At 69.2% G+C, this 44,630-nt stretch carries 28 protein-coding genes; 7 read left to right on the top strand and 21 right to left on the bottom strand.

Going from position 1 to position 44,630, the window contains the following annotated elements; translation table 11 throughout:
• Window positions 1-154 precede the first annotated feature (154 nt).
• The gene (locus AQJ64_RS33360; RefSeq protein ID WP_099053897.1) at window positions 155-634 is read right to left on the bottom strand and encodes a hypothetical protein; all 480 of its coding nucleotides are present in this window, start codon (window positions 632-634) and stop codon (window positions 155-157) included.
• A 181-nt stretch (window positions 635-815) separates the two neighbouring features.
• Entirely contained in the window at window positions 816-1,922 is a 1,107-nt protein-coding gene (gene proB / locus AQJ64_RS33355) for a glutamate 5-kinase (protein WP_055632593.1), read from the bottom strand.
• A gap of 235 nt (window positions 1,923-2,157) precedes the next feature.
• Here proB and AQJ64_RS33350 point away from each other — a divergent pair, with 235 nt between their 5' ends.
• Window positions 2,158-3,549: a polysaccharide pyruvyl transferase family protein gene (locus AQJ64_RS33350; RefSeq protein WP_055632592.1), complete on the top strand. Its 1,392-nt coding sequence runs from the start codon at window positions 2,158-2,160 to the stop codon at window positions 3,547-3,549.
• Between the two features lie 15 nt (window positions 3,550-3,564).
• On the opposite strand, the gene AQJ64_RS33345 is transcribed toward AQJ64_RS33350, so the two are convergent.
• The 9 genes from AQJ64_RS33345 to AQJ64_RS33305 form a co-directional block, all read right to left on the bottom strand.
• Window positions 3,565-4,794: a glycosyltransferase family 2 protein gene (locus AQJ64_RS33345; protein ID WP_055632591.1), complete on the bottom strand. Its 1,230-nt coding sequence runs from the start codon at window positions 4,792-4,794 to the stop codon at window positions 3,565-3,567.
• A gap of 175 nt (window positions 4,795-4,969) precedes the next feature.
• Complete coding sequence (locus AQJ64_RS33340; protein WP_167738968.1) at window positions 4,970-7,069, bottom strand: hypothetical protein; 2,100 nt, start codon at window positions 7,067-7,069, stop codon at window positions 4,970-4,972.
• 158 nt (window positions 7,070-7,227) lie between these two features.
• Entirely contained in the window at window positions 7,228-8,727 is a 1,500-nt protein-coding gene (locus tag AQJ64_RS33335) for a bifunctional cytidylyltransferase/SDR family oxidoreductase (RefSeq protein ID WP_055632590.1), read from the bottom strand.
• Window positions 8,728-8,954: 227 nt separating this feature from the next.
• Window positions 8,955-10,196, bottom strand: a complete 1,242-nt coding sequence (locus AQJ64_RS33330; protein ID WP_079062094.1) for a hypothetical protein — start codon at window positions 10,194-10,196, stop codon at window positions 8,955-8,957.
• A 230-nt stretch (window positions 10,197-10,426) separates the two neighbouring features.
• Window positions 10,427-11,863, bottom strand: a complete 1,437-nt coding sequence (obgE, locus tag AQJ64_RS33325; RefSeq protein ID WP_055632589.1) for a GTPase ObgE — start codon at window positions 11,861-11,863, stop codon at window positions 10,427-10,429.
• Between the two features lie 137 nt (window positions 11,864-12,000).
• Complete coding sequence (gene rpmA / locus AQJ64_RS33320) at window positions 12,001-12,255, bottom strand: 50S ribosomal protein L27 (protein ID WP_055632588.1); 255 nt, start codon at window positions 12,253-12,255, stop codon at window positions 12,001-12,003.
• Window positions 12,256-12,269: 14 nt separating this feature from the next.
• Complete coding sequence (gene rplU, locus AQJ64_RS33315) at window positions 12,270-12,590, bottom strand: 50S ribosomal protein L21 (protein WP_007381993.1); 321 nt, start codon at window positions 12,588-12,590, stop codon at window positions 12,270-12,272.
• Window positions 12,591-12,792: 202 nt separating this feature from the next.
• Window positions 12,793-13,404 (bottom strand): Uma2 family endonuclease, encoded by a 612-nt coding sequence (locus tag AQJ64_RS33310; RefSeq protein ID WP_055632598.1) that lies wholly within the window; start codon window positions 13,402-13,404, stop codon window positions 12,793-12,795.
• A 92-nt stretch (window positions 13,405-13,496) separates the two neighbouring features.
• The gene (locus tag AQJ64_RS33305) at window positions 13,497-13,976 is read right to left on the bottom strand and encodes an ATP-binding protein (RefSeq protein ID WP_055632587.1); all 480 of its coding nucleotides are present in this window, start codon (window positions 13,974-13,976) and stop codon (window positions 13,497-13,499) included.
• 222 nt (window positions 13,977-14,198) lie between these two features.
• Here AQJ64_RS33305 and AQJ64_RS33300 point away from each other — a divergent pair, with 222 nt between their 5' ends.
• A complete protein-coding gene (locus AQJ64_RS33300) occupies window positions 14,199-15,050 on the top strand; it encodes a helix-turn-helix domain-containing protein (protein WP_055632586.1) in 852 nt (283 codons plus the stop codon).
• 10 nt (window positions 15,051-15,060) lie between these two features.
• On the top strand, window positions 15,061-15,240 hold the full coding sequence (locus tag AQJ64_RS46800) for a DUF397 domain-containing protein (protein WP_079062093.1): 180 nt from the start codon (window positions 15,061-15,063) through the stop codon (window positions 15,238-15,240).
• A gap of 498 nt (window positions 15,241-15,738) precedes the next feature.
• Here AQJ64_RS46800 and AQJ64_RS46795 read toward each other — a convergent pair whose 3' ends face one another.
• The 4 genes from AQJ64_RS46795 to AQJ64_RS33285 form a co-directional block, all read right to left on the bottom strand.
• Window positions 15,739-16,044 carry an Imm53 family immunity protein gene (locus AQJ64_RS46795; RefSeq protein WP_159060322.1) on the bottom strand — a complete coding sequence of 102 codons (306 nt, stop codon included), beginning with the start codon at window positions 16,042-16,044 and terminating at the stop codon, window positions 15,739-15,741.
• A 13-nt stretch (window positions 16,045-16,057) separates the two neighbouring features.
• Window positions 16,058-22,999 carry a polymorphic toxin-type HINT domain-containing protein gene (locus AQJ64_RS33295; RefSeq protein ID WP_157880863.1) on the bottom strand — a complete coding sequence of 2,314 codons (6,942 nt, stop codon included), beginning with the start codon at window positions 22,997-22,999 and terminating at the stop codon, window positions 16,058-16,060.
• A gap of 83 nt (window positions 23,000-23,082) precedes the next feature.
• Window positions 23,083-26,655 carry a LamG domain-containing protein gene (locus tag AQJ64_RS33290; protein WP_157880862.1) on the bottom strand — a complete coding sequence of 1,191 codons (3,573 nt, stop codon included), beginning with the start codon at window positions 26,653-26,655 and terminating at the stop codon, window positions 23,083-23,085.
• A gap of 140 nt (window positions 26,656-26,795) precedes the next feature.
• Window positions 26,796-28,241: a hypothetical protein gene (locus AQJ64_RS33285; RefSeq protein WP_055632584.1), complete on the bottom strand. Its 1,446-nt coding sequence runs from the start codon at window positions 28,239-28,241 to the stop codon at window positions 26,796-26,798.
• Window positions 28,242-28,685: 444 nt separating this feature from the next.
• Here AQJ64_RS33285 and AQJ64_RS33280 point away from each other — a divergent pair, with 444 nt between their 5' ends.
• From AQJ64_RS33280 to AQJ64_RS33265, 4 genes are all read left to right on the top strand, one after another.
• Window positions 28,686-29,288, top strand: a complete 603-nt coding sequence (locus AQJ64_RS33280) for an acyltransferase (protein ID WP_055632583.1) — start codon at window positions 28,686-28,688, stop codon at window positions 29,286-29,288.
• Between the two features lie 163 nt (window positions 29,289-29,451).
• On the top strand, window positions 29,452-30,555 hold the full coding sequence (gene wecB, locus AQJ64_RS33275) for a non-hydrolyzing UDP-N-acetylglucosamine 2-epimerase (RefSeq protein ID WP_055632582.1): 1,104 nt from the start codon (window positions 29,452-29,454) through the stop codon (window positions 30,553-30,555).
• 190 nt (window positions 30,556-30,745) lie between these two features.
• A complete protein-coding gene (locus AQJ64_RS33270; protein ID WP_206189639.1) occupies window positions 30,746-31,990 on the top strand; it encodes a glycosyltransferase in 1,245 nt (414 codons plus the stop codon).
• Complete coding sequence (locus AQJ64_RS33265) at window positions 31,987-34,131, top strand: glycosyltransferase family protein (RefSeq protein WP_055632580.1); 2,145 nt, start codon at window positions 31,987-31,989, stop codon at window positions 34,129-34,131. Before AQJ64_RS33270 ends, AQJ64_RS33265 begins: the two co-directional genes overlap by 4 nt.
• Before the next feature lie 163 nt (window positions 34,132-34,294).
• On the opposite strand, the gene galE is transcribed toward AQJ64_RS33265, so the two are convergent.
• The 6 genes from galE to AQJ64_RS33235 all read right to left on the bottom strand — a co-directional run.
• On the bottom strand, window positions 34,295-35,260 hold the full coding sequence (galE, locus tag AQJ64_RS33260) for a UDP-glucose 4-epimerase GalE (RefSeq protein WP_055632579.1): 966 nt from the start codon (window positions 35,258-35,260) through the stop codon (window positions 34,295-34,297).
• A 75-nt stretch (window positions 35,261-35,335) separates the two neighbouring features.
• Window positions 35,336-36,619 (bottom strand): nucleotide sugar dehydrogenase, encoded by a 1,284-nt coding sequence (locus tag AQJ64_RS33255; protein WP_055632578.1) that lies wholly within the window; start codon window positions 36,617-36,619, stop codon window positions 35,336-35,338.
• Between the two features lie 9 nt (window positions 36,620-36,628).
• The gene (locus AQJ64_RS33250) at window positions 36,629-38,281 is read right to left on the bottom strand and encodes a glycosyltransferase family 2 protein (RefSeq protein WP_055632577.1); all 1,653 of its coding nucleotides are present in this window, start codon (window positions 38,279-38,281) and stop codon (window positions 36,629-36,631) included.
• Between the two features lie 33 nt (window positions 38,282-38,314).
• Window positions 38,315-39,292, bottom strand: coding sequence for a Gfo/Idh/MocA family protein (locus AQJ64_RS33245; protein ID WP_055632596.1), 978 nt, complete (start codon window positions 39,290-39,292; stop codon window positions 38,315-38,317).
• 44 nt (window positions 39,293-39,336) lie between these two features.
• Entirely contained in the window at window positions 39,337-40,452 is a 1,116-nt protein-coding gene (locus AQJ64_RS33240) for a DegT/DnrJ/EryC1/StrS family aminotransferase (protein ID WP_055632576.1), read from the bottom strand.
• A gap of 465 nt (window positions 40,453-40,917) precedes the next feature.
• On the bottom strand, window positions 40,918-44,630 hold a 3,713-nt coding region (locus AQJ64_RS33235; RefSeq protein WP_063808097.1), incomplete at its 5' end, for an Rne/Rng family ribonuclease.

Raw genomic sequence — 44,630 nt, 5'->3', positions numbered from 1 at the left:
AAGGCAGACGGACCAGGGTCGGACGGGCCAAGGCAGACGGACCAGGACGGACAGGCCAGGATCGGCCAAGTACGGCCGACAGGCCAGGATCGGACCCGCCCAGGATCGGACAGGCCAAGGCCGACAGGCCGCCCAGGATCGGACCGGTCCAGGTTCAGAAGGGGTGGACCCCTACGGGGGTCGCCGGGGCCGGGCCGTAGCCCTCGGCGATGCGTTGGTGGTAGGTCTGGCGGTCGATGACCTCGAGGCCGACGATCTCCCAGGGCGGCAGTCCGGCGGTCTGGCGGTGCTCGCCCCACAGGCGCAGGGCGACGGCGGCCGCGTCGTGCAGATCGCGGGCCTCCTCCCAGTACCGGATCTCCGCGTGATCGGGGGCGTACCGGCTGGTCAGGAGGAAGGGGTGGTCGTGGGCGAGTTGTTCCAGGGCGCGCCGGACCTCGTGGAGCGGGGCCTTCTCGCCGGAGACGCTGAGGGTGACGTGCCACAGCCGGGGGGCGTCCGAGGGGCGCGTGCTCTCGGGCTCCTCGCGCTCCTGCGCCCGGTAACGCTCCCCCGCCGCCACGCTCGTCAGGGCCCGCTCCTCACCGCTCGTACTCCCGCGGGTCGCTGCCACCCCAGGGCGCACTCGTCTCACGACGACCTCCTTTACGCGGCGCTCGAGCGGACGTGTCCCGCGGATCCCGGTCGCCGGGACTCACCGAGACTTCACTGAGACAAAGTTGAGCAGGCCGCACGGCTCCTTGGGGCGGTTTCACGGAACGTCCCCCACCGGTACGGACCGTTCGGGGCCCTCCGCAGACAGCCGTTCGACGGCCTCAGGGGTGGAGGATCACCAGGTCGTCGCGGTGGACGACCTCCCGCTCGTACTCGGCGCCCAGTTCGCGCGCCAGCTCCCGGGTGGACCGCCCGATCAGCCGGGGGATCTCCTTGGCGTCGAAGTTGACGAGGCCGCGGGCCACCGCGTGTCCGGCGGTGTCGCGCAGTTCGACGGGGTCGCCCGCGCTGAACTCGCCCTCGACGTCGGCGATCCCGGCGGGCAGCAGCGACTTGCGCCGCTCCACGACCGCGCGCACCGCGCCGTCGTCCAGGGTGAGCGAGCCCTGCGGGGTGGAGGCGTGCTGGAGCCAGAGCAGCCGGTCGGCGGAGCGTTTGCCGGTGGGGTGGAAGTAGGTGCCGGTGTCCTTGCCGGCGAGGGCGTCGGCGGCGTGCACGGCGCTGGTGAGGACCACGGGGACGCCGGCGCCGGTCGCGATCCGGGCGGCCTCGACCTTGGTGACCATGCCGCCGGTGCCGACGCCCGCCTTGCCGGCGCTGCCGATCTCGACGTGCGCGAGGTCCTCGGGGCCGCGCACCTCGGCGATCCGGGAGGTGCCCGGCCTGCTGGGGTCGCCGTCGTAGACGCCGTCCACGTCGGACAGGAGCACCAGCAGGTCGGCGTGGACGAGGTGGGCGACGAGCGCGGCGAGGCGGTCGTTGTCGCCGAAGCGGATCTCGTCGGTGGCGACGGTGTCGTTCTCGTTGACGATGGGGAACGCGCCCATCGCGAGCAGCTTGTCGAGGGTGCGCGAGGCGTTGCGGTGGTGGGCACGGCGGCTCATGTCGTCGCTGGTCAGCAGCACCTGTCCGACGCGGACGGCATAGCGGGCGAAGGAGGCGGTGTAGCGGGCGACCAGGAGGCCCTGGCCGACGCTGGCGGCGGCCTGCTGGCGGGCCAGGTCGCGGGGGCGGCGGCGCAGGCCCAGCGGGGCGAGGCCGGCGGCGATGGCGCCGGAGGAAACGAGGACAATCTCACGTTCGCCGCCGCTGCGGCTCTTGGCGAGGACGTCGACGAGGGCGTCGACCCGGTCGGCGTCCAGTCCCCCGGCGGCCGTGGTCAGCGACGAGGAGCCCACCTTGACGACGATCCTGCGGGCCTCGCCCACGGCCTGCCTTGCGCCTGCCACCTTGTTTTTCGTCCCCTCGCGCGGCTGTCCCACTCCTCTCGCAATCTACGCGAACGCACCCCGGGGCCGCGCGCGAGTTCCACTCCCCGGACGATCCCCCTGCGTAATCGTTTGCTCACACTTCGCGTACGGCAAAAAGGTTGTACTGGTTCCACATGGAATCTGAAGGGAATACAAATTTATTTTGAAGTTTGTGTCACCTACAGTTCGCCCTGTGAAGCGCATACTCCTCAGGTCGGGGAAGAGCCCCTTCGACGTGATCCCCGTCGAGGAAGCCCTCCACCGCGACGTCTTTGCCACCAACTCCGGCAACCTGATCTTCAGTGACGCCACACACAAGATCCTCACCGTGCCCGGCAGCGCGGAGGTGGTGTCCAACGGCATCGCGACCCAGGTCAGCGCGGCCGCGCGGATCAACGAGGAGTATGACGCGTTCGTCGTACCGCTGGCCAACGCCTTCCGGCCGACGTTCGAGGCCCCGCTCCAGCGGCTGACGCAGCTGATATCGAAGCTGAAGATCCCCGTCGTGGTGGTGGGCGTCGGCGCCCAGGCCGGTCTGGACAACGACCCGGCGCGGCTGAAGTCCATGGAGTCCACCGTGCGGGGCTTCGTCTCCGCGGTGCTGGACCACAGCGCCTCCATCGGCGTGCGGGGCGAGTTCACCGCGAAGTACCTCACCGACATGGGCTTCAAGGACGTCGAGATCATCGGCTGCCCGTCGCTGTTCATGCACGGCGAGCGGCTCGAGGTGACCAAGCGGGTGGCGGCCATCACCCCCGAGTCGAGGATCTCCACCAACGGCTCGCACACCGCGGTGCGCGGAGGCCTGAGCAAGATCCTCAGACGGGCCCATGAGAACTACCCCAACCTGCGCTACATCGGGCAGAACCTCACCGACGCCCGCCAGCTGCACTGGCGTGACACCGACTCCTCGGCCGGCCGGGTCCGCGAGATGCCGACCCACCCCGACCACCCGATGTACCGGGAGGACAAGGTCCGGGTGTACATCGACCCGGTCACCTGGATCGACGACCTGAAGGAGTTCGACTACTCGTTCGGCTCGCGCATCCACGGCAACATCGCGGCCCTGCTGGCGGGGACGCCGGCCACCGTGCTGGCCTTCGACTCGCGCACGCTGGAGCTGTGCCGCTACTTCGAGATCCCGCACCGGCTGCTGAGCGAGGTGCCCGCGGACCTCGACCCGGCCGAGCTGTACGAGGAGGCCGACTTCAGCGCGCTGACCGGCAACCACCGGGAGCGGTTCGACCGGTTCACCTCGTTCCTGGACAAGAACGGGCTGGAGAACACCTTCACGCACGGCGACGGCGGCAAGGCCTTCGACGAGCGGCTGCGTGCGCTGCGCTTCCCGGAGGGGGTGCGCCCCTGGATCGACGCGGACGTCGCCTCGCTGACGAGCCGGTTCGGCTGGCTGCAGCAGCGCATCACCGAACTGGACGCCCACAACACCCAGTTGAAGCGGGAGCTGGCGAAGTCCCGGGCGGGGGCGAAGGCGGCCGCCAAGGCCGCTGCCGTGAGCGTGCCGACGCCGTCGATCTACCGCAGGGCGCGCCGGGTGATGGGCCGGGCGCTGAAGCAGGCGAAGTAGCACCGCGGGCGCGGCTCAGGCGGCCACCCGGCCGTGCGGCCCGGTCCCCCGCTTCCTCAGTCGTCCCAGCCTGCGCCGCACCTTGCGGGTCGCGCCGCGCAGGAAGGTCTCGGCCGGGGTCTGGCGCCAGCCCGGGTACGCCTTCGCCTCGCGCGGTTCGGCGAGGTAGACGCGGTCGGGGACGCCGTCCTTGCGGGAGCGGTAGCCGGGGTAGGCCAGATAGAGCTGGGTGCCGCCCTTCTTCAGGACGGGGCGGGGCTCGTGCTTGGCCTTCATGAACTCCAGGACGTCCACCAGGAGGTCCGGGCGCCGCATGGCCACCAACTGGAGCCGCAGCCGCTCGTGGACCCTCAGCCGCTGGGCGACGCCCTCGTTCCAGTAGGCGTCCATCAGCGGTTCGGCCAGGTCGAACTTGGTGCGCCGGATCTCCTCGTCCTGCCGGAGGAAGACCGGGCCGAACTGCGGCAGCAGCGTGACCTGGAAGGGCCGGACCATGAGCACGTCCCGCTTCGGGCCGGGCGGGACCATCCGCTCCAGCAGGCCCATCAGGGCACGCGCGGAGTCGAAGCGCAGCTGGTAACCGCCGCTCTTGGTCACGTGTTTGCCGTCGTCGCGGCCCACCAGGTAGTAGCAGGTGTAGTCGGCGACTATCGAGACGCCGTCGGCCCGCAGATAGGCCTCCATCGTGAACAGCGCGTCCTCGCCGGTCCACAGGGACTCGTCGAAGCGCATGTGGTGACGCTCCAGCAAGGCACGGCGGAACAGCTTCTGGGCGCTGAGCGTGAACTTGATGTTGGAGGAGAAGACGTCCGTACGGTCCTGGTTCGCGCCCCACATCGACCGGGGCGCCTTGCGGTTGACGCCCTCGACCCTGCCCAGGCAGACATCGGTGCCGTTGCGGTCGGCCATGGCGACCATCCGCTCCAGCGCCTCGGCGCCGAGCCGGTCGTCGGCGTCGAGGAAGAACACGTACCGTCCGGTGGCCCTGGCCAGGCCGACGTTGCGCGGGCCGCTGGGTCCGCCGGAGTTCTCCTGGCGGATCACCGTGACCGGCATGGGAGCGCGGGCGGCGAACTCCTCCAGGTAGTCCCCGGTGCCGTCCGCGGAGCCGTCGTCGATGGCGACGACCTCGATCCGGGACGGGTCCAGCGTCTGTGCCTCGACCGAGGCGAGGCACTCGACCAGGTACGGCATCGCTTCGTACGCCCCGATGATCACCGTGACGTCAGGCTGCGCACGAGTCACTTTTCCCTCTCATCACGCAACGGTTGCCCTAGTTCAATGTTCCAGCTACCCGATAGACGGTCGGCTCGGCGTACGGGTTGTCCCGATACCCGAAGGTGTCCCACATCACAGAATGCCGAAGGGCCCGGCCTCCCGGAGACGTTCTCCGGGGGCCGGGCCCTTCGTCATACGGCTGTCAGCCCGCCGTAACACCGTTGGTCAGTTCCGCGCCTCCACCGGGCGCCGCGCCGGTCGCGCCGTCCGCGCCGTCCGCCGCGGCGGCCCGGGATGCCTGGCCGACATTGCGGGCCTCGGCCTTGAGGGCGAGGTCGGCGACGGCCGTGTTGAACTGGGCGAGAGAGGTCGGCTCGTCGGGGCCGAGCAGGTACTCCTTGAGCTCCTTGCGATCCTCGGCCAGCGCGTCGGCGGCCGGGTCGCGCACCGCGCCGAGCAGCTGGTCCAGCTCGGCGGCGGAGTTGGTGAGGATCACGGCCGCGCGCACCGCGGTGTTCTGCCGCCGGAACTCCTCCGCGCCCAGCTCCGCGGAGTCCGTCACGGCGTACGGCTTGCCGCTCGCGATGAAGTCGGAGACCACGCTGGAGATGTCGGAGACCATCGCCTCGGCGGCGTTGAAGCAGTCGTACAGGCGCGGTTCGGCGCCGGTGATCACCCGGTGCTCGAAGTCGGGGAAGGACCGCCAGTAGGCGTCGTTCCACTCGGTGCGCAGCCGGGCCGCCTCCTCGTGCTTGCGCATGTCGACGATGCCGTCGCGGCTGGTCACCGCTTCGTCGGCCTTCTCGTCGAAGGAGAGCGAGAGGTCCTCGAGGCGGGCCTTGAGGCGGGTCAGCTCGGCCTTCGCCGCGGCCTGGGCCGCCGCGTCGCCCCGGAAGCGGGAGTCACCGGCGCGCTGCTCGGCGGCCTTCTTGACCAGGGCGATGATCCGCCGGTGCGCGGCACCGGCCGCGGCGCTGCGGGTGCCGGTGAACGGGTGCGGCTTGTACAGGACGCGGACCGGGGGCTCGGCGGCGATCAGCTTCTTCACGATGTTCTCGCCGGCCAGCAGGATGGAGGTGTTGCCCGGGTTGTCGTCCCAGCCCTCCCAGGTGGGCGCGTACAGGACCGTGGGGATGCGGTCCTTCGGGGCGCCGGCCCAGGTCTCGATGGGCGCGAGCTGCGGGCGGCCGACCTCGACGATGTCCTCGTCGCGGATGCCGACGTCGGCGATGGCGTAGCGGTCGCGGCCGGCCCGGCCGGCCGTCCACACCTCGTCGTACACCTTGCTGAACGGGTTGACGCTGGCGAGCTTGTCGCTGTCGCCGTGGCCGATGAAGACGTGCTTCATGGTGGGCACGCGCAGCATGTGGATGTTCTTGCCGACGTTCGCGGCGTACAGCGTGACCCGCACCATGGAGAGGTCCATGTTCATCAGGTGCACCCCCCCGGGCACGCAGATGACGGGGACCGTCGTGGGCGCCATCCGCTCCAGGACGGAGCGCTCACGCAGGATGATCAGCGGCCGGGTGTCCAGCTGCTCCATGGTCTCCAGCCACATGTTGACCTGGTAGGCGGACTCCTTGGAGCCGGAGAAGTACAGCACGGTCTCCGGGCGGTACTCGCGCAGCCAGGCGCTCACCGTGGCCAGCACCTTGTCGGGCTTCGGCGGCAGCCGGCGGGCGCGCAGGTGCGGCACCAGGAGGGCGACGTACAGCGCGCCGAGGGCCAGGGTCACGGCGACGCCCACGTAACCGGCGAGGTCGGTGCCGGTGAGGGCGCAGACGAGCAGGCCGGCCATCGCCGCGAGGTCCAGGTGGAGCATCTTCTGTCCGGCCCGGGTCAGCAGCGCGCGCGGCGGGGCGTCCGGGATGGTCAGCCGGGAGGCCAGGTCGACGTTGCGGGTGACGACCGGCATCTGGCGGCGCTTGCCGATCAGGGTGACCAGGGCGCCGTGCGGGGCCTGGAGACCGAAGAAGAGCGTGAAGCAGGCGATCGCCGCGTAGAAGACCGGCTCCTCCGACAGGTCGAGCCGGGCCAGCAGCAGGATGAGCAGCAGCTCGCGGACCAGGAACCGGGTGGACAGGCCGGCCCTCACCTTGTTCAGCAGGGTGATGAGGTAGGTGCCCTTGCGGTGGAGATAGAGGTCCGCCAGGTACGTCACGGCGGCCGCGGCGGCGAAGGCGGGGGTGCTCGGGACGAGCGCGGCCAGCATGAGGCAGGGGTAGCCCAGCATCATGAGGACCGCCGCGGCCAGTTCGGCCGCGCTGCCCACCCGGGCCACGCGAATGGCAGTGGATATCACGGAGAAACCTGCTCTGGGAGGGGTGCCGGTCATAGAAGCCTAAAAAGTCCGGAAAATCCTTTGTGAAGGTTTCGGGATTCTTACGCTTCAGGCCTCTGTGAATTCTCCGTAAACAGGGAGCCACAGAGGCCTGAAATTCGATGGCTATTTGCGGTTGATTATGCCACGCCGTCCTGTCGGTCGAGCACCGAGGCCAGGGCCTGTTCGAAGCCGGAGGCCTTGCCCGCGGCGGCCGTGGGGTCCTGCTGGCGGACGTCGATGACGTGCCCGGTGAGCTCGGAGAGGAGGACGTCGAGCGAGGTGCGGGCGACGGCCTCGGAGGAGAGCAGGCTGCCCGCGGGCTCCTGCCCGAAGGCCTTGGTGCGCATGGGGGTCGCCGTGCGCTCCGGGTTCACGCAGTTCACCCGGATGCTGTCGCCGGCCCACTCGTCGGACAGGGCCTGGGTGAGGTTCACCATGGCGGCCTTGGTCGAGGAGTAGAGGCTGTACTCGGCGCGGCCGCGGGTGTAGCTGCTGGAGGTGTACAGCAGCAGCTGGCCCTTGGTCTCGGCGAGGTACTTGTAGGCCGAACGGGCGATCTGCACCGGCGCCAGGTAGTTCACCTTCAGCGCTTCCTCGATGGTCGCGTTGTCGGTCTCGGCCAGCTTGCCGATGCGCAGCACCCCGGCGGTGTTGACGACGTAGTCGATGCGCCCGGTCTCGCTGTAGGCCTTGGACAGCGCGTCGTCGACCTCCTCCGGGTTCTCGACGTGCGTGCCGGTGGTGGAGCGGCCGAGGGCGTACACCGTGGCGCCGTAGGACTCGGCGAGCTCGGAGATGTCCTTGCCGATGCCGTAGGAGCCGCCGAAGACGACGACGGTCTTGCCGGTCAGCAACTCGCGGTAGACCTCCTCGCCGTACGGCTCGGGGGTGGCGGTGGAGGCCAGCTGGAACAGCTTGTCGGCGATGAAGACGTCGACCGGCTGAGTGACCTTCATGTTGTACTCGTCGCCCGCGACGACGTGGATCGGCACGTCCGGCAGGTAGCGCAGGACGACCGTGCAGTCGTCCGTGGCCTGGAAGTTGGGGTCGCCGGCCGCCACCTCGTAGGCCCGCTTGATGGTGGACAGCTTGAAGGCCTGCGGGGTCTGGCCGCGGCGCAGCCGGGAGCGGTCCGGGATCTCGGTGATGAACTCACCGTCCTCGCCGTGCGTCCGGGTGACGATGATGGTGTCGGCGGACGGGATGGCGACGTCGACGGCCTGGTAGCGCTCCAGGGCGGTCACGCAGTCGTCGATGACGCGCTGGGAGAGCAGGGGGCGTACGGCGTCGTGGAAGAGGACGTTGAGGTCCTCACCCTCGGCCAGGCCCTCGCCCAGGGCCGTGATGGCGCGCTCGGTGGTCTCGTTGCGGGTGGAGCCGCCCTCGATGATCCTGGAGACCTTCTTGAACCCGGCCTTGGCGACGATCTTCTCGATGTCGGGCACATAGCCCGGCGCCATCAGCACGATGACGTCGTCGACGGAGTCGGCCTTCTCGAAGGTGGTCAGGGTGTGCTCGATGACGGCCTTGCCTGCGATCTTCAGCAGCTGCTTGGGGATCGACAGACCCACACGCTGACCGGTGCCACCGGCCAGGATCACTGCGGTCGTACGGGGCTTGGCTATGTGCTGGGACACCAGAAGACCTACCTTGGGGCGACAGGGAACGGGGAAATGGTCCCACTTGCGGTTACCGCGATGCAAGGTGAGCGCCCTTCACTGCATATGTGCGCGCCACCCGCCATTCACCTTGAACCGCTGGTGATTGGTAAGACGTGTACGGAACCCATGAGGATGCTCCCTGGAAATCCTGTGAGTAACTCCACAGGGGCCGAGTGATACCTGAGAGTAACGGTGAACGATGGTCAGTGACGGCGAAGCCGCTTGAGGCAGCGATGCCCGAGGACTCTCACCAGTTCCCTGGAGGAGGTCTGGTGCACCCCGCGCGCGCCGGGCCGGCCCGCCCCGGCCTCGGCCACCGCCGCGAGCGCGCCGTACAGGGCCTGAGCGGCCACCTCGGGGGCCATCCGGGGCTCCTCGCCGCCGTCGGAGGCGGCCGGTTTCGGCACCGCGGACAGAAGTGCCGGATCGCCGAGGACCCTTACGCCCATCGCGGTGATGCGCTCGGCCATCTCGGCGCCGATCCCGGCGGCCGCCTCCACCGCCCACCCGGGGGTGGAGATCTTCACGTCCCGTGACGTGGGGCTGCACGCGTTCTTCATATGCATCACCGCGCCGTTGCGGATAAGTTTCGAATAAAGCTCGTCCGGCAGCCCATTGCCCCGGAATTCTTTATTGAGATTCCGCAGCATTTCGGTCTCGGCTAGGGTGAGGGAACGATTCGCGGTGTCCGGAACCGGCTGCAGCAGTTTGTCCGGAAGACCCAGCAGCGCCTCGAAGGTGCGCATCAGCCCCTCGCGGTCCCGGTCGTCCACCACGACGACGGTGACCCGGTCGGCGCCGACCACCCGCACCCACCGCTCGACGAGCCGGTCGTGCCGGTGCCGCCGCCAGAAACTGGGGTTGGGCTTCTCGTACGGGGCCTTGCGGAGCATGTGCTCCAGCCACTCCTCGTAGCCCATGCGCAGCCCGTTCTGCACGTACTGCTGCCACTGCGAGGGCATGATCTTCGCCAGCGGCCGCAGGGTGACCAGGACGTGCACCCGCGCACCGCCGAGCTGCTCGACGACCCGCTCGATGGTGGCGTCGTCGGGGGCGTCGGCGAAGAACTCGCTGCTGATCACTGAGGTCTTCCGGCCGCCGGCGGCCACCTGCTCCACGAACTGCTGCCAGTGCCGCTCGGTGGGGGTGGTGTCACCGATCATCCCGCCCCGGGAGCAGGCCGCGAGCACGGCCTGCATGGGGTGCCTGCTCGCGGCCGGGAACTCGACGCCGTACGCCGGCATCGTCTCCTTGGCCCCGAAGAGGGCGCCCTGGATCGAGGTGGTCCCGGTTTTGTGCGGGCCGATGTGCAGCAGGCGGGTGCCGGCGGGCAGCGGGGCCGGTCGCGCGGTCTGCGCGGTCTGAGGGCTGCGCTGCGCGGGCATGGCCGCGAGTTCGGCGCGCGCGTTCACCGGGGCGTCGTCTCTCGTACAGTCCGTCTCCATGGTCAAGGGACGGTAAGAGACGTTCCTTAGAGTGCGCTGAGAGGAGCCTGGGACACAGATGAGCCCCAGGCTCCGGTCACACAGTTTTCACACCGTGCGGACGGTCGCGATCGGCTTCAGGGGCGCCGGAGACCACGCCGTAGCTGGAAGGAGGACCGCGCACACACGCCCAACACGGGGACGGCGAAGGACCCGTTGCGGTGCACCGCAACGGGTCCCGGGCGCGTGCCTCAGAAGGGCTCGAAGCCCTCGAACTCCTGGGTGGCCTCGTCGCGTTCGGCCTGGCGGTCGCGGCGGCGCTGGGCGGCCGGACGGGGCTCGTCGAGGCGGTGGTCCTCACCGCGGCGGCCCAGCATCTCGGCGCCGGCCATGACGGTCGGCTCCCAGTCGAAGACGACCGCGTTGTCCTCGGGACCGATCGCCACACCGTCGCCGGCGCGGGCGCCCGCCTTCATCAACTGCTCCTCCACACCGAGGCGGTTGAGGCGGTCGGCGAGGTAGCCCACGGCCTCGTCGTTGTTGAAGTCGGTCTGCCGGACCCAGCGTTCGGGCTTCTCGCCGCGGACGCGGTAGAGGCCGTCCTCCTCCAGCGTGACGGTGAAGCCGGCGTCGTCCACGGCCTTGGGACGGATGACGATCCGGGTCGCCTCCTCCTTCGGCTTGGCGGCACGCGCCGCGCCCACCATGTCGGCGAGGGCGAAGGACAGCTCCTTCAGCCCCGTGTGGGCGACCGCGGACACCTCGAAGACGCGGTAGCCTCGCGCCTCCAGATCCGGGCGGACCATCTCGGCGAGGTCCTTGCCGTCCGGTACGTCGATCTTGTTCAGCACCACGAGCCGCGGCCGGTTGCCGAGACCGCCGTACTGCTTGAGTTCCTCCTCGATGATGTCGAGGTCGGAGAGCGGATCGCGCTCGGACTCCAGGGTCGCCGTGTCCAGCACATGCACGAGCACACTGCACCGCTCGACGTGGCGCAGGAACTCCAGGCCCAGCCCCTTGCCCTGGCTGGCGCCCGGGATGAGACCGGGAACGTCGGCGACGGTGTAGACGGTCGACCCGGCGGTCACGACACCGAGGTTCGGCACGAGGGTGGTGAAGGGGTAGTCGGCGATCTTCGGCTTGGCTGCGGAGAGCACGGAGATCAGCGAGGACTTGCCGGCGCTCGGGTAGCCGACGAGGGCCACGTCCGCGACCGTCTTCAGTTCCAGGACGATGTCCTGGAAGTCACCGGGCTCGCCGAGCAGCGCGAAGCCGGGCGCCTTACGGCGGGCCGAGGCCAGCGCCGCGTTGCCGAGCCCGCCGCGACCGCCCTGGGCGGCGACGTACGAGGTGCCGTGGCCGACCAGGTCCGCCAGCACGTTCCCGGCCTTGTCCTGGATCACCGTGCCGTCCGGCACCGGCAGGATCAGGTCCTGGCCGTCCTTGCCGGAACGGTTGCCGCCCTCGCCGGGCTTGCCGTTGGTCGCGCTGCGGTGGGGCTTGTGGTGGTAGTCGAGGAGGGTGGTGATCGACTGGTCGACGACCAGGATCACATCACCGCCACGGCCGCCGTTGCCGCCGTCCGGGCCGCCGAGCGGCTTGAACTTCTCACGGTGGACGGAGGCACAGCCGTGGCCTCCGTTACCCGCGGCGACATGCAGCTCGACGCGGTCCACGAAGGTGGTCATGGTAGGTGCCTCCAGCACTGCGAAAACGTACGGATGTGTCTTACTGCCTAACACGCGAAAGGCGGACCCGCCTTCCCGGAAGGGAAGTGAGGTCCGCCTCGCGAAGCGTTGTTCGGTCTAAGCCCTGATCAGAGGACTCAGGCGACCGGAACGATGTTCACGACCTTGCGGCCACGGTGGGTGCCGAACTGCACCGCACCGGCCGCGAGCGCGAACAGCGTGTCGTCGCCACCGCGGCCGACACCGGCGCCCGGGTGGAAGTGGGTGCCACGCTGGCGGACCAGGATCTCACCCGCGTTGACGACCTGACCGCCGAAGCGCTTCACGCCGAGCCGCTGGGCATTCGAGTCGCGACCGTTCCGGGTGGACGATGCGCCCTTCTTGTGTGCCATGTCTCCTCAGTCCCTTACTTCGCAGCCGCGGGGATCTCAGTGACCTTGATCGCCGTGTACTGCTGGCGGTGGCCCTGACGACGGCGGTAGCCGGTCTTGTTCTTGTAGCGAAGGATGTCGATCTTGACGCCCTTGTGGTGGTCCACGACCTCGGCCTGGACCTTGATGCCGGCCAGCACCCACGGGTCGCTGGTCACGGCGTCGCCGTCGACAACGAGCAGGGTCGAGAGCTCGACCGTGTCGCCAACCTTGGCGGTGGAAATCTTGTCAACCTCAACGATGTCGCCGACAGCAACCTTGTGCTGGCGACCACCGCTGCGCACGATGGCGTACACGCGGATCTCACTCTCTCGCTCGGAAACGGCACCCCCGCAGTCCAGCCGCCCGGGAAGAGTCACGGACGGCCTCTCCCTGTGCCACCGGCGGACCGGTGTCCGGGAGGAAGAGGTTTACGGGGATGTGGCGCGCCTAGGGGACACACCGACGCTCAAGGTTACGGGGCGGCTTTGCGAGGGTCAAACCGAGCCCCGTCCGCTCTCACCGCTGCTCGACCTCCCGGTCCACGTACTCCTCCACGCCGAACTCCGACGTGTCGAGTTCGAAGTCGAACGGCGCCGGAACGCGCACCGGCCGCCCGAACGGCACGTTGGTCCGGGACCGGTACCCCTTGGGAGACGGATCCCACATGACGTTGATCTCCCCGATCCGCATGTCGAGCAGCAGATACACCGGGACGATCTGTCCGTACGTCGCCATCTTGTCGAGCCAGTCGACGTCCTTGGTGGAGTCGGAGGTCAGCTCGGCGACGAGGGAGAGGGCGGAGGCGTCGGCGTGACGGCCGTCGGCCTCGAAGGCGGATTCGTCGGCGACGTGCAGGTCGGGGCCGCATGCCCGCTCGGAGCCGGGAAAGACAAAGAGGAAGGGAGCGACGTCGACGTCGTGCCCCTCGGGAGCGTGTGGCTGCAGCTGAAGTCGAAGTGACTTCATGACCCGCTTGTAACGCAGCTTCGACCACGGCGACACGACGATCTTCCCCCGGATGAGCTCGGCCCTGTAGCCGACAGGTGTGTCCATCTCCTCGACGATCTGGAGCATCTCCTCGTAGGAGCCACTCGGCGGGGCGTCTATGGCCCGAGGACGCTCGGTCATGATGGTCACCACGATCCTCCACTGGTCACAGAACGTGTCACCTTCACCACGATAGCGTTGGGGCATGACGGCTGCGCGACCCTGAGCAAGGCTCACACCCCAGCCGCCGAACGCTCACCCGGCACCCCAACCTCACACCACAACAGCTTTCCGCCCTGCCGGGAGGGGCCACTACCGAGCGGATACCCGCCCCACGCCTGCGCGTAGTGGCATACGAGGAACAGTCCACGCCCGCTGTCCGCCTCCGCGGGGACAGGTCCGACGGGCCCGGACCGCTTGCCGAAGGGCGGCGGAATGTACGGATTGGCGTCCCAGACGCTCACCCGGAGCCGGGTGCGGGTGAGGCCGCGCAGGCGGAGGGTGGCGGGGCCGGTGGAGTAGCGGTAGGCGTTGGTGACGAGTTCCGACGCCAGGAGTTCTGCCGGGTCCTGGAGGCGAGACATGCCATGGGTGGCGAGTACGGCCCTGAGCGTGACACGGGCGATGCGGGCGGCTCGGGGATCGTGGGGCAGTTGGAGGCTGTACGCCCAGTTTGGTGACACTTCGCACTCCGACGGGGATACGGTGACCATGAACGCCTCCTGCGGTGGGGGGTGTTGGTCCGCTCGACGGCCCGGCCGGGCGGTGGCAGTGCCGCGACGCGGTGCGCTTCCGGCTTGTCGGCGGGGTCGATTGGGCGGTTCGAGACTCACCGTAGACTGCTGGCGCTGAATGTTTTGCAGATCCAAGCAAAAGGTTCAGGGATTTACCTCGTGTGAGTGACTTCCACACCAGGTGTACGGAACGGAGAGGACTTGGCACCACGAAGCGTCCCGACGGCCCGCCGCCTCCGCATCGGCATCGAACTGCGCCGCCTACGGGAACGTGCGGGCATGACCGCCGCCCAGGCTGCCCGCTCCCTTGGCACCACTCAGGCGCAGGTCAGCAACATCGAAGCCAACCGCTTCGGCGTCAGTGCCGAACGAGTGCGCACGCTCGCCAACATCTACGGCTGCACGGACGAACCCTTCGTCGATGCCCTCGCCAACATGGCAGCGGACCGGACACGCGGCTGGTGGGAGGAGTACCGCGACACCCTGCCGCCCCGCCTACTGGACCTCGCTGAACTGGAACACCACGCCACCGCCCTGCGTGTCACCCAGGTCATCAACATCCCCGGCCTGCTCCAGACCCCCGAGCACGCCCGCGCGCTGTTCCGCGAGGCCGTTCCCGCGCTGCGCCCGCACGAGATCGAGTTCCGGATCTCCCATCGCATCAAGCGCCAGGCCATCTTCCACCGCGAACAACCGCCCCTATACACCGCGATCGTCCACGAGGCCGCCCTGCGGATGCAGTTCGGCGGCCGTGAGGTGGCCAGGACTCAGCTGGAACACCTGACCGAGGCCAGCGAGCAGACCAACATCAACGTCCGCGTGATCCCGTTCAACGGCACGTCGTTCCCCACCACGGGACACGCCGTCGACTACTTCCACGGTCCGGTAGCGGCGCTCGACACGGTGGAGGTCGACACCGCTCATGGCAGTGAACTAGTCGATGCGGCAGGACAGTTGGAGAAGTACCGTCTCGTTCTGGATCGCATGGAGGCAGTCGCCCTGAAACCCGCCGCCTCACGCGACCTGATCCATCACATCGCCCAGGACATCTGAGGGACGAGACATGACCGAACCCAACTGGCAGAAGTCGTCCTACAGCGAAGAAGGCTCCGCATGCATCTTCCTTGCTGCCGCTCCCACCGGCGCAATCCTCCTCCGGGAAAGCGAAGAACCAGGACGCATCCTCACTACAGCTATACGCCCACTCGCAGCTCTGATAACCACGCTGCGAGCGCCGGAATGAGCTGGCGGAGTCTCAAGCGTTTCTCATGGTTGAGACTCCGCCAACTCAAGCAGCAAGAGCAGAGCATTCCACGACAGTGTGGCCTATGAGGGCGACAACAACACCAAGCGGTGAAGCTTGGCAGCACAGTGCGGGGCAAGCGGTACTTCTGCACTGTCGATACGGGCTTTACCGGCCCCTACCTCCAATACGAACATGTCCCCTTCGGTACATGACCGAACTCAACCGGCAGAAGCCTTGCTCTACAGCAAGGAAGGTTCCGCATGCGCCTACCTCGCCAGCAGTCCGACCGAAGTAATCCTCTTCCGCGAGAGCACCACTCTCATCAACTCGATGGACCAACAGGCCATATTCACTCCGCGTGAACCTTCGAATTGATCGACCAGATGCGTATAATCTTGATTCCTGAAATCCAGCCCAGCCTACACACTCGCCGTAAACGCCTTGAGCCCACCAAATCGGCGGGCTCAAGGACGGGCGCACGGTCACATCATCGAACTAAGTAAATGGCTTCCGATCACCAGGAGCCTCCTCAGTCAATTGCCCGAAAAATGCGTCTACATCACGGAGCGACAGCGGACTGCAGGCGGCTTGAAACTTCGTTCCATCACTCCACGCGATCATCCACCCTCCATCTGAAAATTCATGCCTTGCGCGCTCCACGAGCACGCCCTCCAAATCAGTCTCGCTCACATCGATCTCGATATGCCATCCAGGATTGTCCGTCGTGACCATCCTGATGCCGTATTCATGCTCCCATTCACCGTCGCAGTTGGACGCGTACCAGGACTGCATGAAACGCATTCCTTGACCTTCCTTAGGGGCATCCGAGGGGCTTTTCCCAGCCTTCCGGGGCACGCGCGTCACCACCGTTCGGCGAGTTGATGTGAGGCGTATCCACCTTTGTACCATCCGCATTCGTGTGAGCAGGCCCTTCCAGGTCGAATCTCTTCACGAGCTCGAACGGAGCTGGATTGCGAGGATTCGACTGCGGTGCCCATTCTGCATACTTTTTGATTTGACCCGTCCCCCCGTGGCGAACAAACGTGGTGTGAGGCCCCTCAGCGTCGTAGTTGGGCCGCTGCCCGGGCTTTCGCCCCATGTTGTGAACCAGGACGCTGACGTCATCCGCCACAACATAGTACGTGTGCAAGTCCGTAACCGTGAGGTTGTGGACCGTCAAAAGCTGTGTCCAGCGCTGTACCTCAGCGATCCGCACAAGGGTTCCTGTTGAGGTGCTGAGCCACTGGCCCGGCTCGAGATCGGTCGCGCTGATCCAGTCCCGGATTTCGGGGACCCAGAAGGGATGCCCGTCGGTCGCAGTGACAGAGGCGGTTTCGGAGCCATTGTCGCCATCAATGTCGATGGTGACCTTCACCAGGTGCTTGGCTCCCACGCCCTTAATCTCCGCCGTCACCGGTTCGATCGCGGTCGTGCCGGTCTCCGGGTCGGTGGCGAGGACCTTGTCACCGATCTTGACGTCCTTGATGGCCTTTGTGCTGCCATCGGCCATCAAGACCTGTTGTTCAGGGACGAAACTGTTCGGGACAGGGCAGGATGCCGCAGCCTCGACCGCCTCTTCGGCCGCCTCCTCCGCCTTCTTCGCCCTCTTCTCGAACTTGAACCAGTCCTTGACGGCGGACACCAGCTTGGCGCCCAGGCCCCAAATGCGTTTGCCGAGGGCCGCTGCCTTGTTCCACTTCCAGGGCGCCGCGTACTTCCCGCCCAGCTTGCCGATCAGACCGCCGGCGAAGCTCGTGGCGACGTTCAGCAGGGTCGCGCCGCAGGCGCCCAGGTTGCCCGTGGTGAAGCAGTCCAGGGCGTCCGTGATGCCGAGCTCGTCCATCGCGATCTTGGCGAGTTCTCTGGCGGCGTCGGCGATGCGCTTCTTGGCCCCGTCGGCCTTCCCGCGCTCCTGGTCCGCCTTGTGCTCGGCAGTGGTCTGACCGTTGGTGGGGTAGAGGAACTTGCCGTCGTGGTCGTAGCAACCCGCGGTCGTGCAGCCGGGGCCGTTGTCCGCGGTCCACACCGTGTCGGGGTTGTTGGCGCTGCAGCCGTCGCAGAACATCCCGCTCGCGTCGCTGCTCGTGACCGGGTTGCTGTTGGCGTAGGCGTACCCGTTCATCTGCTGCGGGTCGCTGTAGTCGATGACCGGGTCGACCGAGATGAAGCGGCCGGTCGAACGGTCGTACTCACGTGCTCCGACATTGACCAGGCCCGTCGACTCGTCGACCGTCTTGCCCAGGAAGCCCTTGTCGTTCACCCAGGTCTTGGCGTCGTTGCCGCGCTCGCTGCCGTACGGGTTCATGCGGCGGCGCGTGACCGAGCCGGTGACCGCGTCGACCGCGATCTCCGCCGTGCCGTGCTGGTCGGAGGCGAGGAACTGGACGCCGCTCCCTGTGCGCATGGCCACCGTGGTGGCGCCGAAGCCGTAGTACCGGGTTGCCGTGACCGCCTTGGTCGTCGGGTTCAGGCGCAGTTCCATGCCCGGCAGGTACAGCGTCTTCTCGCCGCCGACGTTGCGCAGCAGTCGCTGGCCCGAGGCGTCGTACACGTAGTCCGTCGTCTTGGCGCCGGTGACCTTGGTCAGCTTGTTCTGGGCGTTCCAGGCCAGGTCCTGGGTGTTGCCGCTCAGGACCCGCTTGGTGGTGTTGCCCGCGCTGTCGTACGCGTACGTGTCCTGGGACTTGACCTCCGGGTTGCCCCCGTAGGCCGGGGTGAGGGTCTCGACCTTGGTCAGGGCGTGCGGGCCGCCGTCGCCGGTCTCGCCGGCCGTGCCGTCCTGGTCGGCGTCACCGTAGAAGTATTCACGGGTGACGTCCGGGGTGGCCGACGTCCCGAAGCCGTGGATCGTCTCCGTCTTGCGGTTGCCCGTCACGTCGTCGACCGTGTACGAGCGCCAGTACGGGGCCGGTCCCCCGACGGTGGAGGCGGAGGGCGCGGTGGCACAGGCGGCGTTCGTCGTACCTGTGCCGATCGCGCTGTCCGGTGTCGTGCTGCTGGTCCACGCCTGGGTCATCCGGCGCTGCCAGTCGTACTGGAAGCACTGGGTGTCCGCCTGGCCGCCGGCCGGGTTGTCCGTGATGGAGGTGACGTTGCCGACCTGGTCGTAGGTGTAACGGGCGTCGTAGGCGACCGAGGCCGAGTCGTTGGTCTTGACGAAGGAGTGCGTCGTACGGTCGGTGCCGCGTTCGTACTCGAAGCCCAGCTCGGTCGCCTTGGCCCCGTCCCCCTTGCTGGTCAGGACGAGACGTCGCAACTGGCTGGTGGTGGAGTACTCCGCCTTGTCGACGTACGTGTAGTCGGTCGAGCCGTACACGCTGCGCAGTTCCGTCTGCCTCTGCAGGGTGTCGTACTTGGGGAAGAGCTTCTCCGTGGACAGCCCGCCGGCCGCCGGGACGGTCGACGTCAGGACGGTTCCGTCGGTGTTGTACGTGGTCGTGTAGTCGTAGGTGCCGCCCAGTTCCGGCTCGGCGGTCTTGGACACCGAGTAGCGGGTGGTCAGGGGCTGGTAGTTGGTGTCCAGCGCCGTGACAAGGGTGGCGGCGTAGACCGCGCCGTTGACGTACGTGTACGAGCCGTAGGCCTCGCCCTTGGCGACCGTGTCGTACGTCTGGGCCGTGAGCTGCTTGCCCGTCGTCGCCTCGCCCTCCCAGGTGGAGGTGACGCGGCCCATCTCGTCATAGACGGTGGAGACCTTCTTGCCCTGCGTGTCGGTCGCCGACGCCATCTGAGTGGTCGCCGTCAGGCGGTCCAGGATGTCGTAGTCGTACTTGGTGAAGCCGGCGTCCGGGTCCTGGGCGGTGATCTTCCGGCCGCGCAGGTCGTAGCCGTAGGACCAGAGGTTGCCCTTCTCGTCCTTCACCGTCTCGAGCTGTCCGGCTTTGTTGTAGGTGTACTTGGTGGAGACGTAGTCCGCGGATGTGCCGGTGGGGAGCGGGCTGCCGCCCTTGTACTGGCGCAGCTCGACCGTGCGGTCACGGCCGTCGGTGAACGTCGTGGTCGGGGCCTGGCCGTTCGGCGGATCGGTGTGGACGCGGTCGCCGCCGTAGGCGTACGTGGTGCGCCAGCGTTCGTCGCCCGCCACCGCGTAGATCTCGGCGGTCTTGCGGCCCGCGCCGTCGTACTCCGTCAGGCTCTGGGCATTGGTGTCTCCGTTGCGGACGTCGAACGGTGTGGCACTGGGTGCGCCCGTCGTGTAGTAGTCCGTGTTCGTCTTCACGACGCGGCCGAGGCCGTCGTAAAAGGTGTCGGCGACCATGCGCCCGCTGTTCGGACCCTCCGTCTGGACCTGGAAGGGGCGCAGGCTGCCGTCGTACAGGGTGTACTCGGGGGTCCCGTACGTGCCGCCCACCTGGATCTTCTGCGTGGTCACGACGGACGGGGCGTCCTGACGGACGTCGTACGCGTACTTGATGCTGGCTGCGGAGCTCCCCTTCGTGACGTCAGGGAGCCAGACGTCGGTGAGGCGGCCCAGTCCGTCGTAGGCCAGGTCGGTGCGCTTGAGGTTGGGGTCCGTCTGGGCGGTGGGCGTGCCCCAGGCCGGGTTGTACTCCGTGACGGTCTGCCAACCGCGCTTGTTGGTCTCGACCTTCTTGGTGGCCAGGCCGTCGGTGTCCGTGTAGGTGATCGTCGTGGCGGTGCCGGCGGCGTCGACCACCTTCTTCGGGCGGCCGTAGGTGTCGAAGTCGGAGGTCGCGAGCTCGGTGATCGTCTCGTAGACGGGGGTGTCGGTGACCGTCAGCGAGGCGAGTCGCTGGACCTTGGTGGTGTCGCCCTTCGTCGGTCCGGCGCCGAGGGCTTGGCCGTCGTAGAAGGTCAGGTCGTCGGAGAGGGTCTCCTTCGCATGGTTGGAGACGTCGGCACAGGTCGTCGCCGTCTTGTGCACCCGGTACGGGAACGCAAGCATGTGCTTGTCGGCGTTGTCCGCGTAGTACGTGAGGGTGCACCGGTTGTCGGTGGCGTCGCCGTCGATTCCGAAGTCGTCGACCTTGGTGGCGCGGCCGGTCGCCGCGTCGTACGTGTTCGTGCCCTTCGTCACGCGCCACTTGGGGCTCTGCGCCGTGTAGCCCTCCAAAGCGGTGTAACTGATGGTGTCCTTCGGGCGCAGGTAACGGGACTCGGTCGTGCCCCAGTCCTGCTTGCGGGAGCCGGTGAGCTGGCTCCAGGGGGTGCTGATGTTCTTGGAGACGATCGCGTCCGCGCTGAAGGAGCCGTTGTACGTGGTCGTCTCGAGCTCGAAGCCGGAGAGGTGGTCGGCATCCGTGTACGTGTTCCCGGCCGAGTCCTTGAGCGTCTCGGTCCGCTTGGCGCCGGACGGTGTCTCGTCCCCGTCGAGGCCACGGAAGAAGACGTGTTCGGTGCGGCCGTTGTCCGCCGCGACGACACCGCCTTCCGAGGCCCGCACGCGGACCTTGCCGTAGCCGCGCCAGTCACCCCACGTCAGGTACTTGGACTCGGTGATGCCGTCCGCGCGGGACTTCCGCCAGCCGGCGTCGCCGATGTAGTCGTACGACGTCGTCATGTCGGGGCTTCCGCCGACCAGGTCGGTCTGGGTGACGGAACTGACGACGTACTTGTGGAACCAGTCGGTGATGGGGTCGTCGAGACCAGGCGGGTTCCACTTCACCGGGTAGCAGCGCTTGGTGGACTCGCCCTCCTTCGGAAGCGCGGTGGCGGAGCAGTCGGCGTCGGCGTAGTTGACGCTGAGCTGGCCGCCGGACTCGTTCTGGACGCCGACGAGGCGGAACCGGTTCATCGCCTGGATGTTGTCGCCCGCGACATCGACGCGGTTGGGGAACTGGTTGCCCAGGAGCTCGATGTCCGGCATGGACGTCGTGGTGCCGACCCGGCCCTCGTGGTCGATGTTCTGCAGCCACAGCGACTTGGAGCCGTCACCGTTGTCGGTGAAGACGTGGGTGAGCTTCCAGTGGTCGACGTCGGACCAGCCCGAGCCCGAGCGGATCTGCGTGGTGACCGACGACAGCCGCTTGCGCGTCCAGAAGGTCGGGGAGTTCTGGCCCTCGCACTTGGTGCCGGCCGCGCAGTTCCGGTCCCAGGGGACATCGGGCCAGCGGGTGGCGGTCGCGTCCGTCAGGTCGCCCGGCTCACAGTCGGTGGCGGCGGCGAGACAGCGTTCCTCGGGGGTGAAGACGACACGGGCCGGGGCGGCGGTCGTGTACACCGAGCCGTCGCGCTGGCCGTAGTCCACCCGCTTGAGGTAGCCGCCGCGGACGTACGGCGTGCCGTTCTCCGTGTACTTGAGGTTCTGCGTGTAGTAGTTGGTCTCCTTGCCGTAGTAGAAGGACATCACGTTGCCGTGGGTGTCCTTCACGTACGACAGGTTCCAGCGCCAGGCCTGGTTGCAGGACGAGGCGTCGAACGTCGACTCGTGACACGGTTCGCCGCTGTCGTCGCCGTAGACGGGCACGGTCCAGGTGGAGTCGGTCGTCGGGTCGGGGTCCGTCGTGCCCGTCGTGGCCGGGTCGTCCGAGCGCCAGCCGGGCAGGCGGTCCAGGCCGAAGTAGTACTCGGTGCCGTCGGTCGTCGTCAGACGCCAGTGCTCGCCGTCGTTGTCGCCGTTGGTCGCACCGGTGAGCTTCTCGATCTTCGAGTTCTCGTCGCTGCTGAGGCGCCACTTACCCGTCTCGTCGTCCTTGACGATCTCGCCGGAGGTGCCGCCCGACAGGGTGACCGTGGCGTTGTCGTACGCCCAGCACTGGTCGCCGTTGGCCTTGTCCTGCCCGTCCTGGGCACAGCCCTTGTAGCGACGCTCGATGTATCCGGGCTCGTAGCCGAAGCCCTGACCCACCCATGAGCCCTGGGTGTTGGTGGCCGCCGTCTGGCCGTCGACGGACTGCGAGCTGTAGCCCAGGCTGACCGAGGGGGCCAGGCCACCAGGCACCGGCGGCGTCCGCATCGGGTACGACCAGTTGAAGGCCCCCGAGGAGTTGGAGACGCTCCATTGCGAGGAGGGCTGGAGGGAGGTGGCCGCATAGGTGCCTTGGTCGCCCGAACTGCCCGCGGTCGCCGCGAGGAGGGTGGCACCGGTGCTGCTGGACGCCGACTTGAGGGTCTGGGTGGTGACGCCGGTCCGGTCGGGGGCGGCGTCTACCGTGGCCGTCAGGGTCCGGTCCGAGAGGGAGTTCGTGGTTTTCAGCTCACGCGGGGTGGAGCATTCCTTCTTCTGCGGGGTGGTGAGCAGACACTCCGGATACTGCATGAAGCGCAGACGCGAGCCGTAGCTGCCACCGTAGGCGTCGGCGAAGCCGGAGTAGTCGAGCTGGACCCTGGCCTTGCCCACCGTGGTCACGCCGTCGGCGCGGGCGACCTTCAGAAGGACACCGTCCACCCCTGCGGCGAGCGCCTTCTTGCGGGCGAGGACCTCTACGGTCAGTTCGCCGGGACCTGTCGCGGCGGGGGCCGATGCCTTCAAGGGCAAGCCCTTGACCTTCGCGAACCTGGCGGACACCGCTGTCTGCGCGCGGCCGGCCTTCGGCCAGGTGACCTTCGCCGGATCCGTGACCACGGCTGAGTCGACCGGGTTCTTCTTCGGTTTCTTCGCCTTCGCGTCGCTACCGCGTGCCGGTCCTCGGTCCTGCTGCAGTTCGGGCAGGTCAAGGTCTTTCGCCTCGGCTTGAGGGGCGTACTGCGGCAGTAGACCGATCGCTACGGCGATACCGACGGCGGCCGCCGCTCTGCGCCGTGCGGTGCGGTTCCAGAGCGCCGGACGGGCGCGGAACCACAATGGCGTGGACATGACTACTCCCATCAGGGAAGAGGGGGACGAGGCTTCAGGGGAGGCGGCGGAGCACGTGCTCCGCCGCCTCGACCGCTGTCCTGCTAGGTGGCGTCACCGACACCGGCGGAGATCCGCACGGCTCGGTACTGGTCGACGACGCCCTGGTAGGCACTGACCTCGTCAAGTGCGCCGGAGAAGAATGCGCTTCCCGTGGAGCCGGTCAGCGACCGGCCCACCTGGATGCCGACGGTGGAGAAGTCCCAGGTGTTGGGCCACAGTGTCTCGACCCCGCTCAGCTGACCGTTGACGTAGAGCTTCACTTCGCCGAAGACCGCGTCGTAGGCCAGGATCAGGTGGTCGCCGGAGTTCTCGGCACTCGGTGACGGCATCGAATCCGGGCCCGCGGGTGTCGCCACGGTCGCGTCAGCGGCATCCCGGTCCGTCACCGACAGCTGCCAGCGCTTGGTGGCCTGCGAGTAACGGACGACCGCCGCCTGGCCGTTCACCCCGGACAGGGCGAACACCGTCTGGTCCTTGCCCGGGTCGGCCGACGCCAGCCGGGCCCGCGCCGCGACTGCGAAGCTTCCCTGGGCCGCGAACAGCCCCGAACCCCGCTCGGCGAAGCCGCTCGTGCCATCCAGTTGGAGGTGGCCGTCACCCCACAACGGTGCGGCTGGAACAGTCGTGCAGGTCGGGTCCAGCTCGTCGCACACGGCGTCCGCCACCTGGTACACGGAGGCACCCCCGGAGAGCGCAAGTCCTGCCCCGCCACCCGCCTCGGGCGACACCCCGTCCGTCGCCTCGTCGAGCGGCCAGTACCCGACCTGCTCCGGATCGGCCTCGCTCGCGGTGGCCAGCTCCTCCGCGGACAGTAGACGGTCGTACACCTGCACCGAGGACAGCGAGCCCTTGAGGTGGTTCGTGTAGCCCGACAGCGCGAGGGACCGGCCCATCTGCAACCCACCGGTGGCGTTCCACGACGTACGGCGCTGCACGGGCGTGCCCACGGCCTTGCCGCCCTTGTAGAGGGTCAGGGTGTGCTGGTCGGCGTCATAGGCGGCGGCCAGGTTCACCCAGAGGTTGGCGACCACCTTCGTGCTGTCCAGAACCCGCCACTCGCCGAGCGCGTCCATACCGGAGTCGGGGAAGCGGAACTCCCACTTCTGGGTCGCTCCGTCGTACCCCAGCGCGAAGCCGGGCTCGGCCGTACCGTCCTGGCTGACCAACGTCATGTCGCGGGTAGGCAGTTCGGGAAGGTAGGCCCAGAGGGACACGGAGAAGGACTTGGAGGTGTCCACCACCGGAGTCGACGTGGACAGGTGGGCGTCCTGCGATCCGTTGAACGAGGTCGCGATCCTGGCCTTCATGTCACCCAGGTTCGTCACCCCGAAGGTGACGCCGTCACCTTTCGCGGCTGGCGGATCACCCGCCCGTCCCGCTGCCGCCGTCGCGGTCGCCGGGTCGTCCAGCTTCCACGCGGACGCGGGGGCCCGCCCGTTGGTGACGACGAAGCTGTGTCCCGCCAGACTCTGGGCGGACTTGCCGGCCGCGTCGACCGACGTGACCGTCAGCGTCTGCGTACCCGACGTGGTGGGCGCCCAGCGCAGGGTTCCCGGCCGGCCCGTGCCCGACGCCGCGGTCACGGAACCGTTCGTGCCGTCCTGGAACTCGTAGCGGTACGACACGACATCGGTCGAGGTCGACGTGAAGGTGAACGTGCCGTAGTCGCCCACGCCGGCATGCGGAGCGTCGTCGTCCGGGTACTCGGTCGAGACGACCTTCGGAGCGGCAGGCGTCGTCTTGTCGAGGATGAACTCGCAGGCCTGGGGTGGCGCACTGCTCCAGGGGCCCCAGCCCTGCCCGTCACTTCCGCGGACCTGCCACGCGTAGATGACGTTCTCCAGCAGCGTGTAAGACCCGGGGGAGTCGGCGGTCCCCGTGAGACCGGCCTTCGCGGAGAACTTCGCCATACCCGTCTGGCTGTTGGCCGGGTCGGAGTAGGTGCTCTTCGGGTTGGTGACGAACGACGGCACCTGGATCCACTTCGCCGTGGCGGAGTCGTAGCGCGTCAGGATGAACTCGGCGCGCAGCGTCTCGGCTTTACCAGCCACGTCGTTGTGGTCGTAGTCTCGGATGACCGCCGTCATCGTCGGCGGGGTGTCCACGTACGGGCGTGCCGAGCCGGTCACGCACTTGCCGCCGGGCGAGATGCTCATCTCGGCCCTGGAGGGCTGCGGGGGAAGCCGGTTGTACTTCACCTCGAGCTGGCCGTTGCCGCAGAAGCGGTTCCAGTAGGCGTAGCTGGACTCCTCGGAGGACGCGAGCCGGAACGTGGTCGTGGCCCAGCCGCTGTCCGCGGCCTGCTGCACCGCGGAGGCCACGTTGAAGCGGAGGTTCTGGTTCGTCGCGGTGCAGGACCCGGCCCTGGCCGTCGTGGACGCGCTCGTGATCGTCTTCTTGACCGAGGGTTGGTTGCTCCAGTTCGTGGCGGAACTGATCGCGGCCGCACTGGTGCTGTTGACCCGGGACAGGACAACCGAACGGGCAGTGCCGTTGTAGGCGTTCGCGAGGGTGATCGCGAAGTCCGCTTCGATGATGTCCTTCCCCGCGAGCGACCCGGTCGGGATCGCGTAGAACTGACGCTTCCTGTCGTCAGGGCCCGCGCAGAGCGCGGAGATGTCGGCGGGGCAGCGGCCGACGCCCTCGTGGTCGGAGAACTTCCAGAACTCCGCTTCGGGGAAGTGCGAGGAGACCATCGTCCAGCCGGAACGTGTATAGGTCTTGGTCACCGGGTCGATGTACAAGGGGTACGTCGCAGACTTCAGCAGCTTCTTGTCCGGCGTGAGTACCATCGCGCCCTTACGGAAGCCCACCTTCACCGGGGAGACACGGGAGCCTTCTCCCGGCCCCTCCCTGAGATCCTCTCCACGACCCCGGGCCGGGTCGATCTTGCCCCCGCTCACACGTGCACCGCTCTGCGGACCGGAGGTCCCCGCCGAGTCCCACATCTGAGGCTGCGCCGCCTCGAACACCGGTCCGTCCGAGCCCTCGTCCACGGCGACGAGGCCGCCGCCCGACTGGGTCCGAACCTGCACGCCCTGGGTCGTGACGGGCAGGCTGATCTCGCTCAGCAGTGGGTTCTCCGCCGCCTCAGCCGTCTTGACGACGAGGAGGTGCGAGAAGCCGTCGGTGTCCGCGGTGACCGTCAGGTCGACGTCGGGGAGCACGTCTGCGTAGGTAACCGTGCTTCCCTCGACCTCCGGCTCAGGCAGCGCGCCCCCGGGCCAGCTGAGGGACATCTGCTTGCCGGCCCGGTCCAGGGTCGCGAACGGGCCGTCGCCGCCGTTGGAGAACGCCATGTCGGCAGTCGACGCCTTGGGGGTCCAGGTCCCGTTGGCTGTCCGAACGAGCGTGGTGTCGAGCGACGCCCACTTACCGTTCTTGAACACGCGTACGGGCTGGACGTACTCCCGGAGCGTGAAGGTGCCGTCGGGGTTGGCCAGGGTCTCGCTGCGCTCGGTGCGCAGGTTGAGGGCCTCGACCTGCTTCCCGGCCTCGGCTGCCTCCGCCTGGGCCGTTTCCTCGGAGAGGGCCTTGCCGTCGCTGGACGCCTCGCTCTCCGAGACGGCGGCCGCTTCCTTGATCGAGGCCGGACCGCTCGCGGGTAGCCCCACGAGCCCTGCTGTGAACACGGCACCTGCCGTCACGGTCACGATCGCCCCGCGCGCCAGGTTCCGGCGCCGCTGCAAAGCGAGCACCCTCGCCCCCCACTTCTGGTGTTCTCATCGGCTGACTGTCCCAGTCCGTCGTCGCGTCAGCGGACCGTCGCGCCGAAGGCCGCCGCCCCCGCCGCGGGTATACCGCCCACACCCGGCTTCCAGGTCTGTGCAGGCGCGCTGCCCGAGGCCGCGTTCCACGGGAAGCCGTACACCGCACGCCCCGCAGCCGGACCGTAGGGAACACCCACGTACAGCAGGGACGTGCCGGCGGCCAGGCTGATGCCCGCGTACGTCCGGGCCGACGGGCCGGCGGGAATGCCGGCGCCGGGCTCGATCCACGAGTCCGCGGCACCGGGCGCTCCCAGCAGGGAGAAGAACTGGACGCCTCCCGCCTCCGGGGCGCCCGCCGTCGACTCCTCGCCAGGCACGCCCACTGCGAGACGCATCGTCGTAGCCGTACTCACCACGTTCGTGGCGGTGTTCACCGCGGCGAGCCGCTGTCCGAAGTAGTCACCGGTCTCGGCGTCGCCGTCGACACCGTCGACGTTCTGTTCGATCCAGTTGAGGAGGGTGACCGTGCCGTCTGCCGCGATGTGGTAGATCTCCACCCCTCCGGAGTCGGCGACGGTGCCCACGTCCTCGCCCGGTACGCCAACGGCGAGGATGGCGTCCGTGACGGTGGCCGCTCCAGACGGGCGGTAGGGTGCCAGCGCGAGGGCGGTGGCGTACTGGTCGTCCGTCTCGGCGGTGGTGTCGTCCGAGACAACACGGTTCTGGCCCATACCGAAGATCGGATCGGGGATGCCCTCCGTGTTGATGACCGGCCGAAACGCCTGGAGACCGCCCGCGAAGCCGACCGTACCCACGCTCTCACCGGGTGCGCCCACCACGAAGAACCGGTCCGTGGCCGCGATAGATGCGCCGAAACGGTCGTACGCCTCCTCGTCCTCCCACACCCCGGCGCTGCCCTGGGACACGTTCACCGCTGCGTACGAGGTCCCGTAGACATAGCCGAACAGACCCATGTCGGTACCTGCGGCCCCATCCTCGCCGGGGACACCGATGACCAGGTAGGGAATGCCCGTCGTCGAGGTGCCCGCCCCCACCGCGTAACCGAGCCAGTCGCCGGGCTCGGGACCTCCGCCCAGCGGCTGTGTCTCGCCCTGGATGAAGCCCCTGCTGGGAACCTCCGAACCCACCGCGGTGGCCGAGCCGTAGATGATCTGGACGTAGCCGGCGTCCACGACGGTGCCGACATCCTCGTACGGGATACCGACAGCCAGATCGCTGCACCCGTCCTTGTCCGCGTCGTACACCGCGAGCGAAAACCCGAAGCGATCCCCCGCCTCGGCTCCATCGGATACGTTCGCCGTGTCCTGGGAGATCTCGACGACTCCCTTGCCGCCGCCCAGCACGATGTGGACCAGCCCTGCACGCTCCTTGCCCGACACAGTGGCGTCGGGGTCGGCGATGGCGGTGTCTGCGATGCCATCACCGTTGAAATCGGAGGGCGTGCCGCCCGCACACGCGGCCGCAGCCACCGCTTGGCTACCTCCGCCCACTCCCAACCCGAGTAACGCCGTCGCCAGCGCCCCGGCGACACTGCGCCGCCACCCGCCGTTTACCAGCACGAATTCTCTCCCCCCGCGGTTCTGCCACGCCGCGCGCGTGCATGCCCCTTACACCCAGGCTGAAAGCCCGGCTTCCCTTCTTCGCCCCGCCGCTCTCCCACCCCACGACAAGCGGTCCGTAAAGAGAAGCTAAAGAGCTTCAAGCGATCATCCCGTTGCGTGACGTGTGCATGCAATAGCCGTTTCCGCGCCACGAGACGTGACATCAGTCACATAGATCCCGTACGTCGCTCCGTAGGTAGCCGCCGCCGGGCATCCGCTCCCCACTCGCACGGCCCGCTCGCCGTCGGCCCGTATGCTGCGAACTAACCCCGAACCCCGAAGCCCGGACACCGGGCACCGGAAGGCGAAGAAGTGAACTACAGGGTCCAGCCCAGCGCGCAGGTCGACGAGAGCGCCGAGATCGGGGCCGGCAGCAGTGTCTGGGACCTCGCGCAGATCCGCGAGGACGCCCGTCTCGGTGAGGGCTGCGTGATCGGCCGGGGCGCGTATGTCGGCTCCGGCGTACGCATGGGCGACAATTGCAAGCTTCAGAACTATGCGCTCGTCTACGAGCCCGCCGAGCTGGGCAGCGGTGTCTTCATCGGCCCGGCCGTGGTCCTCACCAACGACCACAACCCGCGTTCCGTGGACCCCGACGGCAAGCAGAAGCGCAGCGGCGACTGGGAGGCCGTCGGTGTGAAGATCCTCGACGGTGCCTCGATCGGCGCCCGCGCGGTCTGCGTGGCGCCGCTCACCATCGGCCGATGGGCCATGGTCGCCGCGGGCTCGGTCGTGACCAAGGACGTGCCCGACTTCGCCCTGGTCGTCGGAGTTCCCGCCCGTCGGATCGGCTGGGTCGGGCGGGCCGGAGTACGGCTGGTCGAGCGGGCGGACGAGCCGGGTGTCTGGGAGTGTCCGCGGACCGGCTCCCTCCACGAGGAGAAGAACGGCGTGCTGGTCGAGCGCGGCGTCTGACGCCCCCCCCGGTCCACCCGTGTTTCCGATCACGATGCGGACACGATGCGCCGCTCCGAGCGCAACCTGCCATGGATCTGACGCGTCCAATATTTTGCCAGCCATTTCCCTGCCCGAAACCGCCCCAGCAGACCCAAGCCCATCCCAGAAGAAGAGTTGCTCTGTGAAAGTAGTCAGCATCGTCGGTGCCCGCCCTCAGCTGGTGAAGCTCGCCCCCATCGCGGCGGCCTTCACCGAGACGGACCATGAGCACGTCATCGTGCACACGGGGCAGCACTATGACGCCGATCTCTCCGACGTCTTCTTCTCCGGCCTCGGCATCCCCGACCCCGACGTCCACCTCGGCGTCGGTTCCGGCAGCCACGGCGTGCAGACCGGCGCCGTGCTCTCCGCGCTCGACCCGGTGCTCGAGCGCGAGCAGCCGGACTGGGTGCTCGTCTACGGCGACACCAACTCGACCATCGCCGGGGCACTGTCCGCGGTGAAGATGCATCTGCCGGTCGCTCATCTGGAAGCGGGTCTGCGCTCTTTCAACCGGCGCATGCCCGAGGAGCACAACCGCGTCCTCACCGACCACTGCGCCGATCTGCTGCTGGCCCCGACCGAGGAGGCCGTACGCCACCTCGCCAACGAGGGCCTCGCCGAGCGCACCCGCCTGGCCGGCGATGTGATGGTCGACATCTGCCTGCGCATCCGCGACCAGGTGCGGGCCGGTGAGTTCCCGGCTCCCGAGTTGCCCGAGGGCATCGACCCGGCGCAGCCGTTCCTGCTGGCGACCCTGCACCGCCCGGACAACACCGACGATCCCGAGCGGCTCGCCGCGATCGTCGGCTCGCTGGCCAAGCTGCCGGTGCCGGTGGCGCTCGCCGCCCACCCGCGCCTGGTGGCCCGTGCCGAGGAGCACGGCATCGACCTGGCGCAGGGCAACCTTCACGTCGGCCGCCCGCTGCCCTACGCGAGCCTGGTCGCCGCCGTCCTCGCCTCCGTCGGTGTGGTCACCGACTCGGGCGGTCTACAGAAGGAGGCGTTCCTGCTGGAACGCATCTGCACCACCGTCCGTCCGGAGACGGAGTGGGTGGAGACCGTCGCCACGGGGTGGAACGTCCTCGTTCCCGACCCGCACAGCCCGTCGCCGCAGGAGTGGGCCGAGACGGTGATCCGTCCCGTGCCGACGAACGACCCGGGCACCCCGTACGGCAACGGCACCGCGGCACGTAACGTCATCCGCCTCATGGAAGAAGCGAAGGGGGGCAGCCGGCGCGGCTGATGCGGCCTCGGGAGGCGACCGGCGCACACCGTCGGTCACGCACGTCCCACAGCCTGTACACATCAGCGTGCTAGCGTCAATCGCTATGTCATCCGCTCCCTCGCCCGCGTCGCCTGCGAAGGGCAGACGACCCCACGTCATCTACCTCGCCATCGGATTTCCACCAGCCGCCAAGAGCTCCACGTACCGGATGCGTGAAACCGCCAACCAGTTCGCCAAGGCCGGCTGGGACGTCACAGTCGTCAACATCGCCCGGGAGTCGTGGGAACTCGACTCCGGCATCGACCTCTCCCTGCTCGAGCAGGTCGACCCCAGGGTGAAGATCGAGGAACTGCCGCTGGTCCGCGAAGACCTGGAGACCGACATCCGCCTCTACGACGAGGCGCGTGCCCTGGACCCCCACGGCTGGGTCTCCGAACTCCGCCGCCGTCAGACCCAGGCCTTCCCCGAGCCCAACTTCGGCGAGTGGCGCGACGACCTGGAGCAGGCCGTGCTGCGCATCCACCGCAAGCAGCCGGCGGACCTGCTGCTGGCCAGCTGCGTTCCGTACGTGAACCTCGCCGCGGCCTGGAAGCTGTGGGAGGAGGCGAAGGTCCCCTACGCGGTGGACTTCCGCGACGGCTGGTCCATCGACGTCATCGACGGCGTCGAGGCGTTCGCCCGTGACTCCGAGGAGGGCCGCTGGGAGAAGAAGGTCCTCGACCAAGCGGTGTCCCTGTGGGTGGTCAACGATCCCATCGCCGAGCACTACCGCAAGCGGTACCCGGAGTTCGCCGATCGCGTGCACGTCGTCCGCAACGGCTACGACGCGGACAGCTCGCCGGGCCGCGTGCACAACCCCGACCCCGAGTCCGGTCTGGTCTTCGGCTACCTCGGCACGGTCAACTTCACCGTTCAGCACCTGGAGACCGTCCTGAACGCCTGGCGGGCCGCTCGGGCGAAGGAGCCGCTGCTGGCGAACGCCCGCTTCGAACTGCGTGGCCACATCGGCAACGGAGCCAACCGCGGGGCGAACCGGCACGCCGAGATCCTCAAGGAGGCCGAGGCCGACGGCGTCCTCTACGGCGGTCCCGCCGCCAAGGCCGAGGTCGCCGACGTCTACGCCCGCTGGGACGCCATGGTGCTGGTCCTCATCGGCGGCCGGTACGTCACCTCCGGCAAGGTGTACGAGTACATGGCGACCGGGCTGCCGATCGTATCGGCGCACGCAGTCGAGCACGACGCATCCAATGTGCTGAAGGGGCATCCGCTGTGGACGGGCGCTCCGGGCATCGACGAGGCAGGCCTGACGGAATCATTCGTCAAGGCCGCCCACATGGCCGTGGAGACGACCGACGAGGAGCACGCCGACGCGATGGCCCACGCTGACCAGTTCACTCGTGAGGCGCTGATGTCCGTCGCCGTCAAGAACCTTGTCGAGGAGCTCGCCAAGTGACCGAAGTCCTGCTCGTCGCCACCTCCCGGCCGCAGTTCGGCGTGCTCGCCGACGCGGTGGCCAAGTTGAACGCCCAGGGTGCCCGCGTGCACCTGGCGGGCAGCTTCCACCTGGAGGCCGAGGGCGTCCCCGAGGAGCTCGTCAAGGTCGCGGTGGCCGAGGCGCACCAGCTGCCGCGCAATCTGCACCACCGCAGCCAGGCACTGCGCCGCCGGGTGGGCAAGGCCCCGCGCGGGCTGCGCCAGTGGATCCAGGTGAAGGGGGACTCCTGGCTGCGCTCCCGGGCCCGCAGAGCCGACGTGCTGGTCGCTCTGGACGTCGGCGCCGTGTACACGGTGTGGCGACTGGCCGAGTACAACCGCACCGCGCCCGCGAAGTTCGGGCTCGCGCCCGCACTGAAGGCAGTGGAGGAACTGCGGACCCAGGGCGGCACCACGGCCCGGCGTTCCTCCCTCTTGCCGCCGCTGCATGCCGTCGCCCGTGACGTGCGCCGTGGAGTGGACCAGCTCCCCGGCCAGCTGGTGCGGGCGGCGACCCCGCGGCCCGTAATGCGTTCCGGCGTCGGCGCCCGGCTGTGGCGCTCCGCCGTGACCGCGCCCGGCATGCCCATAAAGGTGCGCGCCACGACCTCTCGGTACGTCGCAGAGGGCATGCAGTGGGCGGGCCGCGTCAGCGGAGCCGCGCTGACCCTCGCGGACGCCGCGGCGAAGATCCCGGACCTGTCCCTGCGGGCCAACCTCTACTACGAGGCCGTCATGCAGGAGATCAAGAAGGGCATCAGCCCCCGCGATCTCGGCAAGGCGGTGAAGGCTCATCTGGCGCTCGCCGACGCGGAGTTCGCCAAGGGCGGGACCGACGAGGCGGCCGAAGCGTTGAACCGCGCGCTGTTCCTGCACTTCCACCGGGTGCTGCACATCGACCAGCTGTCCTCGCCGCTGGCGAAGGACGCCGAGGGGTTCGTCGCCCCTCTGCACATGTCGAAGGCGTTCCAGGCGCTCAGCCGTCCCCGGGGCCGCAGGGTTCCCGCCGCTCCGCTGCCCGGCGACCGCCCGCTGCGGCTGCTGGTGACGACGAGCGCGAACGACAACTTCCTGCATCTGATCAAGGCGCACTTCGCCGACCACCCCGGCGTCGAGCTGCGCTATCTGGACCTGGCCGCGAACAAGCACCTGAAGCGCATCTCCTGGGCGGCCACGCGGATGCTGAAGGACCGGCTGTCGGACAGCAGCAGCGACTATCAGGAAGAGGTGGAGCGCCTGATGCGCCCTCACCTCGACTGGGCCGACACGGTCTTCCTGGAGTGGGCGGCCGGACCGGCCGGCATGCTCACCACCATCGACCCGGGCGACACCCGGATCGTCGTACGCCTGCACAGCTACGAGGCGTTCACACGCTGGCCGCACCTGACGGACTTCTCCCGCATCGACGACCTCGTGTTCGTGGCACCGCACGTGAAGGACCTGACGACATCGCTGGTGCCGGTGCTGCGCGGCGAGCAGGCTCCCCGTATGCACTTCGTCGACAACGCCATGGACCTGTCGGGCTTCAACCGGCCGAAGCCGGCCGAGGCCCGCTTCAACCTCGGCCTGATCGGCATCAGCCAGGTGGCCAAGGACCCCAAGTGGGCCGTGGACGTCCTGGAGCGGGTCCGCAAGCACGACGAGCGCTACCGGCTGATCCTGGTGGGCGGCGACATGGATCCGAAGACCAGCCAGGCCACCAAGGAGTACCTCAAGCAGTTCGAGGAGCTGCTGGAGCCGCTCGAGGAGTCCGGCGCGGTCGTCCGCCTGGGCCCCACGGACGACGTCCCGTCCAAGCTCGTCGACATCGGTACGATCCTCAGCTCCTCCGTGCGCGAGGGCTGCCACGTCGGTGTGATGGAGGGCGCGGCCAGCGGTGCCGTCCCGGTCGTCCGCGACTGGCCGTTCTACGCGGGCAAGCCCAACAGCGCCCGCACCCTCTACCCGGAGGACTGGGTCGTTCCCTCACCCGCTGCTGCGGCCGAGAAGCTCCTGAAGGCGACGGCCACGGAGGAGTCCTGGCGTGCCGCCGGCAAGCTGGCGGCGGAGCACGCGCTGACGGTGTGGGACTGGCCCGTGGTGAAGAAGCACTTCGAGCGGCTGTTCCTCGACGAGAGCTGAGCCGCCCGGGAAAGGGGCCCCGGGAGTCGTCCTGGGGCCCCTTTCTCCTTGCCCTCCGCAGGTCACCTCGTCACCTTCCCGTCGTCGCCCGAAGGGCGGCCGTGTGGCGTCGTGGGGGAGCGTGCCAGGCGTCGAACGCCAGACGGGAAGGTGACGACAGGGACTAGGGATGCCGCAGCCGCCAGCCCGTCCAGGCCGACTCGACCATGGCCCGTACGCCGTGCCGCGCGGTCCAGTTGAGCTCCTCGCGGGCCTGGTCCGCCGACGCCACGACCCGTGCCGGGTCACCGGGGCGGCGTTCCCGGACCCGGGGCTCGAGATCGCGGCCGGTGATCTCAGCGATGATGTGGATCATCTCGGCGACCGAAACGCCTTCGCCGCGGCCGACGTTGAGGACCAGCCGAGCCCCGGGATCGGCCACCAGCCTGCGGGCCGCCGCCACATGCGCGGCGGCGATGTCCTCGACGTGGATGAAGTCACGGATGCAGGTCCCGTCGGGCGTCGGGTAGTCAGCACCGAAGATCCACGGCGCCTCCCCCTCGTCGAGGCGTTCGAAGACCATGGGGACGAGGTTGAACACGCCGTCGTCACCCAGCTCCGGCGTGGCCGCCCCGGCCACGTTGAAGTAGCGCAGAGAGGCCGTCGCGAGGCCGTACCGAGCGCCTGCCGCCGCCACGAGCCACTCCCCGGCGAGCTTGGTCTCACCGTAGGGGTTGATGGGCGCGCACGGCGTCTTCTCCGTGACCAGGTCGACGTCGGGCATGCCGTAGACGGCAGCGGACGAGGAGAACAGGAAACGGCCGACTCCGGCCTCGGCCGCGGCGTCGAGCAGCGTGCGCAGACCCTCGACGTTCTCGTGGTAGTAGTACAGCGGTCGCGCCACGGACTCGGCGACCTGCTTCTTTCCGGCGATGTGCACGATGCCGGTGACGGCGTGCTCGCGGAGCACCCGGTCGAGCACGTTCGAGTCGAGCACCGTGGCGACCTCCAGGACGACACCGTCCCGCAGCCGCTCGGCACGGCCCGTGCTCAGGTCGTCGAGAACCACGACCCGCTCACCGGCACCCACCATCGCGTTCACCACGTGGGAGCCGATGTAGCCGGCACCACCCGTGATCAGCCAGGTCATGCAAAGCCCTTCCTGACAAGGGCCCCGCCCCGACGTCGGGGCGGGGCCTTGAGTTCTGTCCCGTATCGAGCGGCCTCAGCCGCCGATGACCACCCGCCGGACGCCCTTCCATGCCTCCGGGTCCGTCGTACGACGCCCGTCGACCAGGACCGTGACGTCCGGCAGGTCCGCCGGGGTCAGGGCGCGGTACTCGGCGTGGTCGGCCTGGAGGATCGCCGCGGTGACCTTCTCGCCCGCATGCGGGGTGAGGCCGTGCGCGGCCAGCTCCTCGGCCGTGTACATCGGGTCCGAGACGAACGGGACCGCGCCACGCGCCTTGAGGGCCTCGACGGTCGGGAAGACGCCCGAGAACGCCGTCTCCTTCACACCACCGCGGTAGGCGGCGCCCAGGACGAGGACGTTCACCCCGGTGAGGTCGCCGTAGGCGGCCGCCAGCAGGTCCACCGCGTACTGCGGCATCGCCGCGTTCGCCTCACGGGCGGAGCGCACGACGGTCGCGGACGGGTCGTTCCACAGGTACATCCGCGGGTAGATCGGGATGCAGTGCCCGCCGACGGCTATGCCCGGCTGGTGGATGTGGCTGTACGGCTGCGAGTTGCAGGCCTCGATGACCTTCTTGACGTCGATGCCGTTGCTGTCCGCGAACCGCGCGAACTGGTTCGCCAGACCGATGTTGACGTCCCGGTAGGTCGTCTCGGCCAGCTTCGCCAGCTCGGAGGCCTCGGCGGTGCCCAGGTCCCACACCCCGTTGGCCTGCGGCAGGTCGGCGCGCTCGTCGAAGTCGAGGACCTGCTCGTAGAACTCCACACCGCGGGCCGACGACGCCTCGTCGATGCCGCCGACCAGCTTGGGGTAGCGGCGCAGGTCGGCGAAGACCCGGCCGGTCAGGACGCGCTCCGGGGAGAAGACCAGGTGGAAGTCCTCGCCCGCGGTCAGGCCCGAGCCCTCGGCGAGCATCGGCGCCCAGCGGGTGCGGGTGGTGCCGACCGGGAGGGTCGTCTCGTACGAGACCAGCGTGCCGGGCTTCAGGCCGTGCGCGATCGCCTTGGTCGCCGCGTCCATCCAGCCGAAGTCCGGGGTGCCCTCGGCGTCCACGAACAGCGGGACGACCACGACGACGGCCTCGGACTCGGCGACCGCGGACGCGGTGTCCGTGGTCGCGCTCAGCAGACCGGCGTCGACGGCCTGCTTCAGCTTGACGTCGAGGTCGTGCTCACCGGGGAACGGCTCGACACCGGCGTTGACCAGCTCGACGACCTTCTCGTTGACGTCCGCGCCGATGACCCGGTGGCCCTTGGAGGCGAACTGCACCGCCAGCGGGAGCCCGATCTTGCCGAGCGCTACTACACAGATGTTCATGGAGGGTCGCTACTTCTTCCTTTTGGAACGGGACTTCAGTTTCCGGACAAGGCCCCCCAGCGCCCGCCGGACCACAGTCCTCTTCGGGGGGTACATCTGGGCCGTGTCGACCACCACGCGTCCCTTGGGGTTGACCAGGGCCGACGCCCGGTACGGATCGTCGTCCCTCCCCCACTTGCGGGCCAGCGGCATGGGCAGTCCCCTGCCGCTCACGGGGATCTCGTACGTCGAACCGGCCACGTCGACGTACACCCGCACGCCCCACTTGCCGGTGGCCGGCTCCAGCGGGACACGGGCGTGCAGCACGGTGGCGGCGGTGCCGGGCACGGCCGGCTCCACCCTCATCTCGCCCACCACGGGCCGGAGCTCGTGCCCGGGCTTCAGCCGGCGCGCGCCCGGCTTGTCGGCCGACTTGGGCATCGCGCCCTTGACCAGGCGCAGGGCCACACCGGCCCCCTCGACGTCGCCCAGGACCGGCACCCGTACGGACGCCGTGTAGGCGAGCTTCTCGCCCTGCTGGTCCCAGGCGGAGTCCAGCAGCACGGTGCCCTTGGCGAGGCGGCCCGGGACGGCCTCCCCGACCAGCTCGTAGACCCGGTCGGACACCCCGATCCGGGGGTCGCGGAAGCCCGGGTAGCGGGCGTAGGCGCGCTCGCCCTCCACCACGAACGGGGGCGCCCCGTGCTCCGCCTCCGAGGAGATCGCCTCGGACAGCTCGTCGATGGCGACGGCCTGCGCCAGCGCGATCCGCACCCGGCGCTTGACGTCCATGGCGTCACGGATGCCGTCGGTGAAGTACACGTCCGCCAGCCGGCCGATGCCGGTGCAGATCTGCCGCTGCAACTCCCGGTCCAAGGAAGGGAAGTCGCCCTGGACGAGCTTGGCCAGCTCCCAGGTGAAGTGCCGGCGCAGCAGGGCGTCGCGCTGCGGGCCCTCCTCTACGAGACCCGCTGTGAAGTCCATGATCTCGGCCGCCGCCCGCAGCCGCGCCAGATGGTCGGCGCGGTAGGTGATGTTGCTGGCGTCGCCGCGCTTGACCGCGTAGTAGCAGGTGTAGTCGCCCACCACCGAGATCTTCCGGGCGCGCACGCACGCCTCGATGGTGAACGGCTGGTCACTGCCCACGGGCAGGTGCTCCGGGAAGCGCAGGTGGTACTTCTCCACCATGTCCCGCCGGAACAACTTGGTGTTGGCCAGCGTGAACGGCAGCGCGGAGTCGTACAGGCTGACGTCCGCGACGTTCTCCTTGTACAGCGCCTGGTGCACGTACCGGCCGTTGGTGCCGACCATCTTGCCTACAACGACGTCCGAGTCGTTGGCGTCGGCGCAATTCACCATGCGTTCCAGCGCCTCTTCGCCGAGGTAGTCGTCGGAGCCGATGAAGTAGACGTAACGGCCGGTGACCACGTCCAGCGCGCGGTTGCTGGGTGAGGCCGGGCCGCCGGAGTTCGGCTGGTGGATCACCTTGACGGTGTCCGGGTACAGCGCCGCGAACCGGTCCAGTTCGCGGCCGCTGTCGTCGGTGGAGCCGTCGTCGACGGCGACGACCTCCAGGCGTTCCCGGCCGATACTCTGCCCGATCAGGGAGTTCAGGCACTCCGTCAGATAGGGCATCGTGTTGTACACCGCGACGACCACGCTGACGTCAGGCGCAACACTCATTCCCCTGCTCCACTTCCCCCGTTGTGGCGATGCTCAACTGCCATGAGTTGCAAGGTCCTTCACCTGAAGGGAAACGCTGCGGTTCTGTGTAGCCGACTCCAGCACGGCGGCCGCCACCTGAACAGTGCGCATTCCCTGGCGCAGGGTGCAGATGTCGGCCTCCTTGCCGAGCACCGCGTCCCGGAATAGCTCGTGCTCGACGAGCAGCGGCTCGCGCTTGGGTATGGCGTACCGGATCATGTCGCCCTCGGACACCCCGCGGAAGGCCTGGAGGGCCTCCCACTCGGTGGTGACCGCGGCGTTGGAGTGGAAGGTCAGGTCGGCGGTGAGGGTGTCGGCGATGAAGCAGCCGCGCTCCCCGGTCACCGAGGTGAAGCGCTCCTTGAGCGGGCTGAGCCAGTTCACCAGGTGGTTCACCATGGTGCCGTCGTCGAGGCGGCCCACCGCGGAGACCATGTCCTCGTGCACACGGCCGCTCTTGGAGACGGTGTGCGCGGCGATGGACACGTACTCGCGTCCGGTCACCCAGCCCGTCAGGTCGATGTCGTGGGTGGCGAGGTCCTTGACCACGCCGACGTCCGCGATGCGGTGCGGGAACGGGCCCTGACGACGGGTCACGACCTGGTAGACGTCACCGAGTTCACCGGCCTCCAGGCGGGCGCGCAGCGAGCGCAGCGCCGGGTTGCAGCGCTCGATGTGGCCGACACCGGCGACCAGGGAGCGGGACTCGAACGCCTCGACGAGGCGGCGGGCGCCGTCCACGGTCTCCGCGACGGGCTTCTCGATGAGCGCGCACACCCCGGCCTCGGCGAGCGCCAGACCGACCTGCTCGTGCAGGTGGGTGGGGCAGGCCACGACCGCGTAGTCGACGCCGAGGGCGATGAGTTCCTCGACGGTGTCCAGGATCGGCGCGCCCTGGGCGGCGCCGAACTTGTCGCCCATCGGGTCGACGACGCCGACCAGGTCGACACCCTCCAGACCGGACAGGACCCGGGCGTGGTGACGGCCCATGGAACCGAGGCCGACGAGTCCCGCGCGCAGCGGCTTCCCGTTGCTCACAGCCGCTCCCCCAGCGTGTTCACGGCGGCGGCGATCCGCTCGAGGTCGTTCGCGGACAGCGAGGGGTGCACGGGCAGCGACACGACCTCGGCGGCGGCGCGCTCGGTCTCGGGCAGGTCCCAGGTGCGGCCCGCCTTCTGGTCCGGCTCCCAGTACGGCTTCAGCCGGTGGATGGGGGTCGGGTAGTACACGGCGTTGCCGATGCCGGCCTCGGTCAGCCCGGCCATGACGGCCTCGCGGTCGCCCTGGATGCGCACGGTGTACTGGTGGTAGATGTGCCGGGCGCCCTCGGCGACCTTCGGCGTGACCACGTTCGGCGCGCTGATGTGCTCGGTGAGGTACGCGGCGTTGGCGATGCGCTGCTCGGTCCAGCCGTCGAGCTTGCCGCGCTGGACGCGGCCGATCGCGGCGGAGACGTCCGTCATACGGACGTTGGCGCCGACGATCTCGTTGGCGTAGCGCTGCTCCATGCCCTGGTTGCGCAGCAGGCGCAGGGTGCGGGCGACCTCGGCGTCCCCGGTGGAGATCATGCCGCCCTCGAGGCTGTGCATGTTCTTCGTCGGGTAGAAGCTGAAGGTGCCCGCGGCGCCGAAGGCACCGACCGGGGTGCCGTTCAGGGCGGCGGCGTGCGCCTGGCAGGCGTCCTCGACGACGGCGAGACCGTGCTGCGCGGCGATCGCCATGATCCGGTCCATCGCGGCCGGGTGGCCGTACAGGTGGACCGGCATGATCGCGGCGGTGCGCGGCGTGATGGCCGCCTCGACCGCGGCGGGGTCCAGACAGAAGGTGTCGGCGTCGATGTCGGCGAAGACCACGTCGGCCCCAACGAGCCGCACCGCGTTGGCGGAGGCCGCGAAGGAGAAGGACGGCACGATCACCTCGTCGCCCGGGCCGAGGCCGAGGGCCATCAGCGACAGGTGGAGGGCGGAGGTGCCGGAGTTGACCGCGACGCAGTGACGCCCGTCTACCAGCTCCGAGAACTCCTCCTCGAAGGCGGCCACCTCGGGACCCTGGACGACCCGGCCACTGCGCAGAACGCGCACCGCTGCCTCGATCTCGTCCTCGTCGATCACGGGTCTGGCGGCCGGTATGAACTCATGGGCGTCGGTCATCGACGTACCCCTCCTCTACGGCGACCTCTAAGGCGCACCACGTCATGCGGTCGGGAAGGGCCATGTCGATGTTCAGCACGGCCGCATCCCTGGTTGTCCATGGCCGCCTGTGGGCGGATGGACGGCTTGTACACAGGACCCCGCCCCCCGAGGGTTCCTTGCGGGAAGTCAGCCGTACCCGGTACGGGGACCGGATGTGCTCATCGGCTGTGGTCACGGTGTGCATGTCTTTGGCCACCGGGACCAGACTGCACGTTACCAGCACGGGGACGGCAATTTTCCCGAGTGTTACCACAGAGAAACCACCACCCTGGGTGCCCTCGATCACAAGCAAGACACAGCGTAACTCTACGGTAAACACAGTGCGACACGAGGTGAGGGGCGAGCCGGGGGCGTGCGGACGACGGCGCGGGCGCCCGGTTCGCACCGGACGCCCGCGACGTGGTCGCACCGCAGGTGAGAGGGTCAGTCCTCGGTCGCCTGCGCCGCCGCCGTCTTCTTCGCGACCGTCGCCTTGGCGGCCTTCTTGGCCGTCGTCTTCTTGGCGGCGGTCTTCTTCGCGGCCGTCTTCTTGGCCGTCACCGTCTTCTTGGTGGCGGCCTTCTTGGCCGTGGTCTTCTTGGCCGTCTTGCGGGCGGCCGTCTTCTTGGCGGGAGCGGCCTCCTCACCGGCGACGCCCTCGGCTTCGGTGGCCTCCGCCTCGGTGGCCACCGCTTCCGTGGCCTCCGCTTCCGTGGCCTCGGCCGCGACGGGCTCCGCCTCGACGGCCTCCGTCGCGGCCGACGGGACGACCACGACGGCCGTCTCCTCGGACGCGGCCGGCGCGGTGGCCTTGCGCACGGCACGGCGCCGCGGGCGGGCCGGGGCCGCGCTCTCGACGACCGGCTCGGCCTCGGCGACCGGCTCGGCCCCGACGGGCTCCGCCTCGGCGACCGGGGCCTCCACGGCGGGCTCGACGACCGTCACCACGGCGGCCTCCGCACCGGCGGGCGAACCGGCCGGCGCGGACACCTTGCGGGTGGCGCGACGACGGGTACGGCCCTTGGGCGCGGCCTCCTCGGCAGCGGGTGCCTCGGCGACGGGGGCCTCCACGGCGACCGGCTCGGCCTGCGCGGTGGGCACCTCCACGAGCGCCTCGACAGGCGTCTCGACGGCTGCCTCGACGGCTGCCTCGACGGGTGCCTCGACGGCTGCCTCGACAGACACCTCGACGGGTGTCTCGTCGAGCTCCTCGGCCGGCTCCTCCGCGGCGAACACCTCGCCACGGCCTCCCCGGCGCCCGGCGCCCCTCGGCGCACCGGCCGGAGCGGACGCCCGGCGGCTCGCCCTCCGACGGCCGCGCCCACGGGTGGCCGCGGCCTCCGCCTCGGCGACGCTGCTGTACAGCTCCTCGTCCGGGGCGAACTCCGGGGGCGTCAGCGCGACCGGCTCGGCCAGCTCGGCGGCGACCTCGGCCTCGCTCTCGGCCTCCTCCTCGACGCCCACCAGCGGCTCGGCGGTCTCGACGGCCACGGCCTCGTGCTCGTGCTCGTGGGCGTCGCCGCCCCGGCCGCGCTTCTTGCGCTTGCCGCCGCCACCGAGGGAGGTGGGCTGCTCCATGTGGACGATGACACCGCGGCCGTTGCAGTGGACGCAGGTCTCGGAGAAGGACTCCAGCAGACCCTGGCCCACCCGCTTGCGGGTCATCTGCACGAGGCCCAGCGAGGTCACCTCGGCGACCTGGTGCTTCGTACGGTCGCGGCCCAGGCACTCCAGCAGGCGGCGCAGCACCAGGTCCCGGTTGGACTCCAGCACCATGTCGATGAAGTCGATCACGATGATGCCGCCGAGGTCGCGCAGCCGCAGCTGACGCACGATCTCCTCGGCCGCCTCCAGGTTGTTCCTGGTGACCGTCTCCTCCAGGTTGCCGCCCTGGCCGGTGAACTTGCCGGTGTTGACGTCGACGACGACCATCGCCTCGGTCCGGTCGATCACCAGCGAACCGCCGCTGGGCAGCCAGACCTTGCGGTCCAGCGCCTTGGCGAGCTGCTCGTCGATCCGGTACGTGGCGAAGACGTCGACCTCGGAGGTCCACTTCGACAGCCGCTCGGCCAGGTCGGGCGCGACGTGCGAGACGTACCCGTGGATGGTCGACCAGGCGTCGTCGCCGCTGACGACGACCTTGGAGAAGTCCTCGTTGAAGATGTCGCGGACGACCCGGACGGTCATGTCCGGCTCGCCGTACAGCAGCGACGGCGCGTTCGAGCTGCCGCCGTTCCTGGACTTCTTCTGGATGTCCTCCCACTGCGACTGGAGGCGCTCGACGTCACGGCGCAGCTCGTCCTCGCTCGCACCCTCGGCGGCGGTGCGCACGATGACGCCCGCGTCGTCGGGGACGATCTTCTTCAGGATCGTCTTCAGCCGGGCCCGCTCGGTGTCGGGCAGCTTGCGGCTGATGCCGGTCATCGAGCCCTCGGGGACGTACACGAGGTAGCGGCCCGGGAGGGAGACCTGGCTGGTCAGCCGGGCGCCCTTGTGTCCGATCGGGTCCTTGGTCACCTGGACGAGCACGGACTGCCCGGACTTCAGCGCGGACTCGATACGGCGCGGTCCGTTGGCCATGCCGAGCGCCTCGAAGTTGACCTCACCGGCGTACAGGACGGCGTTGCGGCCCTTGCCGATGTCGATGAACGCGGCCTCCATCGACGGCAGCACGTTCTGGACCTTGCCCAGGTAGACGTTGCCGACGTACGAGGTCGACTGCTCCTTGTTGACGTAGTGCTCGACGAGCACGCCGTCCTCCAGGACGCCGATCTGCGTGCGCTCGCCGCTCTGGCGGACGACCATCACGCGCTCGACGGCCTCGCGGCGGGCCAGGAACTCGGCCTCGGTGATGATCGGGACGCGTCGGCGGCCCTGCTCACGGCCTTCGCGGCGGCGCTGCTTCTTGGCCTCCAGACGCGTGGAGCCCTTGATGGACTGCACCTCGTCGGAGGGCTCGGCGGGCTTGCGGGGCTCACGGACCTTGACGACGGTCCGCTCGGGGTCGCCGTCGCCGGGCTCGGTGTCGGCGCCGCTGTCTCCGGCGCGACGACGGCGGCGGCGCCGGCGACGGCTGCCCGCGGTGGAGCCGCCGGCCTCGTCCTCGGCGTCCTCGGCGTCCTCTTCATTCTGCTCGGCCGTGTCCTCGGCGTCCTGCTCGGCCTGCTCGGCGGCGAGTTCGTCGGACTCGGCGTCCACGCCGTCGTCGCCGTCGGCGGCCTCGCCCCGGCGGCGACGACGCCCACCGCGGCGACGGCGACGGCGCGAACCGGTCTCCTCGCCGTCCTCGTCGCCCTCGACCCCGTCCTCGGCGGCCTCGTCGGCCTCCTCCGGCTCGGTCTCGTCCGCCGCCTCCGCGGCAGGCGCGGTCCCGGTCCGCACGGCGGCCTCGGTCTCCTCGGCGAAGGCGGCGCCCCGGCGACGACGGCGTCGGCGCGAGCCGGCCTGCTCCTCGGCGGGAAGCTCCTCGGTGGGAAGCTCCTCGGTCTCCTCGGCCTCGGCCGGCTCCTCGGCGGACGCGGCGGCAGCCTCGGCGGCGGCGCGCTGCGGCGTCTGGAACTGCGGCTCGGCGAACACGGGCGCCTGGAACACGGCGACCGCGGGCCGCGCGGGCCGGCGCGGCGCGTCGCCCTCGCCGTTCTGCGCGGGCGCGGGCTCGGAGAAGCCACCGGCGGCCCGGCGCACGACGCGCCGACGGGCCCGTCGCGTACCGGCTTCCTCGTCGGCGGGGGCCTCGGAGACGGCCGGGGCACGGGTGGTGGCCTCGACCGCCGGGGCCTGGGCGGCGGCCTCGGGGGCCTTCACCTCGGCAGCGGCAGGCTCGGCGGCGGCCTCGGTCACGACGGTCACGGCCGGCTCGGCCTCGCCCTCGGCGGCGGCACCGGCGGGCGCGGTCACCCGGCGGGTGGCCCGGCGACGGCTACGCGGCGCGGGCGCGGCCTCCTCGGAGACCTCCGCGGCGGTGGCCGGGGCCTCGGCGGGCGTCTCGGCCACGCCGGACGTCTCCGTCTCATCGCTCACCGTGGCCTCGGCCGGAGCCGGAGCACCGGCGGGCGCCGACGCCCGACGCGTGGCCCGGCGACGGGTACGCGGCGCGGCAGCGGCCTCCTCGGTGACCTCCGCCACAGCCTCCACCTCGGCAGCGGCAGCCACCGGCG

The sequence above is a fragment of the Streptomyces griseoruber genome, assembly GCF_001514205.1.
GTDB lineage: Bacteria > Actinomycetota > Actinomycetes > Streptomycetales > Streptomycetaceae > Streptomyces > Streptomyces griseoruber.
The sequence above is the reverse complement of the archived record's forward strand: the minus strand, read 5'-3'. Positions and strand labels throughout refer to the sequence as shown.

What these genes read in the sequence shown, in the direction of transcription:
- AQJ64_RS33250 (WP_055632577.1), bottom strand. Translation starts at nt 38,281, where the DNA reads ATGAGTGTTGCGCCTGACGTCAGCGTGGTCGTCGCGGTGTACAACACG.
- AQJ64_RS33305 (WP_055632587.1), bottom strand. Translation starts at nt 13,976, where the DNA reads ATGGTCACCGTATCCCCGTCGGAGTGCGAAGTGTCACCAAACTGGGCG.
- AQJ64_RS33330 (WP_079062094.1), bottom strand. Translation starts at nt 10,196, where the DNA reads ATGGAGACGGACTGTACGAGAGACGACGCCCCGGTGAACGCGCGCGCC.
- AQJ64_RS33295 (WP_157880863.1), bottom strand. Translation starts at nt 22,999, where the DNA reads ATGTCCACGCCATTGTGGTTCCGCGCCCGTCCGGCGCTCTGGAACCGC.
- rpmA (WP_055632588.1), bottom strand. Translation starts at nt 12,255, where the DNA reads ATGGCACACAAGAAGGGCGCATCGTCCACCCGGAACGGTCGCGACTCG.
- AQJ64_RS46800 (WP_079062093.1), top strand. Translation starts at nt 15,061, where the DNA reads ATGACCGAACCCAACTGGCAGAAGTCGTCCTACAGCGAAGAAGGCTCC.
- AQJ64_RS33245 (WP_055632596.1), bottom strand. Translation starts at nt 39,292, where the DNA reads ATGGGCCGTCACCACGCCCGGGTCCTGTCCGGTCTGGAGGGTGTCGAC.
- AQJ64_RS33270 (WP_206189639.1), top strand. Translation starts at nt 30,746, where the DNA reads ATGCGTGAAACCGCCAACCAGTTCGCCAAGGCCGGCTGGGACGTCACA.
- AQJ64_RS46795 (WP_159060322.1), bottom strand. Translation starts at nt 16,044, where the DNA reads ATGCGTTTCATGCAGTCCTGGTACGCGTCCAACTGCGACGGTGAATGG.
- obgE (WP_055632589.1), bottom strand. Translation starts at nt 11,863, where the DNA reads ATGACCACCTTCGTGGACCGCGTCGAGCTGCATGTCGCCGCGGGTAAC.
- AQJ64_RS33255 (WP_055632578.1), bottom strand. Translation starts at nt 36,619, where the DNA reads ATGAACATCTGTGTAGTAGCGCTCGGCAAGATCGGGCTCCCGCTGGCG.
- galE (WP_055632579.1), bottom strand. Translation starts at nt 35,260, where the DNA reads ATGACCTGGCTGATCACGGGTGGTGCCGGCTACATCGGCTCCCACGTG.
- AQJ64_RS33310 (WP_055632598.1), bottom strand. Translation starts at nt 13,404, where the DNA reads ATGACCGAGCGTCCTCGGGCCATAGACGCCCCGCCGAGTGGCTCCTAC.
- AQJ64_RS33240 (WP_055632576.1), bottom strand. Translation starts at nt 40,452, where the DNA reads ATGACCGACGCCCATGAGTTCATACCGGCCGCCAGACCCGTGATCGAC.